General features: G+C 73.5%; 58 protein-coding genes (2 of these 58 cut by a window edge). 23 read left to right on the top strand and 35 right to left on the bottom strand.

What is annotated here, in order from left to right:
• Window positions 1–608: the 5' portion of an oxaloacetate decarboxylase gene (locus CCO04_RS12175; protein WP_215814414.1), read on the bottom strand. The gene continues 220 nt to the left of window position 1, outside the view; the window shows 608 of its 828 coding nt (coding positions 1–608); its start codon is at window positions 606–608; its stop codon lies beyond the left edge, outside the window.
• 454 nt (window positions 609–1,062) lie between these two features.
• On the opposite strand from CCO04_RS12175, the gene CCO04_RS12170 reads away from it, so the two are divergent.
• On the top strand, window positions 1,063–2,340 hold the full coding sequence (locus CCO04_RS12170; RefSeq protein WP_215814413.1) for a hypothetical protein: 1,278 nt from the start codon (window positions 1,063–1,065) through the stop codon (window positions 2,338–2,340).
• A gap of 27 nt (window positions 2,341–2,367) precedes the next feature.
• Here CCO04_RS12170 and CCO04_RS12165 read toward each other — a convergent pair whose 3' ends face one another.
• A complete protein-coding gene (locus CCO04_RS12165; protein WP_215814412.1) occupies window positions 2,368–2,865 on the bottom strand; it encodes a YbjN domain-containing protein in 498 nt (165 codons plus the stop codon).
• The gene (gene mshA / locus CCO04_RS12160; RefSeq protein WP_252373152.1) at window positions 2,862–4,115 is read right to left on the bottom strand and encodes a D-inositol-3-phosphate glycosyltransferase; all 1,254 of its coding nucleotides are present in this window, start codon (window positions 4,113–4,115) and stop codon (window positions 2,862–2,864) included. Before mshA ends, CCO04_RS12165 begins: the two co-directional genes overlap by 4 nt.
• Window positions 4,116–4,245: 130 nt before the next feature.
• On the opposite strand from mshA, the gene CCO04_RS12155 reads away from it, so the two are divergent.
• On the top strand, window positions 4,246–4,986 hold the full coding sequence (locus CCO04_RS12155; RefSeq protein WP_215814410.1) for an SDR family NAD(P)-dependent oxidoreductase: 741 nt from the start codon (window positions 4,246–4,248) through the stop codon (window positions 4,984–4,986).
• Between the two features lie 3 nt (window positions 4,987–4,989).
• Here CCO04_RS12155 and CCO04_RS12150 read toward each other — a convergent pair whose 3' ends face one another.
• Window positions 4,990–6,105 carry a nucleotidyltransferase family protein gene (locus tag CCO04_RS12150; protein WP_215814409.1) on the bottom strand — a complete coding sequence of 372 codons (1,116 nt, stop codon included), beginning with the start codon at window positions 6,103–6,105 and terminating at the stop codon, window positions 4,990–4,992.
• Window positions 6,106–6,368: 263 nt separating this feature from the next.
• On the opposite strand from CCO04_RS12150, the gene CCO04_RS28520 reads away from it, so the two are divergent.
• The 4 genes from CCO04_RS28520 to CCO04_RS12130 all read left to right on the top strand — a co-directional run bounded on the left by CCO04_RS28520 (window position 6,369) and on the right by CCO04_RS12130 (window position 9,314).
• On the top strand, window positions 6,369–6,809 hold the full coding sequence (locus tag CCO04_RS28520; protein WP_308281232.1) for a lasso peptide biosynthesis B2 protein: 441 nt from the start codon (window positions 6,369–6,371) through the stop codon (window positions 6,807–6,809).
• A gap of 12 nt (window positions 6,810–6,821) precedes the next feature.
• The gene (locus CCO04_RS12140) at window positions 6,822–7,769 is read left to right on the top strand and encodes a hypothetical protein (protein ID WP_215814408.1); all 948 of its coding nucleotides are present in this window, start codon (window positions 6,822–6,824) and stop codon (window positions 7,767–7,769) included.
• A complete protein-coding gene (locus CCO04_RS12135; protein ID WP_215814407.1) occupies window positions 7,747–8,031 on the top strand; it encodes a PqqD family protein in 285 nt (94 codons plus the stop codon). Before CCO04_RS12140 ends, CCO04_RS12135 begins: the two co-directional genes overlap by 23 nt.
• Window positions 8,032–8,144: 113 nt before the next feature.
• The gene (locus CCO04_RS12130) at window positions 8,145–9,314 is read left to right on the top strand and encodes a hypothetical protein (RefSeq protein WP_215814406.1); all 1,170 of its coding nucleotides are present in this window, start codon (window positions 8,145–8,147) and stop codon (window positions 9,312–9,314) included.
• A 64-nt stretch (window positions 9,315–9,378) separates the two neighbouring features.
• On the opposite strand, the gene CCO04_RS12125 is transcribed toward CCO04_RS12130, so the two are convergent.
• Window positions 9,379–10,068, bottom strand: coding sequence for an aspartate/glutamate racemase family protein (locus CCO04_RS12125; RefSeq protein WP_215814405.1), 690 nt, complete (start codon window positions 10,066–10,068; stop codon window positions 9,379–9,381).
• A 66-nt stretch (window positions 10,069–10,134) separates the two neighbouring features.
• On the opposite strand from CCO04_RS12125, the gene typA reads away from it, so the two are divergent.
• Window positions 10,135–12,039 (top strand): translational GTPase TypA, encoded by a 1,905-nt coding sequence (gene typA, locus CCO04_RS12120; RefSeq protein WP_215814404.1) that lies wholly within the window; start codon window positions 10,135–10,137, stop codon window positions 12,037–12,039.
• A 69-nt stretch (window positions 12,040–12,108) separates the two neighbouring features.
• Here the strand turns inward: typA and CCO04_RS12115 are convergent, their stop codons facing one another.
• Together CCO04_RS12115 and CCO04_RS12110 are read right to left on the bottom strand one after the other, a co-directional pair.
• Window positions 12,109–15,909 carry an HtaA domain-containing protein gene (locus CCO04_RS12115; protein ID WP_215814403.1) on the bottom strand — a complete coding sequence of 1,267 codons (3,801 nt, stop codon included), beginning with the start codon at window positions 15,907–15,909 and terminating at the stop codon, window positions 12,109–12,111.
• A 156-nt stretch (window positions 15,910–16,065) separates the two neighbouring features.
• Window positions 16,066–16,410, bottom strand: a complete 345-nt coding sequence (locus CCO04_RS12110; protein ID WP_257752313.1) for a DUF2200 domain-containing protein — start codon at window positions 16,408–16,410, stop codon at window positions 16,066–16,068.
• 58 nt (window positions 16,411–16,468) lie between these two features.
• Between CCO04_RS12110 and CCO04_RS12105 the strand changes: the two genes are divergently transcribed.
• Genes CCO04_RS12105 through CCO04_RS12095 form a run of 3 tightly spaced genes read left to right on the top strand, consistent with a single transcriptional unit; the run spans window position 16,469 to window position 20,540 of the window.
• On the top strand, window positions 16,469–18,049 hold the full coding sequence (locus tag CCO04_RS12105) for a fatty acyl-CoA synthetase (RefSeq protein ID WP_215814401.1): 1,581 nt from the start codon (window positions 16,469–16,471) through the stop codon (window positions 18,047–18,049).
• 60 nt (window positions 18,050–18,109) lie between these two features.
• The gene (locus tag CCO04_RS12100; protein ID WP_215814400.1) at window positions 18,110–19,516 is read left to right on the top strand and encodes an MFS transporter; all 1,407 of its coding nucleotides are present in this window, start codon (window positions 18,110–18,112) and stop codon (window positions 19,514–19,516) included.
• Window positions 19,517–19,523: 7 nt separating this feature from the next.
• Complete coding sequence (locus CCO04_RS12095; protein ID WP_215814399.1) at window positions 19,524–20,540, top strand: TIGR03617 family F420-dependent LLM class oxidoreductase; 1,017 nt, start codon at window positions 19,524–19,526, stop codon at window positions 20,538–20,540.
• 7 nt (window positions 20,541–20,547) lie between these two features.
• Here CCO04_RS12095 and CCO04_RS12090 read toward each other — a convergent pair whose 3' ends face one another.
• From CCO04_RS12090 to galE, 11 genes are all read right to left on the bottom strand, one after another.
• Window positions 20,548–21,318 carry an enoyl-CoA hydratase-related protein gene (locus CCO04_RS12090; RefSeq protein WP_215814398.1) on the bottom strand — a complete coding sequence of 257 codons (771 nt, stop codon included), beginning with the start codon at window positions 21,316–21,318 and terminating at the stop codon, window positions 20,548–20,550.
• A gap of 19 nt (window positions 21,319–21,337) precedes the next feature.
• On the bottom strand, window positions 21,338–21,886 hold the full coding sequence (locus tag CCO04_RS12085) for a hypothetical protein (protein WP_215814397.1): 549 nt from the start codon (window positions 21,884–21,886) through the stop codon (window positions 21,338–21,340).
• Window positions 21,887–21,958: 72 nt separating this feature from the next.
• Window positions 21,959–22,600, bottom strand: coding sequence for an anti-sigma factor (locus tag CCO04_RS12080; RefSeq protein ID WP_215814396.1), 642 nt, complete (start codon window positions 22,598–22,600; stop codon window positions 21,959–21,961).
• Window positions 22,597–23,106, bottom strand: a complete 510-nt coding sequence (locus tag CCO04_RS12075) for a sigma-70 family RNA polymerase sigma factor (protein WP_215814395.1) — start codon at window positions 23,104–23,106, stop codon at window positions 22,597–22,599. The genes CCO04_RS12080 and CCO04_RS12075 overlap by 4 nt, the downstream gene beginning before the upstream one ends.
• 57 nt (window positions 23,107–23,163) lie before the next feature.
• Window positions 23,164–23,577 carry a VanZ family protein gene (locus tag CCO04_RS12070; RefSeq protein ID WP_215814394.1) on the bottom strand — a complete coding sequence of 138 codons (414 nt, stop codon included), beginning with the start codon at window positions 23,575–23,577 and terminating at the stop codon, window positions 23,164–23,166.
• On the bottom strand, window positions 23,574–24,140 hold the full coding sequence (locus CCO04_RS12065; protein ID WP_215814393.1) for a rhomboid family intramembrane serine protease: 567 nt from the start codon (window positions 24,138–24,140) through the stop codon (window positions 23,574–23,576). Before CCO04_RS12065 ends, CCO04_RS12070 begins: the two co-directional genes overlap by 4 nt.
• A 17-nt stretch (window positions 24,141–24,157) precedes the next feature.
• Complete coding sequence (locus CCO04_RS12060) at window positions 24,158–24,634, bottom strand: hypothetical protein (RefSeq protein WP_308281187.1); 477 nt, start codon at window positions 24,632–24,634, stop codon at window positions 24,158–24,160.
• Window positions 24,631–25,488, bottom strand: coding sequence for a dihydropteroate synthase (gene folP, locus CCO04_RS12055; protein ID WP_215814392.1), 858 nt, complete (start codon window positions 25,486–25,488; stop codon window positions 24,631–24,633). The genes CCO04_RS12060 and folP overlap by 4 nt, the downstream gene beginning before the upstream one ends.
• Window positions 25,488–26,384: a glucosyl-3-phosphoglycerate synthase gene (locus CCO04_RS12050; RefSeq protein WP_215814391.1), complete on the bottom strand. Its 897-nt coding sequence runs from the start codon at window positions 26,382–26,384 to the stop codon at window positions 25,488–25,490. The genes folP and CCO04_RS12050 overlap by 1 nt, the downstream gene beginning before the upstream one ends.
• Window positions 26,385–26,669: 285 nt before the next feature.
• Window positions 26,670–27,509 (bottom strand): N-acetylmuramoyl-L-alanine amidase, encoded by an 840-nt coding sequence (locus CCO04_RS12045; protein WP_215814390.1) that lies wholly within the window; start codon window positions 27,507–27,509, stop codon window positions 26,670–26,672.
• Window positions 27,506–28,510 (bottom strand): UDP-glucose 4-epimerase GalE, encoded by a 1,005-nt coding sequence (gene galE, locus CCO04_RS12040; protein ID WP_215814389.1) that lies wholly within the window; start codon window positions 28,508–28,510, stop codon window positions 27,506–27,508. Before galE ends, CCO04_RS12045 begins: the two co-directional genes overlap by 4 nt.
• 157 nt (window positions 28,511–28,667) lie before the next feature.
• On the opposite strand from galE, the gene CCO04_RS12035 reads away from it, so the two are divergent.
• Together CCO04_RS12035 and manA are read left to right on the top strand one after the other, a co-directional pair.
• Entirely contained in the window at window positions 28,668–30,095 is a 1,428-nt protein-coding gene (locus CCO04_RS12035) for a sugar transferase (RefSeq protein WP_215814388.1), read from the top strand.
• Window positions 30,096–30,216: 121 nt separating this feature from the next.
• The gene (gene manA / locus CCO04_RS12030; protein WP_215814387.1) at window positions 30,217–31,395 is read left to right on the top strand and encodes a mannose-6-phosphate isomerase, class I; all 1,179 of its coding nucleotides are present in this window, start codon (window positions 30,217–30,219) and stop codon (window positions 31,393–31,395) included.
• Between the two features lie 16 nt (window positions 31,396–31,411).
• Here the strand turns inward: manA and CCO04_RS12025 are convergent, their stop codons facing one another.
• The 3 genes from CCO04_RS12025 to CCO04_RS12015 form a co-directional block, all read right to left on the bottom strand.
• Window positions 31,412–31,711: a DUF2516 family protein gene (locus tag CCO04_RS12025; RefSeq protein WP_215814386.1), complete on the bottom strand. Its 300-nt coding sequence runs from the start codon at window positions 31,709–31,711 to the stop codon at window positions 31,412–31,414.
• Between the two features lie 83 nt (window positions 31,712–31,794).
• A complete protein-coding gene (locus CCO04_RS12020; RefSeq protein WP_215814385.1) occupies window positions 31,795–32,430 on the bottom strand; it encodes a hypothetical protein in 636 nt (211 codons plus the stop codon).
• An 8-nt stretch (window positions 32,431–32,438) separates the two neighbouring features.
• Window positions 32,439–32,891, bottom strand: coding sequence for a helix-turn-helix domain-containing protein (locus CCO04_RS12015; protein ID WP_215814384.1), 453 nt, complete (start codon window positions 32,889–32,891; stop codon window positions 32,439–32,441).
• Between the two features lie 166 nt (window positions 32,892–33,057).
• Here CCO04_RS12015 and cysC point away from each other — a divergent pair, with 166 nt between their 5' ends.
• The 3 genes from cysC to CCO04_RS12000 all read left to right on the top strand — a co-directional run bounded on the left by cysC (window position 33,058) and on the right by CCO04_RS12000 (window position 36,157).
• Entirely contained in the window at window positions 33,058–34,917 is a 1,860-nt protein-coding gene (gene cysC / locus CCO04_RS12010) for an adenylyl-sulfate kinase (protein ID WP_308281186.1), read from the top strand.
• Entirely contained in the window at window positions 34,917–35,924 is a 1,008-nt protein-coding gene (locus CCO04_RS12005) for a sulfite exporter TauE/SafE family protein (protein ID WP_215814382.1), read from the top strand. The genes cysC and CCO04_RS12005 overlap by 1 nt, the downstream gene beginning before the upstream one ends.
• Before the next feature lie 89 nt (window positions 35,925–36,013).
• Window positions 36,014–36,157: a hypothetical protein gene (locus CCO04_RS12000; protein ID WP_215814381.1), complete on the top strand. Its 144-nt coding sequence runs from the start codon at window positions 36,014–36,016 to the stop codon at window positions 36,155–36,157.
• Here the strand turns inward: CCO04_RS12000 and CCO04_RS11995 are convergent.
• Window positions 36,142–37,308, bottom strand: coding sequence for a nucleotide sugar dehydrogenase (locus tag CCO04_RS11995; RefSeq protein WP_215814380.1), 1,167 nt, complete (start codon window positions 37,306–37,308; stop codon window positions 36,142–36,144). The two genes, CCO04_RS12000 and CCO04_RS11995, sit on opposite strands and share 16 nt — an antisense overlap.
• A gap of 45 nt (window positions 37,309–37,353) precedes the next feature.
• On the bottom strand, window positions 37,354–38,151 hold the full coding sequence (locus CCO04_RS11990) for a DUF4143 domain-containing protein (protein ID WP_215814379.1): 798 nt from the start codon (window positions 38,149–38,151) through the stop codon (window positions 37,354–37,356).
• Window positions 38,152–38,298: 147 nt separating this feature from the next.
• Here CCO04_RS11990 and cysD point away from each other — a divergent pair, with 147 nt between their 5' ends.
• Window positions 38,299–39,213 carry a sulfate adenylyltransferase subunit CysD gene (gene cysD, locus CCO04_RS11985; protein ID WP_215814378.1) on the top strand — a complete coding sequence of 305 codons (915 nt, stop codon included), beginning with the start codon at window positions 38,299–38,301 and terminating at the stop codon, window positions 39,211–39,213.
• Window positions 39,213–40,481, top strand: coding sequence for a sulfate adenylyltransferase subunit 1 (locus CCO04_RS11980; protein WP_252373151.1), 1,269 nt, complete (start codon window positions 39,213–39,215; stop codon window positions 40,479–40,481). Before cysD ends, CCO04_RS11980 begins: the two co-directional genes overlap by 1 nt.
• 34 nt (window positions 40,482–40,515) lie before the next feature.
• Here the strand turns inward: CCO04_RS11980 and CCO04_RS11975 are convergent, their stop codons facing one another.
• From CCO04_RS11975 to CCO04_RS11920, 12 genes are all read right to left on the bottom strand, one after another.
• Complete coding sequence (locus tag CCO04_RS11975; protein ID WP_215814377.1) at window positions 40,516–41,730, bottom strand: hypothetical protein; 1,215 nt, start codon at window positions 41,728–41,730, stop codon at window positions 40,516–40,518.
• The gene (locus CCO04_RS11970; RefSeq protein WP_215814376.1) at window positions 41,727–43,031 is read right to left on the bottom strand and encodes a CDP-glycerol glycerophosphotransferase family protein; all 1,305 of its coding nucleotides are present in this window, start codon (window positions 43,029–43,031) and stop codon (window positions 41,727–41,729) included. Before CCO04_RS11970 ends, CCO04_RS11975 begins: the two co-directional genes overlap by 4 nt.
• Window positions 43,019–44,302, bottom strand: a complete 1,284-nt coding sequence (locus CCO04_RS11965; protein WP_215814375.1) for a hypothetical protein — start codon at window positions 44,300–44,302, stop codon at window positions 43,019–43,021. The genes CCO04_RS11970 and CCO04_RS11965 overlap by 13 nt, the downstream gene beginning before the upstream one ends.
• Window positions 44,299–45,120, bottom strand: coding sequence for a glycosyltransferase family 2 protein (locus CCO04_RS11960; protein WP_215814374.1), 822 nt, complete (start codon window positions 45,118–45,120; stop codon window positions 44,299–44,301). Before CCO04_RS11960 ends, CCO04_RS11965 begins: the two co-directional genes overlap by 4 nt.
• Window positions 45,117–46,187 (bottom strand): glycosyltransferase, encoded by a 1,071-nt coding sequence (locus tag CCO04_RS11955; protein WP_215814373.1) that lies wholly within the window; start codon window positions 46,185–46,187, stop codon window positions 45,117–45,119. The genes CCO04_RS11960 and CCO04_RS11955 overlap by 4 nt, the downstream gene beginning before the upstream one ends.
• Before the next feature lie 2 nt (window positions 46,188–46,189).
• Complete coding sequence (locus tag CCO04_RS11950; RefSeq protein WP_215814372.1) at window positions 46,190–47,584, bottom strand: polysaccharide biosynthesis tyrosine autokinase; 1,395 nt, start codon at window positions 47,582–47,584, stop codon at window positions 46,190–46,192.
• Complete coding sequence (locus CCO04_RS29770) at window positions 47,581–49,359, bottom strand: DUF4012 domain-containing protein (protein WP_215814371.1); 1,779 nt, start codon at window positions 49,357–49,359, stop codon at window positions 47,581–47,583. Before CCO04_RS29770 ends, CCO04_RS11950 begins: the two co-directional genes overlap by 4 nt.
• An 82-nt stretch (window positions 49,360–49,441) precedes the next feature.
• Entirely contained in the window at window positions 49,442–49,831 is a 390-nt protein-coding gene (locus CCO04_RS11940) for a hypothetical protein (protein WP_215814370.1), read from the bottom strand.
• A gap of 152 nt (window positions 49,832–49,983) precedes the next feature.
• The gene (locus CCO04_RS11935) at window positions 49,984–50,958 is read right to left on the bottom strand and encodes a folate-binding protein YgfZ (RefSeq protein WP_215814369.1); all 975 of its coding nucleotides are present in this window, start codon (window positions 50,956–50,958) and stop codon (window positions 49,984–49,986) included.
• Window positions 50,955–51,422 (bottom strand): adenylyltransferase/cytidyltransferase family protein, encoded by a 468-nt coding sequence (locus tag CCO04_RS11930; protein WP_215814368.1) that lies wholly within the window; start codon window positions 51,420–51,422, stop codon window positions 50,955–50,957. The genes CCO04_RS11935 and CCO04_RS11930 overlap by 4 nt, the downstream gene beginning before the upstream one ends.
• Window positions 51,419–51,844, bottom strand: coding sequence for a Fur family transcriptional regulator (locus CCO04_RS11925; protein ID WP_215814367.1), 426 nt, complete (start codon window positions 51,842–51,844; stop codon window positions 51,419–51,421). The genes CCO04_RS11930 and CCO04_RS11925 overlap by 4 nt, the downstream gene beginning before the upstream one ends.
• Window positions 51,837–52,331, bottom strand: a complete 495-nt coding sequence (locus CCO04_RS11920) for an FABP family protein (RefSeq protein WP_215814366.1) — start codon at window positions 52,329–52,331, stop codon at window positions 51,837–51,839. Before CCO04_RS11920 ends, CCO04_RS11925 begins: the two co-directional genes overlap by 8 nt.
• 25 nt (window positions 52,332–52,356) lie before the next feature.
• On the opposite strand from CCO04_RS11920, the gene CCO04_RS11915 reads away from it, so the two are divergent.
• The 6 genes from CCO04_RS11915 to CCO04_RS11890 form a co-directional block, all read left to right on the top strand.
• Entirely contained in the window at window positions 52,357–52,719 is a 363-nt protein-coding gene (locus tag CCO04_RS11915; protein ID WP_215814365.1) for a DsrE family protein, read from the top strand.
• The gene (locus tag CCO04_RS11910; RefSeq protein WP_215814364.1) at window positions 52,719–53,288 is read left to right on the top strand and encodes a suppressor of fused domain protein; all 570 of its coding nucleotides are present in this window, start codon (window positions 52,719–52,721) and stop codon (window positions 53,286–53,288) included. Before CCO04_RS11915 ends, CCO04_RS11910 begins: the two co-directional genes overlap by 1 nt.
• A gap of 16 nt (window positions 53,289–53,304) precedes the next feature.
• Complete coding sequence (locus tag CCO04_RS11905; RefSeq protein WP_215814363.1) at window positions 53,305–54,171, top strand: SGNH/GDSL hydrolase family protein; 867 nt, start codon at window positions 53,305–53,307, stop codon at window positions 54,169–54,171.
• Window positions 54,171–54,599 carry a D-aminoacyl-tRNA deacylase gene (gene dtd / locus CCO04_RS11900; RefSeq protein WP_215814362.1) on the top strand — a complete coding sequence of 143 codons (429 nt, stop codon included), beginning with the start codon at window positions 54,171–54,173 and terminating at the stop codon, window positions 54,597–54,599. The genes CCO04_RS11905 and dtd overlap by 1 nt, the downstream gene beginning before the upstream one ends.
• A 65-nt stretch (window positions 54,600–54,664) precedes the next feature.
• On the top strand, window positions 54,665–54,949 hold the full coding sequence (locus CCO04_RS11895) for an AbrB/MazE/SpoVT family DNA-binding domain-containing protein (protein WP_215814361.1): 285 nt from the start codon (window positions 54,665–54,667) through the stop codon (window positions 54,947–54,949).
• A protein-coding gene (locus CCO04_RS11890) for a PIN domain-containing protein (protein ID WP_215814360.1) crosses the window boundary here: on the top strand, window positions 54,946–55,294 show its 5' portion. 47 nt of this gene lie beyond the right edge of the window; 349 of the gene's 396 nt are visible here — the first part of the coding sequence; it begins with the start codon at window positions 54,946–54,948; its stop codon lies beyond the right edge, outside the window. The genes CCO04_RS11895 and CCO04_RS11890 overlap by 4 nt, the downstream gene beginning before the upstream one ends.

The following is a 55,294-nucleotide window of genomic DNA, read 5'->3' as shown; positions in this document are numbered from 1 at the left end:
AGGTTGACGGGCCGCGGGGCGACGGCCGCGACGACCGCGGCGACCTGGTCGGGCGCGGTGATCCCCGGGGCGTAGAGGCAGTCGGCACCGGCCCGGCTGAAGGCGCGGAGCCGGGTCAGGATGTCGTCGAGGTCGGGACGGCCGTTGAAGAACCCGTCGGCCCGCCCGACCAGCAGCACGTCGTGCCCGCTGGCGTCGATCGCCTCCCGCGCGGCGCTCAACCGCTCCACCGCCACCCCCAGCTCGTACGACGTCCCGCCGGCGCCGTCCTCGATCGAGAGCCCCGCGACCCCGGTCGTGACCGCCAGCGCGACGCTCGCAGCGACCTCGTCGGCCGTGGCGCCGTACCCGTCCTCGAAGTCGGCGTTGACCGGCAGGTCGGTCGCACCCACGATGTCGGCGAGGTGGTCGAGCGCCTCGTCCCGCGTCGCCGATCCGTCGGGACGCCCGCGGCTCCAGGCGGCGCCCGAGCTCGTCGTCGCTAGGGCGGCGAACCCGCGGTGCTCCAGGTAGCGGGCGGTGCCGCGGTCCCAGGGGTTGGGCAGCACGAAGCAGCCCTGCTCGTGCAGGGCCCGGAAGGCGGCGCGCTTCTCGGCGGTGGTCGTCATGGCCGCGACCCTAGGCCTCGGCACCGACGGTGGGCGGGCCGCGGCGGCCGGCCCCGCATCGCACTGGCCGACGCCGGCGGGGAGCTCGTCGCGACGGCACGGTCAGGCCGCCCCAGGAGCCCGACGCCGCTGAGACATACCTGCAGGCCGAGCTGGAGCGAGCCCACCGGCTCGGCGCCCGCCGGATCGAGACCGTCGTGCTCGCCGCCAACGCGGACGGACTCGCCTTCGCCCGAGGCCCACGCCTTCGGCCACCTGCACCTGCCGCAGCAGGCCTGACGGCGCCGGGAGCTCCCCTCCCCACCCGGGTAAAGAAATCGGCATTCCCGCGGCGACGCCCCCGGCACAGGTCTACACACGGAAGTGACCCTTCCCGCGACAGCCGGACGCGTGGCTCCCTCGGCTGGCCGGGCTCTCACTCCCGGAAGGAGCAGCCATGCGTCGTCTCGCACTGATGACAGCAGGCCTTCTCGCGGCCGGCGGCCTCGCCGTCGGCCTCAGCACCGCAGGTCCCGCGCAGGCCGCCAGCGGTACGTTCACCAACTCCGCACCGATCGCGGTCGTCGACAACGGCTCGACGACCTCGAGCATCCAGGTCTCGGGCATCGGCGGCCGGATCACCGATGTCGACGTCGTCCTCAACGGCCTCGGCCACGCTCACCCGTCCGACCTCGACATCTGGCTCCGCGGGCCGGGCAGCAACCCCATCGCCGTACCGCTGATGTCGGACGCCTGCGGCACGACCAACGTCGGCGGGCGCACCCTCACCTTCGACGACGCCGCCGCGGGCCCGGTGCCCACCGGCTGCGCGACGGGCTCCTACCGGCCGACCAACATCGGCGGCGGCGACACGACGCCGTCGGGGGCGACGACGCTGAGCAGCACCCTGGCCGGCTTCAACGGCACCAACCCGGTCGGCACCTGGCAGCTCGTCGTGTTCGACGACACCCTCAACGACGGCGGCTCGATCACGGGCGGCTTCACGCTCAAGATCACCACCGGGCCCGCGGCGATCTCGATCCCCACGACGGGGCTCGCCACGCCGTACCCCTTCCAGCGGACGGTGAGCGACCAGCCGGGCCGGATCACCGACGTCGACGTCGTGCTCAACGGGGTCTTCCACACCTATCCCGACGACCTCGACCTGCTGCTGGTCAGCCCGGCGGGCGCCTCGACGCTCCTGATGTCCGACGTCTGCGGTGGCACCGACCTCGTCAATGCGAACCTCCGGTTCGACGACAGCGCGGCGGCCGCGATGACCGACGGCGGGCCATGCACCTCCGGGACCTTCAAACCGTCGAACGACGACAACACCGACGTCTTCAACGCACCCGCTCCCCCCGGGCCGTACGGCGACGAGCTCTCCGACCTCGCGGGCGGGGTCGCCAACGGCACCTGGCGCCTGTACGTCGTGGACGACGACACCAGCGACGGTGGGTTCATCACCGGCGTCCAGCTGGTCATCAAGACCGACGCCGTGCCCAACACCGTGATCACCAAGAAGCCCAAGCGCTCGACCAAGGCGCGCAAGGCGACGATCGCGTTCAAGTCCACCAAGGGCGACTCGACGTTCCAGTGCAAGGTCGACAAGAAGGGCTGGAAGAGCTGCGCGTCGCCGCTGCGGCTCAAGAAGCTCAAGCCCGGCAAGCACACCGTTCTGGTCCGTGCGATCGACAACTCGGGCCGCCGGGACGCGTCCCCGGCCAAGGTCACCTGGAAGATCCGCCGCTGAGCGCGCAGCGCTGAGCCTGGGGGCGGATCAGTCCTGCTGGTCCGCCTCCAGCCAGCCGCGGAACGCCTCGAGGTTGGCCGTCGACTCGCCGCGCTCGATGCGCCACGCCCACTCCTTGCGGATGGACGACTCGAAGCCGAGCTCGAGGATGGTGTTGAACGCCTCGTCGGCATAGGTGAGCACCGAGCCGAGGAGCCGGTCGAGGTCGTCGGTCGTGACCGACGACAGCGGCAGGCGGGCGTCGAGGTAGATGTCGCCGTGGTGGTCGATGCCGAACGCGACGGCGTACATCTTCATGTTGCGCTCGAGGAGCCAACGGTAGACGCGCTCGAACTCCTCGTCGGGCCGGCGGCACACGAAGGCGTGGACGCCGAGGGCGTGCGGGCCGAGGTCGAGGCGGACTGGGGTCTGGAGCTTCTTCTCGCCCGGCAGCGCGAAGCTGAAGACGCTGCCCTCGTCGGTCTCGTCGAACTCGATCTCGTTGTCGCGCAACCAGGCGCGGACGACGGCGGCGGGCTCGCTCATCGCACCGCACCCGCCTCGTGGCGCAGCAGCGCGTGCGCGCGCTCGTAGACGGCGAGGGTCTGGGCGGCGGTGGCCTCCCAGGAGAACTCCCGGGCCTGGACGAGCGCGCCGGCCGCGAGCCGGTCGCGCAGGTCGGCGTCGCCGAGCACGCGCTCGAGCGCGACGGCCCAGTCGTGCGGCTCGTGGGTGTCGACGAGGAGGCCGCTGCGGCCGTCGCGGACGACGGTGGTCAGGCCGCCGACGGCAGCGGCGACGACCGGGGCGCCGGAGGCCTGGGCCTCGGCGGCGACCAGGCCGAACGACTCGTTGTAGGAGGGGACGGCGACGGCGCTCGCGGCGGCGTACCAGCCGGCCAGCTCGTGCTGGGGCACCGGCGGGACGAAGCGGACGACGTCGTCGATGCGCAGCTCGGCGGCGAGGTTGGCGAGCGCGGCCGGGCGCTCCAGGCCGCTGCCGGACGGCCCCCCGACCACGGGTACGACGAGCCGCGCGCGCAGGTCCGGCCGGCGCACGAGCAGCTCGGCCACCGCGCGGAGCAGGACGTCGGGCGCCTTGAGCGGCTGGATCCGGCCGGCGAACAGCAGCACGAGCGCGTCGGCGGGCAGGTCCCGCTCGCGGCGGGCCCGGGCCCGCTGGGCGGGCGTCAGCGGCCGGAAGACGTCGGTGTCGACGCCGGGGTGGACCACCTCGACCCGGCCCGGGTCGGCGTCGTAGAGGTTGATGAGCTGCTTGGCCTCGAGGTCGGTGTTGGCGATGAGCACGTCGGCGGCCTCGACCACCTGCTCCTCGCCGATCACGCGGGCCTCGGGCTCGGGGGCGTCGCCCGCGGCGAGCGCCTCGTTCTTGACCTTGGCCATCGTGTGCATCGAGTGCACCAGCGGCACGCCCCAGCGGTCGCGCGCGAGCGCGCCGACCTGGCCGGAGAGCCAGTAGTGGGAGTGGACGACGTCGAAGTGGCCCGGCGGGTGCTCCGCCTCGGCGCGCAGGACGTCGCGCGCGAAGACGCACAGCTGACCGGGCAGCTGCTCCTTGGCGAGCCCCTCGAAGGGGCCCGCGTGGACGTTGTGCACGGTCACGCCGTCGCGCACGCCGACGACGGGGTCGAGCTGGGAGCTGGTGGCCCGGGTGAAGATGTCGACGGCGATGCCGCAGTCGGCGAGCCGGCGGGCGACCTCGAGGACGTAGACGTTCATCCCGCCCGCGTCCCCCGTGCCGGGCTGGTCGAGCGGCGAGGTGTGCAGGCTGATCATGGCGACACGCTTGATCGCGGCCTCTGCCATGCCACCTCCCGCAGTCGTCTGCGCTCTGCTCGCCCAATCCCGGTCGATCGGTCAACCCTCCCAGTGTGCCTGGCATTCCCGTTCGTCCAAGATGGGGTCCATGAGCACCCGCACCGCCGTCGTGACCGGAGCCTCCAGCGGGATCGGGGCGGCCACCGCGCGCCGTCTCGCGCAGGAGGGGTTCACGGTCGTCTGCGCCGCCCGCCGTACCGACCGCATCGAGGCGCTCGCCGCCGAGATCGGCGGCCGGGCCGTCGTCTGCGACGTCACCTCCGTGGACTCCGTGGCCGCGCTCGCCGCGGCGGTCGGCCCACGGCTCGACGTCCTGGTCAACAACGCGGGCGGCGCGATCGGCCTGGCTCCGGTGGCCGACGCCGATCCCGAACAGTGGCGCCGGATGTACGACGTCAACGTGCTCGGCCTGATGCAGGTCACCCAGGCGCTCCTGCCCGCCCTCGTGGCGAGCGGCGCGGGCACCATCGTCAACATCGGCTCGACCGCGGGGCGCACGGCGTACGAGGGCGGGGCGGGCTACACCGCCGCCAAGCACGGCACCAAGGTGGTCACCGAGACGCTGCGGCTCGAGCTGTTCGACCAGCCGGTCCGGGTCTGCGAGGTGGCGCCCGGGATGGTGCGCACCGACGAGTTCTCGCTGGTCCGCTTCGGCGGCGACCAGGAGCGCGCCGACGCGGTCTACGCCGGGGTCGCCGAGCCGCTGGTCGCCGAGGACGTCGCCGACGCGATCGCCTGGGTGGCCACCCGCCCGGCGCACGTCAACATCGACGAGCTCGTCATCAAGCCGCGCGCGCAGGCCGCGGCGCACAAGGTGCACCGGGTCTGACCCTCAGCGGCCCACCAGCCGCCGGATCCGCCGGACCCGCAGCGCGACCGCCCGCGGCACCCCGCCCCAGGCGGTCGCCGAGCGGACCGGCAGCGCCGCGTGCGCCGGCAGCACGAGCGTCATCGCGAGCTGCTGGACGTCCCGGGCGCCGCGGACCGTGGCCAGCCCGTTGCGCACCTCGCGCCCGGCCCGGGCGCCGCCGAAGATCGCGACCGGGTGCTCGTGGGCGGCGCGGGCCCGGGCCAGGGCCGCGTCGGGGACCCGGTCCAGCGCGGCCAGCACCGCCGCCGGCACCGTCGCCGGCAGCCCGACCGTCGCGCGGGCCGCGGCCAGCGAGGTGAGCGCCGGGGACGAGAGCGGCTCGGCGAGGACGGCGGGGTCGCGAGCCAGCCGGCGCAGGTCGACCAGGGTGCGCAGCCAGGTCCAGCCCTCGCGGTGGCCCGCGAGGTGGCGGAAGGCGTCGGCCGGCGCGAGCGTGGGCAGCCGGACCCCGCCGACCGCGACCGTCGTACGGCGGGCGAGGAGGTCCGCGGTGGCCGGCTGGGCCCCGGGCATGGCGTCGAGGCGCCAGTGCAGGTCGACGTCGGCCCCGGCGCCCAGGTAGGTCAGCGTGTGGCCCCACCGCTGCACGTGCCGCCAGGCCCACATGTCCGGCTCGACCCGGCCCTGCTCGTGCAGCGCCCACCCGGCCCCGGTGAGCAGGCGGTGCGCCGCGGCGGCCGCCTCCGGGCGGACCAGCAGGTCGACGTCGCCCGCGCCGCGCGCGGCCGGGTCGCCGGTCGTCAGCACGGCGAGCGCGACCCCCTTGAACACCAGCGGGTCGAGCCCCGCCGCGTCGAGCAGCCGCCAGGCCCGGACCGTCTCGAGCACGTGCACCTGGCGCTGCCCGCGCGCACCCTCGACCATCGCGCCGAGGACCCGGACCACCTCGGCGGGCAGGCCCAGCACGTCCGCCCGGGCCAGCAGCAGCTCGGGCACCCGGTGCCGTCGTACGGCGTCGAGGAGGTCGCGCACCGGCACCTCCCCGAGGGGCACGGTACCGCCGGTCGCCCGGCCCTCCTCGGCGTCGAGCGCGCTGCGCACCAGGCGGCAGAGCAGGTCGAGCGCGGCACCGGTCACCGCGCGAGCGTGGCACGCGGTGACGGCCCGGCTCAGCCGAACCCGGAGTCGGCAAAGGTTAAAAATGGGGTGAACCGGCGATCAGGACGTGTCCTGGGGACCGCCCGCCGCGTTGCAGTGGTGACGGAGCACTCCCTCCCTCCGTCCAGCACCCAAGGAGCTCCTATGAAGCTGAGCTACGTTGCACCCACGCTCGAGTCCCTGAGCCTCACGGCGACGCAGGACATCGACATCGACATCGACATCACCCTCGGGCTCGGCAGCTGACCTTCAGGTTCCGCCTGGCTGCGGCCGTCGCGTGGTGCCTGCTCGGCCTCACGCGGCTGCTGACGGTGGTCCTGCCGTTCGGTGCGGTACGTCGCCTCCTCGGCGAGCCGGCCGCACCGGACGCAGCCGCGCCCTCGGTCACCCCGGCCTGCCCGGACGCCACCGCGCGCGACCTCGGTCGTGCCCGGTCGGTGGCCCGGGTGGTCCGGTACGCCGCGACGCGGACCCCGTGGACGTCCGACTGCTACCCGCAGGCGCTCACCGCGCGCCTGCTGCTGCGGGCTGCCCGGGTCCCGCACACGGTCGTCTTCGGGCTGCGCCGCGGCACCGCCGGTGACCTGCGGGCGCACGCCTGGGTCACCGTCGGCGACGCGACCGTCACCGGCGGCTCGACCCGGGAGTGGACGCCCGTCGGCCGCTTCAGCTGGCATCCCTGAACCGCTCACGTCATGTACTCCGGCTACGGACTGCGCATCGACAGCGAGCTCCCGCTGCCCGACCTGGCACCGGAGCCCGCGGGACCGTCGCGCCCGCGCCCCGATGTCGTCGTACGGCTGGGGGCGGTGGCGCCCCCGTCGTCATCGGCGACCCTGCTCCCACGCGGGCTGTGGGTCGACGGCGCGCGGGTCGGGATCGACGTCCCGGACGTCGGTCGCTACGCGTGCGAGGGCGGCGCACGCATCACGATCCAGGCCGCGCCGGGCGTCTCCCCCGATCGCCTGCGGCTGTTCCTGCTCGGCTCGGCGCTCGGTGCGCTGCTCGCCCAGCGCGGCCTGCTCGTCCTGCACGGCAACGCCTTCGTCGTCGACGGCGCCGCCGCGATCGTCCTCGGCCACTCCGGCGCCGGGAAGTCCACCCTGGCCGCCGAGATGCACCGGCGCGGGCACCTCGTGCTCAGCGACGACGTGGTGCCCGTCGATGCCGCCGGCCGGGCCCTGGCCGGCTGGCCGCGGATCAAGCTGTGGCAGGACGCGCTCGACCGGATCGGCGTACCGACGGCGGGGCTGGCGCGGGTCGACGCCGCCTTCGCGAAGTTCCACGTGCCCCTCGACCGCGCCCCCGGCGTCCTCGCGCCGGTGCCGGTCCGGTGGCTGTACGTCCTCGACCGGCACGACGGGCCGCTGCGCGTCGTACCTGTGGCGGGGGCGGCGGCGTTCGCCTGCCTGCACGAGCACGGCTATCGCAACGAGATCCTTGTGGGCGACCTCCGTCGTACGCACTTGGCGCGCAGCGCCGCCCTGGTCGGCACCGCCCGGATCGCCCGCGTCGAGCGCCCCCACGGGATCGACTCGGTCGCGGCCTCGGCCGACGCGATCCTCACCGACATCCGCAGTGACATCCGCACCGACGTCTCGGGCCGAGAGGAGCACCAGCATGCGCCGAGCCGACCAGCCTGAACGATGGGTGCGGGACCCGGACCTCCACGCCGTCGAGATGGGCGAGGAGTTCGTGATGATGGGCCTCGCCCAGGGCGAGTACTACTCCGTCAAGGGCGTCGCCGCGACCCTCTGGCGCCACCTCGCCGAGCCCCGCGACCTGGCCGAGCTGTGCGCGCTGGTCGCCGCGGAGTACGACGTCACGGCTGAGCGCTGCCGCGCCGACGTCCAGGCGTTCCTGGACCAGCTGCGGGGCAAGCGGATGGTGCTCGCGGCGCCCTGAGACCTGCGGGACCGGACGCCCGTACGCCATATCGTCGCCGCGCCCCTGCGCGCCTTGACAGGTACGGACAACTCGCCGGACGGTCGCTCCAGACCCACCCCGAGGAGCGCGCCATGAAGATCCCCCGCCGTATCGGAACCCTGCTGGCCGGCACGGTCGCCGCGCTCACCGCGACGCTGTCGCTGACCGCTCCGGCGGCGCACGCCACCGGGTACACGCCGACCGGTGGGCCGGGGATCAACCTCGTCGGTACCGGGATCACCTTCACCGACATCGAAGCCGCCCAGACGATCAGCTGCCCGACGAACAACCTCAGCGGCACCGTCATCAACCCGGGCGTCACGCGCACCTACGGCAGCCCGGCTGCATCACTGACGACGATGACCTCCAGCGGCTGCATGAGTGGCATGGGCCCGGGCACCCTGACCCAGGTCGGCACGTGGAACCTGGCCTTCACGGGTGCGCCCACGGGGGCGGTCTGGCCCGCCCGCATCTCGAACGTCACGATCAACTTCACCTCGGGCTGCAGCTTCCCGATGGGCGGATACATCGACGGAACCTTCAACCAGTCCACACAGCGGTTCACACCCGCCGCTGGTGCCTCCGGCCTGACCATCACGGGCACCCCGATCAGCAACCTCGGGGTCCCGAACGGAGGTTTGTGCGCCACGTTCGACTTCCAGCTGGGCGACACCATCGGCGTCGGCGGCTACTGGACCAACACCCCGCCGGCGGGCAGCACCCCGCTCACCGCGACCGCCGGCTTCGGCGCCACCGGTACGACGGTCGCCTTCGTCGGCACCAACGTCAGCCTCCACGACATCCCGGCCAACCAGCTGATCACCACCTGCCCGACCTTCACCATGAGCGGCTCGGTGGTGAACCCGGGCACGCCTCGTGCCTACGGATCGCCAGCGGTGTCGCTCCCGACGAACGCGACGAGCGGGTGCTCCGGTCCGGCCACCCTCACGCCGTCGGGCTCCTGGAACCTGGTGGTCACCGCGGCACCGGATGCGACCGGCCTGGTCTGGCCGACCCGGCTCACCAACGTGACCCTGGCCTACGCCCGGACGGGCTGGTGCTCGTTCACGATCACCGGGTCGGTCAACGGCAGCTTCAACGAGACGACCCAGCGGTTCACGCCGGGGTCGGGGGCCTCCGGCCTGACCATCTCCAGTACGCCGACGGGCGCGATGTGCGCCTCGCTGGGGTTCAGCAGCGGGCAGACGATCTCCGTCGGCGGCTACTGGACCAACACCGGCCCGGCGCTCGGCCTGGCCTGACACCCAACGCCCGGCCGCCCGGCCTCCCTGGCGGGGCAGGGCGGGGCGGGCAGGGCGGCGCCGGTCAGGCCAGCGCGCGGTCGAGCGCGGTGGCCACGTGCAGCGACGTGCACGGGAACACCGGGATCTCGGAGTCGGCCTGGCGCACGAGCAGCTCGAGCTCGGAGCAGCCGAGGATGACGCCGCCGGCGCCGGCGTCCCACAGCTCGCTGATCATGCCGACGACGGCGCGGCGGGAGTCGTCGAGGACCTTCCCGTGCACGAGCTCGTCGTAGATGATCCGGTTGAGCTCGTCGTGGCGGGCCTCGTCGGGGACGAGGACGCCGAGGCCGTGGCTGGCGATGCGGTCGGTGAAGAAGGTGCGCGACATCGCGAACTGGGTGCCCAGGAGGGCGACCGTCTCGACGCCCTCGGCCTTGCAGGCCTCGGCGACGACGTCGCCGAGGTGGAGCAGGGGGATGCCGACGGCGTCCTGGACCTGCTCGGCGACGCGGTGGAAGGTGGTGGTGCAGAGCATCAGGAAGTCGGCGCCGGCCCGCTCGACCGAGACGGCCGCGTCGCTCAGGATCGCCGCGACGCCGTCCCAGTCCTCCGCTTCCTGGAGGGCGGTGACCTCGGCGAAGTCGACGGACGTCATCGCCGTCTTGGCGGAGCGGAAGCCACCCAGCCGCTGCTCGACTCCGCGGTTGAGCGCCTCGTAGTACAGAGCGCTGCTCTCCCAGGACATACCGCCGATGAGGCCGATCGTCTGCATGGGCTGAGTCTAGGGTCACGTCGGCGATGCGCGGAGGAAGGTCCCGCGCCAGTAGGCTGGTCGTTCGTGTCCCAGACTCGTCGTACCGATCTCCGCAACGTCGCCATCGTCGCCCACGTCGACCACGGCAAGACCACCCTCGTCGACGCCATGCTGCACCAGGCCGGTGCCTTCAGCGCGCACCAGGCCGAGGGTGTCGCCGAGCGCGTGATGGACTCCGGTGACCTGGAGCGCGAGAAGGGCATCACGATCCTCGCGAAGAACACCGCGGTCCACTACCGCGGGCCGTCCGCGCAGGAGATGGCCGACGGCGACATGGTCATCAACATCATCGACACCCCCGGTCACGCCGACTTCGGTGGCGAGGTCGAGCGCGGTCTGTCGATGGTCGACGGCATCGTGCTGCTGGTCGACGCCTCCGAGGGTCCGCTCCCCCAGACCCGGTTCGTGCTGCGCAAGGCGCTCAACGCCGACATGCCGGTGATCCTCGTGGTCAACAAGACCGACCGCGGCGACGCCCGGATCGACGAGGTCGTCGACGAGACGTACGAGCTGTTCATGGACCTGCTCGACGACTCGCACTCGCAGGACGCGCTCGACTTCCCGGTCGTCTTCGCCTCCGGCAAGGCCGGCATCGCCTCGCTGACCAAGCCCGAGAACGGCACGCTGCCCGAGGGCACCGACCTCGAGCCGCTGTTCCGGACGATCCTCGAGACCATCCCCGCCCCCGAGTACGACGCCGACGCCCCCCTGCAGGCGCACGTCACCAACCTCGATGCCTCCCCCTTCCTCGGCCGCCTCGCGCTGCTCCGGATCAAGCACGGCACGCTCAAGAAGGGCCAGCAGGTCGCGTGGATGCGCCGCGACGGCGAGGTCAAGAACGTCAAGATCACCGAGCTCCTCGTCACCGAGGGCCTCGAGCGCAAGCCCGGCGAGTCCGCGGGCCCCGGTGACATCGTCGCCGTCGCCGGCATCCCCGAGATCACCATCGGCGAGACGCTCGCCGACCCGGAGAACCCGGTCGCGCTGCCGCTCATCCACGTCGACGAGCCGGCCATCTCGATGACCATCGGCACCAACACCTCGCCGCTCGTCGGCAAGGGCGGCAAGGGCCACAAGGTCACCGCCCGCCTGGTCAAGGACCGCCTCGACTCCGAGCTCATCGGCAACGTCTCGCTCCGCGTGCTCCCGACCGAGCGCCCCGACGCCTGGGAGGTGCAGGGCCGCGGTGAGTTGGCGCTGGCCATCCTGGTCGAGCAGATGCGCCGCGAGGGCTACGAGCTCACCGTCGGCAAGCCGCAGGTGGTCACCCGCGAGATCGACGGCAAGGTGCACGAGCCGTTCGAGCGGCTCACCATCGACGCGCCCGAGGAGTTCCTCGGCACCATCACCGAGCTCCTCGCCAACCGCAAGGGCCGCATGGAGGGCATGACCAACCACGGCACCGGCTGGGTGCGCATGGAGTTCGTCGTCCCGGCCCGCGGCCTGATCGGCTTCCGGACCGACTTCCTCACCGAGACCCGCGGTACCGGTATCGCGCACTCGATCTCCGAGGGCTACTTCCCGTGGGCCGGCGAGATCCGCTCGCGTCAGTCGGGCTCGCTCGTCGCCGACCGCTCGGGTGCCGCGACGGCGTACGCCATGACGTCGCTGCAGGAGCGCGGCACGATGTTCGTCGACCCCGCGACCGAGGTCTACGAGGGCATGATCGTCGGCGAGAACTCCCGCGCCGACGACATGGACGTCAACATCACCAAGGAGAAGCAGCAGACCAACATCCGGTCCGCCACCTCCGACAACTTCGAGAAGCTCATCCCGCCGCGCAAGCTCTCGCTCGAGCAGTGCCTGGAGTTCTGCCGCGAGGACGAGTGCGTCGAGATCACGCCCGAGACGGTGCGGATCCGCAAGGTCATCCTCGACCAGAACGAGCGGGCCAAGATCGCGAGCCGCGCCCGCAAGGCCAACAAGTAGCACCCGCGCTCCAGCGCAACACGAGGCCCCCGCCCCGGACCACGGTCCGGGGCGGGGGCCTCGTGCGTTTCAGCGGGTGACGCGGACCGTACGGGTCGCGGTGACCGCGGCGTGCGTGGCCGTGCGGGGCACGGTCACGGTGATCCGCCAGCGGCCGGCACCCAGGCGGGGTACGGCGACGCTCGCCCGGCCGTCGACCACGCGGGCGGTGACCCGGCGGGTCACGCCGCCCTTCTTCAGGGTCAGCCGGACCGTGCCGTCGACCCGGGCGCCGGTGGCCGAGCCCAGCACCACGCGGACCCGCTTGCCGGCACCGGTGACGGCGACGCGGGTCAGCGTGACCGCGGCCCGGGTGACCCGCAGGGTCGCCGTGGCGGAGGCGGCGGCCTGGCTCCCGTCGCCGGCGTACGACGCGCGCAGGGCGTGCGTCCCGACCGCGAGCCGGGCCGGCAGGGTGAACCGGGCGACGCCGGCCACGAGCGCGGCCCTCCGGTCCCGGCCGGCCCCGGTCAGCCGGACCTCGCCGGTGCGACCGGGCGCCCGGACGACGACCACGGCGGCCTTGCCGTAGGCGCTCGGCCCGGCGACCGACAGCGTCAGGTCCGTCGTGCGCGGCGTCACTGACAACACCGCGGCCTCGGAGACCACCGCACCGGCGCGGTTGGCGACCTTGACCCGGAAGCGAGCCCCGTGGTCGCCGGCCTCGACCGCGTCGAGGGTCAGCTGCGCGGACGTCTCGCCCTCGGCGGCGACCCACGACGAGCCGACCCGGCGCTGCCACTGGTAGGTCAGGTCGGGACCGGTGGCGCTCACCTGCAGGGTCACCGGGTCGCCCGCGGTCGCGGTGACCGAGGCCGGCTGCGCGGTGATCTGCGGGACGACGGCGCCGGTGTCGACCGGCCGGGCGCCAGTGAGGTCGACGACGAACGGGTACGGCGGCTTCTTGGCGTCCGCGGCCCCACCCGACGAGTACCAGTACGACGACAGCCCGGTCTTGAACTGGAAGTCGACGAAGCCCTGGGGCCACGAGCCCCAGCCCGCGCCGGTCCGGTCCTGCGCGGCCTGGCCGGCCGGTACGCCGAGCTCGACGCCGGCGTAGTCGGGCGCGACCGAGATCCGCCCGGCCGGGTCGATCTCCACGTCGTGGAAGGTCGCCACGGTCACGTCCGCCACCGGGTCGAGCGGGGTGCGGTCGTTCGGGTCGGCCATCGTCGCGGCGTACCCGGACAGGTCGGCGGTCAGCGTGCCGGTGCCGTCGGCGGCGACGCTCAGCTCGGGGTCGGTGAGCGTGAACGGCACCAGGCCGCCGTAGAAGTTGACGCTGAACGCGCCGTCCCACGCGATGCTCGCCGAGCCGTCGGCAGCCAGCTCGGCGCGGCCCTCGGAGAGCCGGACGAGCTGGGTGACCGTGCCGCTCGCAGGCGCCGCCCGGGTGCCGTACGTCGCCGCGGTCTCGGTCCCGGAGTGCGCCCGGTGCACGACGGCGACGTCGCCGTCGGTCGCGCGGTAGGTGGCCTCGTCGCCGTCGGAGACGCCGGCGGAGAGGTAGTTCGACCCGCCGAACGGCGGCACCGCCTGGATCTCCTTGTTGCCGGACCACTCCATGCTGACGCCGTCGAGCGTGAGGCCGTCCTCGGGGATGGTGACCGCGGGCTGCACGGTCAGGGTGACCGCCGCCGAGCGGACGCTCCCGACCCGGTTGGTCGCCTTGGCCCGGAACCGGGTACCGCTCTGGGCGACGTCGGTGTCGGGGATCATCAGCGAGCCCTCGGCCATGACGAAGTTCTCGTCCTCGGCGTCGATCGGCTGCCAGAAGCCACCGACCCGGCGCTCCCAGGTCAGCCGCGGCGCGGGCAGTCCGGCAGTGCCGGCGGTGAGGACGGCCGGGCTGCCGGCGCTGACCGTGACCGAGCGCGGGGGCGTCACGATCGTGGGCGCGGAGTCGACCGTGAGGGTGGCGACCTCCGAGACCACCGTGCCGATGGGGTTGGTCGCGACGACGCGCACCTCGGTGCCGTTGTCGGCGGTGCCGGCGTCGAGCCGCAGCGTGGTGCCGGTCGCGCCGTCGACGTCGGCGAAGCGACGTGCCCCCGGCGCCTTGGTCTGCCACTGCAGGTCGCCGGTCGAGCCGGCCGCGAGCGCGACGGTGAGCTCGGCGGTCCGCGTCGACTCGCCGGCGGCGAGGGTGACGGTCGTGTCGGCCGGGTCGGTGCCGATCTCGGGGGTGCGGCCGGCCAGCTCTAGGCGGTGCACCATGCGGTTGTTCGAGAGGACGTAGACCGCGTCGCCGTGCACGAGGGTCGCGGCGATCGTCGTACCGAAGCCGCGGACCTTGCTGATCCGTCCGTCCAGGAGCATCCGCAGCTCGCGGGCGTTGATGCTCGCCAGCGCCATCAGGTCGCCGTCGCCGCTGAGGCTCGACACCGCGCCGCCCACGTCGGGGCTGGTCGCGAACGGCACCAGCGGGTCGGCGGCGACATAGCCCTCGGGCGTGCGGTTCCAGCGCAGCACGCCGGTGCGGATCGTCGGGTAGTCGTCGTAGTCGCCGGCGGCGCGCACGAGCGTGCCGTCGTCGAGCATGCCGTAACCGGTCGTCGCGTCGATGCCGGTCGTCGCCTCCAGCGACTCGGAGCCGGTCTCGCCGACGATCCGGTAGGCGCCGATCGGCTGCCACTGGAACGTCGAGCCGATCACGATGCCCTGGCCGTCGGCGGCGAAGAGCACGGTGCCGGGCTTGCCGCCGTCCGGGTACGGGAGGTCGCGGTGGGTGTGGCTGCCGTCGGGCTGGAGCGTGTAGACGCGCAGCGACGGCGTACCGACCTGCCAGGAGGCCCAGACCTCGCCGGTGACCGGGTTGACCGCGATGTCGTTGCTCGCGCCGGAGTCCGGGACGGGCAGGGTGTCGAGCACCTTCCACTCGCCCTCGGCGTCCTGGCCGATGACGGTGACGGCGGTGTCGATGACGTACGCGCGGTCGTTCTGCGGCGAGTAGACCACGTGGCGCGGGTTCTGGCCCGCGACGGTCACCGCGACCTTGCGCTCCAGGGTCCGGGCGTCGAGGGCGACGACCTGGCCGGTGTTGTAGTTGCGGGTCCACAGCCAGTCGTGGTCGGTGTCGTAGCTCATGCTCTGGCCCTGGAAGGTGTCGAGCGAGACGCTGGTGTTGGCGTAGAACGGCTGACCCTGCGGGTCCCACGACTCGGTGGTGACGACCGGAGAACCGCCCGGGCCGGCATAGCTCAGCGCCACCGGGTCGAGCTCGGCGCCGGCGGCGTAGAAGCCGCTGAACGCCGGGGCGCCCGCCGCGGTGAGCCGGGCCGGGATGCCGGTCCAGGTCGACGTACCGGCGTCGGCGGCGTAGGTGCCGGCCTCGGTGTCGAGCACCGCCAGGACGACGTCCGGGTAGGCGGTGACCTCGCCGGAGGTCATGTCCTTGCTGGTGAGGTCGGCGCGCAGCACGCTCTGGTCGCCGTTGAGGTCGACCCGCACGTCGGTGACGTCGAGGTCGAGCTGGCCGTCGTGGCCGTCGAAGCCGACCGCCCCGGCGAACGCGATCCGGGTCAGGTTGCCCTCGTCGTCGAAGATGCCGGTGCCCCCGGTGAACCGGAAGGTGCCGTCGGCGTTGCGGCTCGCCCCGCCGGACGTGGTGATCGAGCCGTGCGCGATGGCGCCCTCGACATAGCTGCGGAACGACGCCTTGATCCCCCAGTCGAGCACCGCGCCGCCGACCTGCGTGGTCGCGGCCCGGGCGGGCGCCGCCGTCCCGGTGACCAGCAGGCCCAGCAGCACGCCGAGCACGGTGGCGAGAGCGAGCGAGCGGGCGCGCCGGCCGGGCGGCGCGATCGATTCTCGGGGTCGGGGTGCTGCCATGAGCGCGAAGCCTCCTGCGGTCGGACCGGCGGCGCGCGCCGGCACGGGATGGGGGTGGCCGAGAGAGGTCACCGAAAATTAGGTGAGCCTTACCTAAGACTCCCACATCGAGGCGCGTTTGTTGACAAGGCGTCCAAAAAGCGGCGGGGGGGCCGGTCAGGAGCCGCGCAGCACCTTGTCCATCGCCTTGCCCTTGGCCAGCTCGTCGACGAGCTTGTCGAGGTAGCGGATCTTCTGCATGAGCGGGTCCTCGACGTCCTCGACCCGGATGCCGCACACCGAGCCGGTGATCAGCGCGGCGTTCGGGTGGAGGTGCGCGGCGGCGAAGAAGTCCGCGAAGGTCGTCTCGTCCGCGAGGTGGCGGCGCAGCGCGGCCTCGTCGAAGCCGGTCAGCCAGGTGATCACCTCGTCGAGCTCGGCCTGCGTGCGGCCCTTGCGCTCGACCTTGGTCACGTAGTGGGGGTAGACCGACGCGACGCTCGTGGTGAAGATCCGGTGCACCCGAACGAGGGTAGTCGCCGTCCGCCCGGCCGACCTCCGCTCGACTAGCCTCCGAACCATGCCCGACCTCGACGTCTCCTCGGCCCGTCAGCACACCCTCGGCGACCTCCCCCGGCGCACCGCGCAGCGGGTCCCGGACAAGCTCGCGATCATCGACCGCGGGACCCGGCTGACGTTCGCCGAGCTCGACGGGTACGTCGAGCGCACGGCCGCCGCGATCACCGCCGCCGGCCTGGCCAAGGGCGACCGGCTGGCCCTGCTGAGCCACAACTGCTGGGAGTTCGTGGTGCTCGACTTCGCCGCGGCCCGGGCGGGCGTGGTGCTGGTGCCGATCAACTTCATGCTCGGCGCCGACGAGATCGCGTTCATCCTCGACCACAGCGGGGCGGCGGGCTTCGTCGCCGAGGACGCGCTGGTACCGGTGGCCGACGCGGCGATCGCGGCGGCGGCCGACCCGCAGGTGCGCACGCGACAGGTCATCCGGCTGGGCGACGCGGCCGTGCCGGACGGGTGGAGCGACCTGGGCGGCTGGCTGGAGCACGAGGGGCCGGCGGTCGTCGTACCGATGGCGGACGACGACCCGGTCCGGATGATGTTCACCTCGGGCACCGAGTCGCGCCCCAAGGGCGCGCTGCTGAGCAGCCGCTCGCTGATGTGGCAGTACGTCTCGTGCGCGCTCGACGGCTCGATGAGCGCCGATGACATCGAGCTGCACACGCTTCCGCTCTACCACTGCGCCCAGCTCGACTGCTTCCTCGGCACCGACGTCTACCTCGGCGCGACCAGCGTGATCCTGCCCGGCCCCGACCCGGCCACGGTGCTGCGGACGATCGCCGAGCACCGGGTCACGAAGTTCTTCGCGCCGCCGACGGTCTGGATCGGGCTGCTGCGTCACCCCGACTTCGACACGACCGACCTGTCGAGCCTGCGCAAGGGCTACTACGGCGCCTCCCCCATGCCCGTCGAGGTGCTGCGCGAGCTGAGCGAGCGGCTGCACGGCGTGGCCCTGTGGAACTTCTACGGCCAGACCGAGATGGCCCCGCTCGCGACGATCCTCGGCCCCGACGAGCAGCTCCCCTACGCGGGCTCGGCCGGGCGTCCCTCGCTCAACGTCGAGACCCGGATCGTCGACGACAACGACGAGCCGGTCCCGGCCGGCACCGTCGGCGAGATCGTGCACCGCAGCCCCCACGCGACGCTGGGCTACTACCGCGACGAGGCCAAGACCGCGGAGGCGTTCCGCGGCGGGTGGTTCCACTCCGGTGACCTCGGCTACCTCGACGACACCGGCCACCTCTACGTCGTGGACCGCAAGAAGGACATGATCAAGACCGGCGGCGAGAACGTCGCCAGCCGCGAGGTCGAGGAGGCGATCTACACCCACCCCGACGTCGCCGAGGTCGCGGTGTTCGGCGTCAGCCACCCGCGCTGGGTCGAGGCGGTGGCCGCGGTCGTCGTCCCCCGTGCCGGGGCCGCCCTGAGCGCGGACGACGTCCTGGCGCACGCGCGCTCGGTGCTCGCGGGCTACAAGGCGCCCAAGTACGTCGTCCTGGCCGAGGCACTGCCCAAGAACCCCAGCGGCAAGATCCTCAAGCGTCAGCTCCGCGACGCCCACGCCGACCTCGCGGCGGGCGACTGACGGACCGCCCAGCGGAACGCGCGGCCCGGGGCGGCGTACGGGCGCGGGAGACTGGGCGCCGTGACGAGACCGGCGAGCAGCGAGGACCGCTGGCTGTTCGCCACCCTCGCGGCGATCACCACGGTCACCGCGGTCGTCAGCAGCCTGGGCGCGCCGCTGGTGCCCAGCATCGCCGCCCGGTACGACGTCCCGCTGAGCACCGCCCAGTGGGTGCTCACGTCCACCCTGGTCACCGCGGCCGCCACCACCCCGGCGCTGGGGCGCTGGGGCAGCGGTCGGCTGCGGCGGCCGGTGCTGCTGGCCGGCCTGGCCGTCGTCCTGGTCGGCGTAGTGCTGGCGGCGCTGCCGATCACCATCGGGACGCTCATCGCCGGGCGCACGCTCCAGGGCGTCGGCCTCGCCCTGACCCCGCTCACGCTGGCCGTGGCGCGCGACGTGTGGACCGGTCCCCGGCTGGCCTCGCGGCTCTCGCTGCTGTCGATCGCGACGGTCGCGGGCGCGGGCCTGGGCTATCCCGTCACCGGCGTGATCGCGGAGCACTGGGGCATCAGCGGCGCCTACTGGTTCGGCACGGCGCTCGTCACCCTCACCCTGCTGCTGGCGGTCCGCTTCCTGCCCCGGGAGGCACAGGGAGCGCCGCAGCGCGTCGACGTCCCCAGCGTCGCGCTCGTCGGCGTCGGGATGGTCGCCACCCTGCTCGCGGTCAGCCAGGGCGAGCGGTGGGGCTGGACCGCGCCCGGCGTGCTCGGCCCCGCGGCGGGCGGCGTGCTGCTCCTGACCGGCTGGGTGCTGCGCACCCGCCGGCTCACCGCCCGCGGCGAGCAGCCGCTCGTCGACCTGCGCCTGGCCACCCGGCCCGGGGTGCTCGGCCCCAACGGTGTCGCGTTCGCGCTGGCGGTCGCCATGTACGGCCTGCTCACGCTGGTCGTGCTGCTCGTCCGCGACGACGGCAGCGCGGGCTGGGGGCTCGGGCTCGGCCCCGCGGAGGCCGGCGCGGTGCTGCTGCCCTACTCCTTCATGAGCGTGGCCGGCAGCCGCGTCGCGCTGCGTCTGGCCCGGCGCCACGGCCCGCACCTGCTGCTGCCGCTCGGCTCGACGGTCTTCGCCTCGGCGATGGTGCTGCTGACGCTGTGGCACGACACCTACCCGCAGGCGCTGCTGGCGATGGCCGTGGGCGGGCTGGGCAGCGGGTTCACGTTCTCGTCGCTGCCGACGCTGATCGTGCCCCACGTGCCGCGCGCCGAGACCGGCAGCGCGCTCGCGTTCAACCAGCTGCTGCGCTACCTGGGCTTCTCGGTGGGCTCGGCGGTCACCGTCGCCCTCCTCGAGATGTACGGCGGCCACGTCGCCGCCTTCCGGGCGACGGCCCTGACCATGGCCGGCCTGTGCCTGGTCGCGACGGTCGCGGTGGTCGTCGTACCGTGGCTGCGGCGAACGGCCCCCGCCGCGCAGCCCGAGGCGCTTTGATGGAGCCATGCTCCTCGACCTCCAGCTCGGCGGCCGCCCCGACCAGGCGCGCGAGCGCGCCCGGGAGCTGACCGCGGCCGGTGCCGCGGGGCTGTTCACCTTCGAGGGCCCGCACCACGTCTTCCTGCCGCTGGCCGCGGTCGCCGGCGAGGTCGACGCCGACCTGATGACCAACGTCGCGATCGCGATGCCGCGCTCGCCCATGCACCTCGCCCACACCGCGTGGGACCTCCAGCTGATGTCGGGCGGCCGGTTCCGGCTCGGCCTGGGCTCGCAGATCCGCCCCCACATCGAGAAGAGGTACGGCGCCCGCTGGTCCCCGCCCGCCGCCCGGATGCGCGAGATCGTCGCCGCGGTGCGCACGATCCTGCACTCCTGGCAGGAGGGCACCCGACTCGACTTCCGCGGCGAGCACACCACCCACACGCTGATGCCGCCCACCTTCGTGCCCGGACCCAACCCCCACGGCCCGCCGCCGGTGCTGCTCGGCGCGCTGGGCCCGCTGATGACCCGGACCGCCGCCGAGGTCGCCGACGGCCTGCTGGTGATGCCCTTCCACAGCCGGCGCCACTTCCAGGAGCGCACGCTGCCCGCCATCGCCGAGGGGCTCGCCGCGGCCGGGCGCTCCCCCGGCGACCTCGCGGTGCACCCGCAGGCGATCGTCGCGATGGGCCGGACCGAGGACGAGCTCGCCGCCGCCCGGGCGGGCGTGCGGGGGCTGCTGGCGTTCTACGGGTCCACGCCGGCGTACCGGCCGGTGCTCGACGTCGAGGGCTGGAGCGACCTCCAGCCCGAGCTCAACCGGCTCTCCAAGACCGGCGAGGTCGCGGCGATGACCGCGCTCGTCGACGACCGGATGCTCGCCACGCTCGCGGTGACCGGCACACCCGAGGAGTGCGCGGCCGAGATCGGCCGGCGCTTCGCCGGGGTGGCCGGGGTGAACCGGGTGTGCTGCTACTTCCCCGGCTACGAACCGCCGCTCGACCAGGTCGCCGCGCTGGCGGCGGCGCTGCGCCCGCTCTGAGCCGGGCTCAGCGCCCGAAGGCCGGCTTCTCCTTGGCCAGGAACGCCCGCACACCCTCGGCGAAGTCCGGCCCGCCGTAGACCTCGCGCAGCAGCGGCTCCTCGTCGGCCGGCGCGGTCTCGGTGATCGCGGCCCGGCGGCGCAGCTGCTGCTTGGTGACGCTGAGGGTGACCGGCGAGGCCTGGAGGATCCCGTCGACCAAGGCGTCGACCTCGGCGTCCAGCGCAGCGCGGTCGGGGACCTCCGCGGAGATCGCGCCGGCGGCGTACGCGCGGTCGGCGGTGACCAGGCGCGAGGCGAGCAGCATCTCGCGGGTGAGCGACTCGCCGAACACCGCAGCGCAGCGGTAGAGCACCGGCGAGGACAGCGCATTGCCGAGGGTCCGCGCGATCGGGTAGCCGAAGCGCGAGCCGGACGTCGCCACCCGCAGGTCCGCGTTGGTCGCCACCGCGAGGCCGCCCCCGACGCACACCCCGTCGATCGCCGCGATGGTGACCTGGGGCAGCGCGAACAGGCCGTCGAGCATCTCCCGGATCCAGGTCTCGTACTCGACGGCGTCGGCCTCGAGGAAGTCGGAGATCTCGTTGCCGGCCGCGAACGCCTTGCCGCCCTCGCCGCGCAGCACCACCACCCGGACCGAGCGGTCCTCGGCCAGCTCGAGCCACAGGGCCCGCATCCGGCCGTACATCTCCTTGGTGAAGGCGTTGCGGCGCTCGGGACGGTTGAAGGTCACCGCGACGACGCCGGGGCGCTCGCGGTCGATGATCAGGTCGCTCACGCCCGGGATTCTCCCAGGCTCAGTAGCCGTACCCGCCGCCCCCGCCAGATGACGGATCCGAGGGGCTCGACGGGCTCGACGGGCTCGACGGCGCGGCGGGCGTGGTCACCTTGGCGCCGTCGGCCCCGACCACCCACCAGATCCCGCCGTACCCCTGGCCGTAGGCGTCACCGGCCTCGCCGTCCGAGGCGTAGGTGTAGAGCGGGTGGCCCTCCAGCGTGAGCTGGTCCTTGCCGTCGGCCCCGGTGACCGTGCCGAGCGTGCCCTGGACGCCGGGGCCGAGGCTCGGCTTCGCCGGCGCCGGTACGGCGGGCCAGAGCCCCACGCACGGCCCGGTGCAGGCGCTGGCGGTCGCGCCGGGCTGGTCCTTGTCGTAGAAGTAGACGGTCCGGCCCGCCGCGTCCACCAGGACCTTGCCGACCTCGGTGTCGGCCAGCCGCAGGGTCAGGTTCGAGGCGGTCGGCGTCGTGTCGCCGCCGCTGCCGCCGCCCCCGTCGGACCCGCAGCCGCCCAGCGCGAGGACGGTCGCGGTCAGCAGGGAGGTGGCCAGGGCGGCGGGCTTGTTCATCGGGACTCCTCGGGTCGGGCGGGCGGGTAGGGCATCCGTGACACGACGCCGGAGCCACCGAGGTTCACCCGGTCAGGGCGCGCCCGCGAGCAGGACCGTGCCGTCGGCCGCCTCCAGCTCGACCCGCTGGATCGCCCCGGGCGCGAGATCGGTCGAGCCGGTCGTCCGCGCGGTGTCCCCCGGTCCGGCCTGCCAGCGGGACACGAGCTGGCGCTCGCCGGCGCCGTCCACGACGTACAGCGCGTAGCGGTGCCGGTCGCCGTAGTCCCCCGCATAGGTGCAGGTCATCGCGATCTCGGTCCCCCACGAGGTCGGCGTCAGCCGGACCGTGGCCCGCAGCGGGCTCGGCGCCACCCCGGCGAGGGTCACCGCGACGCTGCCGGGCGGCTCCTCCGCCCGGTTCCCGAGGACGACGCCGCCGATGCCGACCGCCCCGACCAGCAGCACCGCGAGGACGGCGGCGCTCACCCGGCTCCGCCGGCGCCGCGCTGGCGCGGCCGGCGCCGGCACGACCTCCGGTCCGGCGAGGAGCGCCGCACCGTCCTCGTCCGGGACGAGCCGGAGCAGCCCGGGCAGCATCCCCAGCTCGGCCACCGCCGTCGCGCAGCGGGCGCAGTCGTCGACGTGGTCCTCGTAGGCGCGGCGCTCCGCGCTCGACAGCGCGCCGAGCACGTAGGCGGCGTCCCAGTCGGCGTACGGGTCGGGGCCGGTCACCGGGTCACCCCCCGCTCCTGGAGGGCGAGCCGGAGCGCGCGCAGGCCGTAGTGCAGCCGGGACTTCACCGTGCCCGGCGGGATGTCGAGCGCGGCCGCGATCTCGGCCACGCTGAGCCGCAGGTAGTACGCCCGGACGACGACCGCGCGGTGCTCCGGGCTCAGCGTGGCGAGCGCGTCGCCCACCAGCAGGGCGTCGAAGAGCGCGTCCACCTGGTCGGGCTCGATGGTCGCGGGGGTCTGCGGCGGCTCGGCCGCGCTCGTCTCGTGCCGGGCCCGCGACGAGCGGGCCTCGTCGACGACCAGGTGCCGGGCGACGGTGTAGAGCCAGGCCCGGACCGAGCCGCGCTCGTCGTCGCGCACGTCGTGGAGCCAGGCGCGCAGCAACGTCTCCTGGACGACGTCCGCCGCGCGCTGCGGGTCACCGACCAGCCGCAGGACGTAGCGCTCCAGCGCCGCGGCGTGCGCGCGGTGCAGCTCCTGGATCAGGTCGGGATCGCCCGGCATCGTCCACCTCCGTGGAGGACACGACGACGGGAGCCGTTCGGTTCACCGTCCCCTCCATCATGCGCCGCGCGTCGGAGCCGGAGCCGGCGCCGACGCCGGTGCCGGTGCCGCCCGGAGCAGGACGTCGCGCGCCACGGTCCGCCGGGTGAGCAAGCCCAGCCCGACCCCGGCGGTGTTGGCGACAGCGTCGCGCCAGTCCATCACCCGGTCGCTGGTGAGCGTGCCCTGGGCGATCTCCAGGCCGATGCCGAGCAGGACCAGTCCGACCGCCGCGACCAGCACCGGCCGCCCGCCCCGGAAGACCTGGACCGCACCCGCCGCGAGCACGCCGTAGGTCACCAGGTGCTGCCACTTGTCGCTCGCCGGCACGTCCGGGCCCGGCGGCGCGGACCCGAGCGACAGCACGATCACCGCCCCGACGAGCAGCGCCCACAGCCCCAGCCACAGCCAGGGCCAGCGCAGCGGCTTCACGCCGGCCGCTCCCGCACGGCGAAGGCAGCGCCCACGCCGGCCAGCGCGCCGAAGAGGTGCCCCTGCCACGAGACGCCCGGCGTACCGGGCAGCACGCCCCACAGGACGCTGCCGTAGACGACGAGCACCCCGAGGCCGATCACGATCTCCCACGGCTTGCGGTCCACGAAGCCCTGGACGGCGAGGTAGGCGATCCAGCCGAAGATCAGCCCCGACGCCCCGAGGTGCACCGAGCTGCCGCCCGCCACCAGCCACACCGCGAACCCACCGGCCAGCCAGATGATCGCGGTCGCGACGAGACCCCGGGTCACGCCCGTGGCGAGCGTCAGGAAGCCCAGCACCAACGCCGGCACGGTGTTGGCGCTCAGGTGGCCCCAGCCGCCGTGGAGCAGCGGCGCGGCGAGGATCCCGAGCAGGCCCTCGCCGTCACGGGGGCGGATGCCCCATCCGTCGAGGCGGTGCGAGGCGGCGACGTCGACGGCCTCGATCACCCAGAGCAGGGCGACGAACACGCCGGCGGCGAGCGCCGCGACCTGCCAGGCGGGGCGAGTCTGCAGGGGCATGGGGACAGTGTGGCGGGTCAGGCCCAGACTGCGACCCAGTACTGGACGCCGAACGGCGCGTCGTCGTACCGGACGTCGGCCGCGGCCAGCGGCGGCAGGTCGCCCAGGCAGGCGGCGTCGGCCCACAGCTCGCCGGCGAGCACCGGGTCGATGCCGGCGAACGACGTCCGCAGCGCGGCGTCGAAGCCGGCCGCCCGCTCGTCGAGGTGCCCGGGCGCCTTCTCGGTGCGCTTGGCCGAGCCGTTGCCGACGACCAGGACGCCGGTCTCGCCGGCATCGACCACGCTCGCCCCCGCGTCCGCGACCAGGGCGGCCCCGACCCGCAGGCCCGACGGCCCGGACGCGACGACGCGCACCCGTGGGCCGAGCTCGCCGACCGCGGACCGGCAGGCGGCGCGCAGGTCGGCGACCGGGTCCTCCAGCGACGCGTACGACGGCAGCAGGGCCGGCACGCCCGGCACCAGGGCCGTCACGGCCGCGGCCGGGGCGCTCACTGGATCCCCCGGATCGCGCGCAGCGGCGCGCGCCGCCCCGCGATGGACCAGACCATGTCGACCGTCTGCCGGGTCTCGACGACCTGGTGCACGCGGTAGATCCGGGCGCCGGCGAGCGCGCAGACCGAGGTGGCGGCCAGCGTCCCGAGCAGCCGCTCCCCCACGTCGAGGCCGAGCGTCTCGCCGACGAAGTCCTTGTTGGACAACGACACGAGCACCGGCCAGCCGGTGGCGACCATCTCGCCGAGGCGCCGGGTCACCTCGAGCGAGTGGAAGGTGTTCTTGCCGAAGTCGTGGGCCGGGTCGATGACGATCGACTCGCGCGCGACGCCTGCGGCCAGGGCGCGCTCGGCGTAGGCGACGGTGTCGGCGATCGCGGCGGCGACCACGTCGTCGTACTCGATGCGGTAGGGGCGGGTCCGGGGCGTGACCCCGCCGGTGTGGGTGCAGATGAGGGCGGCGCCGTACTCGGCGGCCGCGTCGACCAGCTCGGGGTCCGCCCCGCCCCAGGCGTCGTTGAGCACGTCGGCGCCGACGGCGCAGACGGCGGCGCCCACCTCGGCGCGCCAGGTGTCGACCGAGATCACCAGGTCGGGGTAGGTCTCGCGGACCCGGGCCACGAAGTCGACCACCCGGGCCTTCTCCTCGGCGACCGAGATCTCGACGCCGGGCGCGGCCTTGATGCCGCCGATGTCGACGATCTCGGCGCCCTGCGCGACCACCTCGGCGACGCGGGCGAAGGCGGCGTCCTCGGCCCAGGTCGCGCCCTTGTCGAAGAACGAGTCGGGCGTGCGGTTGACGATCGCCATCATCAGCGCCTCGTCCTCGCCGAACGCGTGCCGTCCGAGCTTCATCACAGGTAGGCCTCCGCCGCCGGTCGCTCCACCGTGGGTACGACGTGCTCGACCGGCTCGAGCCCGCGCAGGTACTGGCGCAGCACGGCCTCGTCGCCCCCGGCGACCGGCGTGACGCCGGACCGGGCGAGGGCCGCCGCGATGATCTGGGTCGCCATGCCGCCGAGGTCGCGCAGCGCCTGGTGCCGGTGGGCGCGCACGCCGAGGTCGACCTGGGCGATCGCCTCGGGGCCGCCCGCGCGGACGGTGTCGACGAGGGCGGCGAGCTCGACGGCGTACCCGGTAGGGACGGGGAGCCCGGCGAACCACGCCCGGCGCACGGCCCACTCGCCGGCGAGGGGCTGGACGAGCGCGCCCAGCTCGGGAAAGAGCAGCGCGATCAGGGGCCGCGCGACGAGCTCGGTGACCCGGCCGCCCTCGAGCGGACCGTCGGCGCCGGGCCGGTCGTAGAAGCCCTTGACCAGCTGCACCTGCGGGTCGGCCAGCAGCGGGCCGAGCAGGCCGGGCACGAAATGGGTGTCCCAGTCGTGCAGGTCGGCGTCCATGAAGACGACGAGGTCGCCGGAGGTCACGAAGAGCGACTTCCACATCGCCTCGCCCTTGCCCGGGTGGGTGCCGAGGTCGGGGCGGATCTCGGCGGCGCGGTGCACCCGCGCCCCGGCCGACTCCGCCACGGCGTAGGTGTCGTCGACGGAGTCGCTGTCGATGACGACGATCTCGTCGACCAGCGCGACGGTGTCCATGAGCGCCTCACGCACCCGGGCGACGACCGCGCCGACGGTCGCGGCCTCGTTGCGGGCCGGGACGACGAGGCTGACCCGGTGCCCCAGGGCCACCTTGCGGCCCAGGAGTCCCTCGAGGCTCCAGTCGTCCCAGTGGGCGGCGCGGATCCCCATAGCGGCCAACCTACCGGCCGGACGGGGGCGGTCCGGATTCACCCGGCAGACTCGCCCCGAACTGCCAGAACCGGTGCTACGGTCGAAGTCATCTCGGGACGTTGGGTGCTCCCTCCCCCCTGGAGATCGACATGGGTTTCCGCCGATTCCGCCGCAAGGTGCGCTGCCTGCTGAGGTACGGACCCCACCGGTGCCCGCACATCGAACGCCACTCGCGCCGCCCCAAACGGCCGCGCCGGGTGGCCGCGCAGCCACCACCGCTCGGCCGGCACGCCCGGACCTGAGTCAGCCGCGGAGGTAGGCCCGGACCGCGGCCGCGATCGCCCGCGCGTAGCGGAGCCGGCCGGCCGCGCTCTCCATCACCGCGGCGTCCCCGGCGTCGCGCATGTTCCCGAGCTCGGCCATGACCGCGGGCACGTCGGAGAGGTTGAGCGTGCCGAGGTCGGTACGGACGTCGATCCCGTCGGCACCGCGGTAGGTCGACGGGGTGAACCCGGCGCGGACCAGTGCGTCGCGCAGGGCCACGGCGAGGCGGCGGGAGGGCCGCTCGATGTCGTCGGTCCAGCCGGCCCGGTCACCGGGCCGGATCACGTGGAAGCCGTGCGCGGTCGACGACCGCACGCCGTCGCCGTGGATGCTCACCCGGACGTCGGCGTCCGGCCCCGGCCTGCCGGGATTGCCGATCCGGCCGCGCTCGTCGACGCACGGGCCCCAGGCGTCGGCCGCGTCGTCGGGCCGGGTGAGCACGACCTGCGCGCCCATCCGGCGCAGCAGCCGCCGGGCCTCGACCGCGACCTGCCAGGTGAAGGTCGCCTCGGGGTAGCCGTCGTCGGTCGCCGTCCCGGTGGTGTTGCACTCCTTGGTCAGCCCGCCGGCATCGACCGGCCGGTTGATCTCGTCGGGGAACCGGGCGTTGCCCAGCCGGTGGCCGGGGTCGAGCACGACGACCTTGCCGGCCAGCAGGCGGCGCTTCGGCGGGCGCTCCGGCAGGTCGACCGAGGTGGGTGCCGCGGAGGGCGGGGCGGCGCTCGTCGTCCCGGCGCCGGGCCCGGGGGTCTCCGGGTCGGAGCACCCCGCGGCCAGGACGGCGACCGCGAGCAGGACGGCGGCGGCGCGCCTGGTCACGCGTACCCCAGCACGTCCTTCCGCTTCTCTCCCCAGGCGAGCGCCGAGGCGATGGCCTCGTCGAGGCTCAGCTCGGTCCGCCAGCCGAGGAGCTCGGCGGCCTTGTCGGCGTTGGCGAAGGCGCCTGCGGCGTCACCGGGGCGCGGCGGCGCCTCGACGACCGGGACCGGCTTGCCGACCACGCGCTCGACCGCGGCGAGCAGCTCGCGCACGGTGACGCCATCGCCGGCACCGAGGTTGATGTAGGTGTAGGGCGCGTCGACCTTGGCCAGCACGGCGTCGAACTCCTCGACCGCCCGCACGTGGGCCCGGGCCAGGTCCCAGACGTGGATGTAGTCGCGGATGCCCGTGCCGTCGCGGGTCGGGTGGTCGGTACCGGTCAGCGTGAAGGACTCGCGGAAGCCGAGCGCCGTCTGCGCCATGAGCGGGACGACGTGCGTCGCGTCGCGCAGGTGGTAGCCGGTCTCGAGGTCCGGGTCGGCGCCGATCGGGTTGAAGTAGCGCAAGATGATCGCGCGCAGGTCGCTCGCCTTGGCGAGGTCCTCGAGCACCATCTCCATCATCCGCTTGGTGCGGGCGTAGGGGGACGTCGGGTCCACGGCGTCGTCCTCGGTGACCGAGAACTGCGGGGTCAGCGCGTAGAGCGAGGCGGTCGAGGAGAACAGGATCCGGCCCTTGCCGAGCGCGGTCAGCTCGTCGAACATCTCCAGCGACTTCGCCACGTTGTCGCGGTAGTACTCGTAGGGCTTCTCCACCGACTCCGGTACGACGATCCGGGCCGCCATGTGGATCGTCGCGTCGAGGTCGGGGTGCTCGGCGACCACGCGCCGCAACAGCGCGCGGTCGGCGATGTCGCCCTCGTAGAAGATCCGGTCGCCGACGTAGGCCCGGGGTCCGCTGAGCAGCGAGTCGAGGACGACCGGGGTGTGCCCGGCCTGCTCGAGCGCCTTCGCCGTGATCGAACCGAGGTAGCCGGCGCCGCCGGTGACGAGAACCTTCATGGGCCCGAGGGTACTGAGCGACCCCTGCTCCCCCGTAAACCGTCGTTTTGCGAACAGCCGCCCCGATCGCCGCGACAGCCGCCCCGCGTCCTCCCTACGGTCACGTCCGCGCACAGCGGTCCGGCGAGGGGGCTGCACGAGGACAACCGGGGGTCCGATGACGGTCGTCGACCGCGCACCGCGCCACCTGCGCGTGGTCCGGCCGCGTCCGCTCCCCCTGGTCCCCGTCGCCGTGCTCGTCGTCGACGCCCTGCTCCTCGGCCTCACCCTCGCGCTCGCGGTCCTCGGCCGCGAGACGCTGACCGTCTTCGCGCCGCCGTCCGGGGTCCGTACCCACCTCGACGTGGCCGCGCCGCTGATCCTGCTCGGCTGGCTGCTCTGCACCGGCTTCCTCGGCGGCTACCGCCGCGAGGTCCTGGGCGCGGGCACCGAGGAGTTCAAGCGGGTCTTCCAGGCCAGCGTGCTCACCGCGGGCCTGGTCGGGATCGGCTGCTACCTCGCGAAGTTCGCGCTGCCGCGCGGCTTCTTCGTGCTGGCCTTCGTGATCGGGCCGGCGCTGCTGCTCGTGGGCCGCTGGGTCGTGCGCCAGGTGCTCCACGTGCTGCGCCGCCGCGGCCGGCTCACCACGCGGGTGCTCGTGGCCGGCTCGCTCGCGGGCAGCGAAGCGATGACCCGGATCCTGCGCCGCGAGAGCTGGCTGGGCTACGCGGTGGTCGGCGCCGTCGTTCCGGCGGAGGCAGGGGCCGGGATCGACCTGACCGAGCTGACCGCCGTGGTCGATGAGCACGCCGCCGACGTGGTCCTCTTCGCGCCGGGCGCGATCGCCGACGCCGCGCAGATGAAGCAGGCGATCTGGGCGCTGGAGCGGCACCGGGTCCACGTCGTGCTGACGCCCCAGCTCGACAACATCTCCCACGAGCGGATCGCGGTGCGCCCGGTCGGCGGGGTCCCGCTCATCCACGTCGAGTCACCCACGTGGACCGACGCCGGCGCGGTCGGCAAGCGGCTCTTCGACGTCCTCGGCGCCTCCGTGCTGCTGCTCGCGCTGAGCCCGCTGCTGGTGATCGCCGCGGCCTCCGTGTGGGTCCACGACCGCGGCCCGGTCCTCTTCGCCCAGCCGCGGGTGGGCCGCAGCGGCCGTCCCTTCCGCTGCCTCAAGCTGCGCACGATGCGGGTCGGCGCCGAGGCCCAGGTCGCGGACCTGATGGCCGCGACCGACCAGGACGCCCTGCTGTTCAAGGTCAAGGACGACCCCCGGATCACCCGCCCCGGGCGCTGGCTGCGCCGCTACTCGGTCGACGAGCTGCCCCAGCTGCTCAACGTGCTGCGCGGCGACATGAGCCTGATCGGCCCGCGCCCCCAGGTCGCCCGCGAGGTCGCCCTGTACGACGGCGCGATGACCCGCCGCCTGCTCGTCCGCCCCGGCATGACCGGGCTGTGGCAGGTCTCGGGCCGCAACGACCTGCGCCCCGACGAGGCGATGCGGCTCGACCTCTACTACGTCGACAACTGGTCGATGCTCCAGGACCTGGCGATCCTGGCCCGGACGGCGCGCGCCGTCGTCGGCGCCCGCGGCGCCTACTGAGCGCCTCGCCCGCGCCGCGCGACACGGCGACGGCGGCCAGGCGAACCTTCGGCGAAAGCACGGCGCGGACGCGACCGGTCAGTAGAGTCTCACCGACCGTTCCCGCCAGGAGGTTCTCCCCTTGCTCCCCCTCGAGTGCCCCACCCAGGCTTACGACTGGGGCTCGACCCACGCGATCCCCGGCTTCCAGCGCCGCCGTCCCGACGGTGGACCGGTCGCCGAGGTGTGGCTGGGGACCCATCCGCTCGGTACGGCCCGGATCGTCGACGACAGCGGCGATCAGCGCCCGCTCAGCGAGGTGGCCGGACAGCTCGACTTCATGCTCAAGGTGCTCGCCGCCGAGCGCCCGCTCTCGATCCAGGTCCACCCGAACTCCGCCCGCGCCCAGGCCGGGTACGCCGCCGAGGAGGCCCGCGGCGTCCCGCTCGCCGCGCCCGAGCGGGTCTTCAAGGACCCCCGGCCCAAGCCGGAGATGGTCGTCGCGCTGTCGACCTTCGACACCCTGGTCGGCTTCCGCCCGACTGCCGAGATCCTGCGCGTGCTCATGCCGCTGCCGCACCCCGTGGTCCGCACGCTGACCAAGAAGCTGCGCGAGAACCCCGGCTTCGCCGGCATCGTCCGCCTGGTCGAGGGCCTGCTCCTCGAGCCGCCCGGCGCCGACGACGTCGCCGCGATCGTCGAGCAGTGCCGCGCGGCGCTCGACGACGGCATCGACATCAAGCGGGCCTACGCGACCGCCGTCGAGATCGAGAAGTTCTACCCCGGCGACGTGGGCGTGCTCGTCTCGCTGCTCCTCAACCGGCTCACCCTGCAGCCCGGCGAGGCGGCGTACCTCGACACGGGGATCATCCACGCCCACCTCAGCGGCATGTGCCTGGAGGTGATGGTCTCCTCCGACAACGTCCTGCGCGCCGGGCTCACCACCAAGCACGTCGACCCGGCCGGGCTCGTGCTCTGCCTCGAGGAGGGCATGTCCCGGGTCGCCCGGGTCTCGCCCCAGCTGTTCGGGACCTCGACCGACATCTTCAGCCCCAACCGCGAGTTCGCGCTCTCGCTGACCCAGAGCTCCCAGGCCGACCCGGCCGGCGTGATCCTGCCCTCCACCGGACCGCGCCTGCTCGTGTGCACCGGCGGCGAGGTCGCGCTGCTCAACGAGCGCGACGAGATGCTCCACCTGCGCCGGGGCGATGCGGCGTACGCCGACGACGGCGACGGCGAGCTGCGCATCGTCGGCACCGGCGAGGTCGCCCAGGCCTACGCGCCCGACGGCGCGGCCGGCCGCCTCGACGACCTGATCTAGCCGCCCCGGCGCGGGCTCAGCGGCGCCGCAGCCCCGCGAGGGCCGGCCGGACGTCGGCGAGGTAGACGCACGCCGCGACGAGCATGGCCAGGTTGACGATCGAGAGCGGGATCGGGACCACCTGGAGGATCACGCCGATGCCGAGGATCAGGGTCCACGTCGTCTTGTTGAGCTTGTCCGCGGCGTCGTAGGAGTCGGCCGAGTAGAGCAGCGCGCTGACGAAGGCGAAGATCTTGACCACGAGCAGCACGAAGGCGATGCCGACGTTGATCCACATCTCCAGGTCACTGGCTGCGCCGACGAATCCCCCGTACATAGTGGGTCGATCCTAGGGCAGCACCCGAAAAAGCAGCGACCCCGAGGCCGGGGCCTCGGGGTCGCGGTGCGGAGCGGGTCGGCTCAGGCGGAGGGAGCCGGGGTCGCCTTCTTGGCGGCGGGCGCCTTCTTGGCGGCCGGAGCCTTCTTGGCCGGGGCCTTCTTGGCGGGCGCCTTCTTGGCGGCCGGAGCGGCCTTCTTGGCGGCCGGGGCCTTCTTCGCGGGGGCGGCGGGGGCGGTCGCGACCGGGGCGGCCGGGACCTCACCGGTGCGGAGCTTGACGACGACGCCCTCGCCGCGCTTGGCGAGGTCGGCGTAGAGCGCGGTCGCGGTGGCGACGTTGTCGTCGTACGCACCCTTGACGCTGCTCTGGACCTTGGCCGGGAGCGCCTTGGCGTCGGCCTGGAGGTCGGCGAGGGTGCTGACGGCCTTGCCCTGGAGCGACTTGGGCTCGGGGAGCTCGAAGCCCTTGACGCTGCTCTGGACGCCGGCGACGCGGGTCTGGACACCGGCCACGCGGGCGGTGACGTCCTTCTGGACGTCGGCGACGCGGGCGGTCACCTTGGCCTGCACGTCGGCGACGTAGGTGCGGACCTTCTCGACGGCGAGGTCGGTCGCGCCGACGCCGGCGTAGAGCGGCTTGGCGGCGGCCGGGGGGAGGTCGACCTTGGCGAGGTCGAGGGTCGGGATCTCGATCTTGGGGAGCTCGATCTTCGGCATTGCTGGTTTCACCCTTCGTTGGCGACGGCGTCGGTGTCCGTCTCGGTAGTGGTCGGCGCGTCTTCCGGCGCCTCGTCCGCGGCCTCGGCGGAGCCTTCCGACTCGGCCGCGTTGAGCGCGAGGAACGATGCGTAGACATCGAGGAGCGACTGCTTCTGCCGCTCGGTGAGACCGGTGTCGCTCACGATCGCGAGCTCCACCGATCCCCCCACGCCGTCATCAGGGCTGAGGATCCCGGCCCTGATGTAGAGCTGCTCCGCAGAGATCCGCAGGGCCTTGGCGATCTGTTGGAGCACCTCGGCCGACGGCTTGCGAAGCCCTCGCTCGATCTGGCTCAGGTACGGGTTCGAGACCCCCGCCTGGTCGGCCAGCTGCCGCAGGGAGAGACGGGCCGAGGTCCGCTGCTCCTTGAGGTAGTCGCCGAGTGACCCGACGGTCTTCACGACCTTTCCCTTCGCCATGCGCCCATCGTGCTAGCAATAGTTAGCAAGTTGCAAGCAGGCAGCACGTGAAGTCGTTCACATGAGCACGAGCGCCGCGGACCGCCCCACGCCCCGCCCGGGTGATCGTGTCCGCCTTCCACTGTTCAAATCGGATCAACTCACTCGACTCTGTACGATCTCCCCTGTGCCAGCGCCGCCAGTCCCCCAGCACTGCCCCACGCCGCGGGAGCTCGACGACCTCGAGCTGCTGACCTCCGGGGCCGCGGCACCGATCCGCGGGTTCAACGAGCCGGGCAGCCCGATCACGCTCTCGCTCCCCCAGGAGCTGCGCACCCACCTCGACGAGGGCAACGCGGTCGAGCTCGTCGACCCCGAGGGCCTGCCCCTCGCCCGGGTCGCCAGCGCGCTGCGCGGCCTGACGGTCACCTCGCTGACCCACGCGCAGTACGGCCCCTTCCGCCGGCTCTACCTGGCCCCCGACGCCGTCCGCGAGCGCTACGCCGGACGTACCTTCGTCCCGGTCACCGACCTGGTCACCGACGTCCAGCTCGAGCAGCTGCGCGGCCTCGGCCCGGTCGTCCTGGTCGCCCTCGTCGGCGCCGGGACCCCCGCGGTCAGCCCGGTCGGGCTGCTGCGCGCCACGCTCCGGGTCGCCGCCCTGATCGACGCCGACGTGGTCGCCTGCCCGCTGGCCGACCACGCCTCGCTCGCCGACCCGGCGCTGCGCATCTCCGTGCTCACCTCGTACGCCGAGACCGACCCCGTCGTCGAGCTCGGGTACGGCGGCCACCTGCTCCCCGAGCTCGCCGACGTCGCGCGCGAGGAGCGCCCGCGTCCCGACGAGCAGGGCCTGGTGCTGTTCTTCACCGGACTCTCCGGCAGCGGCAAGTCCACCCTGGCACGCGCGCTCATGGACCGGCTGCTGGAGCAGGGCGGGCGCAGCGTGACGAGCCTCGACGGCGACGTCGTGCGCCGCAACCTGTCTGCCGGACTCACCTTCTCCAAGGAGGACCGCGAGACCAACATCCGCCGGATCGGCTGGGTGGCCGCCGAGATCTCCCGCCACGGCGGGGTCGCGGTGTGCAGCCCGATCGCGCCCTTCGACCACACCCGCCAGCAGGTCCGGGCGATGGTCGACGAGGCCGGCGGCGCGTTCTTCCTGGTCCACGTCGCCACCCCGCTCGAGGAGTGCGAGCGACGCGACCGCAAGGGTCTCTACGCCAAGGCCCGCCGCGGCGAGATCCCCGAGTTCACCGGCATCTCCTCGCCCTACGAGGAGCCGCTCGACGCCAACGTGCGCGTCGACACCACCGGCCGGACGATCGACGAGGCGCTCGACGACGTCATCGCGGCACTGCGCGCGACGGGCTACCTCGACCTGGGCACGCCGGCCGAGGACCTCGCGGCGGAGGCCGTGCCCGAGCCGGCCGCGCCGCTCGTGGTCACCGAGCCCGACCCGGAGCCCGTGCCCGACGCGCGCGGGCGGGTCGAGGCGACCCCGCTGCGCGTGCTCTTCGTCTGCACCGCCAACATCTGCCGCTCGCCGTACATGGAGCTGCGCTCGCGCGCCCTGACCGGCGCCGAGTCCGGCATCGAGTTCGCCAGCGCCGGCACCCACGGCTTCAACGCCCACCCGGTCGACCGGACGATGGGCGCCGTCCTCGCCGAGCGCGGGGTGAGCACCGACCTGATCAACGGCTTCGCCAGCCGCCCGCTGACCGACGACCTGATCGAGGTCGCCGACCTCGTCCTGACCGCCGAGGCCGCACACCGCGCGTTCGTGCTCGAGGAGGTGCCGGGCGCCTTCCGCAAGGCGTTCACGCTCGGCCAGTTCGCCGAGTCGATCGACCGCGTCGACCCGGCCCTCCACGGCGCCGACCTGGTCACCGCCGTGGGTCACCGCCGTGCGGGGGCCACCGAGCACCACGACATCCGTGACCCGTACCGCCGGGGCAAGGCGGCCGCCGACGTCTCGGCGGACCAGATCGATGCCCTCCTCCAGGCGGTGCTCCCCCGCCTGGCCCTGCCCCAGACAGGTGACTGATGGACGACCTGCTCACCCTCACCGCACTCTCGATCGCGGCGGCCGGCTTCTTCGTCGGCATCGTCGTCGGCCTCACCGGCATGGGCGGTGGCGCCCTGATGACGCCCGCCCTGATCTTCCTCGGGGTCGGCCACACCTCCGCGATCGTCACCGCGGACCTCACCGCGGCGGCGGTCTACAAGACCGGTGGCGCGATCACCCATGCGCGGGAGGGCTCGCCCAACCTCAAGCTGGCCGGCTGGCTGATCCTCGGCTCCGTACCGATGGCCTTCGTCGGGCCGTGGCTGGTCAAGGCGCTCACCGACGACCCGACCGAGCTCGAGAAGACGCTCAAGCTCTGCATCGGCATCGCCCTGCTCTTCGCCGCCTCCACCTACGCGCTGCGGCTCTACATCAACCTCAAGCGGGTACGCCGCGGCGGCGCACTGCCCGACGACAACCCCCGCATCCGGCCGCTGCCGACCCTGCTGGTCGGCATGCTCGGCGGCCTCCTCGTCGGCGTGACCAGCGTCGGCTCGGGCTCGGTCATCATGATCGCGCTCCTCATGCTCTACCCCGGCCTGTCCGCGGTCCGCCTGGTCGGCACCGACCTGGTCCAGGCCGTGCCGCTGGTGCTCAGCGCCGCGCTGGCCAATATCGCCATCCACGGCCTGGAGTGGAGCCTGGTCATCCCGCTCGTCATCGGCTCCGTGCCCGGCACCCTGATCGGCGCCCGCCTGGCCCCGCGCGTCCCCCAGTCCTACATCCGCCGCGGCATCGTCATCGTGCTGACCATGTCCGGCGTCGCCCTGCTCTTCAAGGCCGGCCTGCACCCGTTCGGCGAGGGCCACGAGACCGCCGAGGCCCTCGTGGTCGCCGGGATCGGCGTGGCCATGCTCGTCCTTGTGCCGCTCGTGTGGGGCCTGATCCGGCGCCGGCACGACCTGCCGATGTTCGGCGCGCCGACCGTCGCCGAGATCGAGTCGTTCGGCTCGCCGGAGCAGACCACCGTCCGGAACGAGGCCTAGTCCCTTCGGGCCATCGCCACGCCCGACGATCAGAGGATCCCCCCGTGCCCACCCGCGGACTACCGTGGGAGCAGGCAAGGGAGGCCGTCATGGACCTGATGTTGAGCATCGGAGCGATCTGGGTGGGCGCTGCGGCGCTGTTCACCTTCGGCGTGAGCCGCGCGCACGCGCTCGAGACCCCGTTCCAGGTGGAGCGGGTGCGGCCGGTCGTCCGGCCTCAGTCGCGCCCGTAGACGTCGCGGGTATAGACCTTCTCGGCCACGTCGTCGAGGACGTCGGTCCGCCGGTTGGCGATGATCACGTCCGCCTTGCGCTTGAACTCGTCGAGGTCGCGCACGACCTTCGAGTTGAAGAACCTCTTCTGGTCCAGCTCGGGCTCGAAGACGATCACCTTCACGCCGCGCGCCTTGATCCGCTTCATCACGCCCTGCACCGCCGACTCGCGGAAGTTGTCCGAGCCGGCCTTCATCGTCAGCCGGTAGATCCCGACCACCTTCGGGTCGCGGCGCAGCACGTCCTCGGCGATGAACTCCTTGCGCGTGGTGTTGGCCTCCACGATCGCGCTGATGAGGTTCTGCGGCACCTGGCGGTAGTTGGCCTGGAGCTGCTTGGTGTCCTTGGGCAGGCAGTAGCCGCCGTACCCGAACGACGGGTTGTTGTAGTGCGAGCCGATCCGCGGGTCGAGGCCGACCCCCTCGATCACCTGGCGGGTGTCGAGGTGGTGCAGCGCGGCATAGGTGTCGAGCTCGTTGAAGTACGCCACCCGCAGCGCGAGGTAGGTGTTGGCGAACAGCTTGATCGCCTCGGCCTCCGTCGAGCCGGTGAACAGCACCGGGACGTCGTCGGCGAGCGCCGCCTGGACGAGCAGCTTGGCGAAGAGCCGGCCCGGCTCGGTGTCGGAGCCGACGACGATCCGCGAGGGGTGGAGGTTGTCGTGCAGCGCCCGGCCCTCGCGCAGGAACTCGGGGCTGAACAGGATGGCCGCGCCGGGGTGCCGCTCGCGCAGCGTGTTGGTGTAGCCGACCGGGACCGTCGACTTCACCACGACCGTCGCGGCCGGGTTGGCAGCGAGCGCCTCGGCGGTGACCCGCTCGACGGTGGAGGTGTCGAAGCGGTTGGTCTCGGGGTCGTAGTTGGTGGGCGTGGCGACGATGACGAAGGTCGCGTCGGCGTACGCCTCGCGGCGGCTGCGGGTCGCGCGGAGCGAGAGCTCACCCGACCCGAGGTACTCCTCGAGCTCGGCGTCCACCACGGGTGAGCGGCCCTCGTTGACCGCGGTGACCCGCTCGGTGCTCACGTCGAGCACGGTCACGTCGTTGTTGCGGGCGAGCAGCACGGCGTTGGAGAGGCCGACGTAGCCGGCTCCGACCACGGTGATCTTCATGCTTCGAGGACAACCGCCGCGATCGAACGGGGCGCCACGTCCGCGTTAACGGCGGACGCCGGGTTGCTGCCAATCCCACACCGACGAGATCGGCAGCCCCCACAGCCGGGGCCCGAACTGGTGGCCGACCGGGGCGGTGTTGAGCACGACGCCGCCGCGGAAGCGCTGGCCCGCACGGCGGGCCAGCGACTCCAGCGCGACGAACTGGTGGGGGCGCAGGCTCGCCGCCGTGCGCACCTCCAGCCCGTAGAGGCTGTCGTCGGGCAGCTCGATCACCAGGTCGACGGCCAGGCCGTTGCGCTCGCGCAGGTACGACACCCGGTGCTCGACCGCGCTCGTCTCGCGCTGGCGCAGCAGCTCGGCGGCCACGATCCCGCGCAGCAGCGGCGCCAGGGCCCGGCGGCCGGCGAACTCGCCGAGCTCGGCGGCGGAGCGTCCGGTCAGGTGCCGGGCCAGCGCCGGGTCGGCCAGCACCGCCTGCGGGCGCCCGATGGCGCGCTTGGCCGCGGCGGCACGGCTGCCCGGCAGCAGGAGGAGGACGCCGAGCTCGACCAGCACGTCGACGTACGGCGAGACGGTGGTGGGCGGGATGCCGGCCGCGGCCCCGAGCCGGGCCTTGTTGAGCTCACCGGCCGGCGGGTCGGCCAGTGCGCCGAGGATCGCGCGGAGCCGCTCGGGGTCCATCCGGCGCCGGGCCCGGGCCCGGCGCTCGATCGCGGCCACCTCGTCGTCGAGGCCGGGGCGCTCCGTCGCCGCGACGTACGACGGCACGTCCCACGCGCTGCGCACCTCCCCAGGCACCGAGCCGCGCGAGCCCAGCCGGGCGACGAAGTCGGCGACCACGGGGGTGATCCTAGGCGCCCGGCGCCGCGAAACTCGTCGATTTGTCTAGCGAGCCGTCGAGAATGTCTCGGTGCAAGGTGCCGCATGGCACGATGGGCGAGCCCGGAGTTTGAGTAGAACGTGTTCTAGAAGGGATGGGCCGTCCGCGTGACAGTGACGCACAGCGACTACCGCCTCAGCCAGCTGGACCAGCTGGAGGCAGAGTCGATCCACATCTTCCGCGAGGTCGCGGCCGAGTTCGAGAAGCCCGTGCTGATGTTCTCGGGCGGCAAGGACTCGATCGTCATGATGCGCCTCGCCGAGAAGGCCTTCTACCCGGCGAAGATCCCGTTCCCGGTGCTGCAGGTCGACACCGGCTACGACTTCCCCGAGGTGCTCGCCACCCGGGACAACTGGGTCAACCGCCTGGGCGTCAAGCTGATCGTGGCCGGCGTCGAGCAGGCCATCGCCGACGGCATCGTCGTCGACGACGGCAAGACCTCGCGCAACCGCCTCCAGATCGGCACCCTGCTCAACGCCATCGAGGAGAACGGCTTCACCGCCGCCTTCGGTGGCGGCCGCCGCGACGAGGAGAAGGCCCGCGCCAAGGAGCGCGTCTACTCCCACCGCGACGAGTTCGGCCAGTGGGACCCGAAGAACCAGCGCCCCGAGCTCTGGAGCCTCTACAACGGCCGCCTGCACGAGGGCGAGCACATGCGGATCTTCCCGATCTCCAACTGGACCGAGCTGGACATCTGGGACTACATCGGCCGCGAGGGCATCGAGATCCCCAGCATCTACTTCTCCCACCAGCGCCGGGTCTTCGAGCGCGACGGGATGCTCCTGTCCGAGAGCGAGCACAACCCGCTGCGCGACGGCGAGGTCGCCGAGGAGCGCACCGTCCGGTTCCGCACCGTCGGCGACCTGACGCTCACCGGCTGCGTGGAGTCCACGGCGAGCACCATCGCCGAGGTCATCGACGAGGTCGCGATCGCCCGGGTCACCGAGCGCGGCGCCACCCGTGGCGACGACCGGTTCTCCGAGGCCGCCATGGAAGACCGCAAGAAGGAGGGCTACTTCTGATGAGCACCGACGAGAAGCGCCCCATGGACCTGCTGCGGTTCGCCACCGCCGGCTCGGTCGACGACGGCAAGTCCACCCTCATCGGGCGGCTGCTGCTCGACTCCAAGTCGATCTTCGAGGACCAGCTCGAGGCGGTCGAGGCCACCAGCGAGGCCAAGGGCTACGACTACACCGACCTCGCGCTGCTCACCGACGGCCTGCGCTCCGAGCGCGAGCAGGGCATCACCATCGACGTGGCCTACCGCTACTTCGCGACGCCCAGCCGCAAGTTCATCATCGCCGACACCCCCGGCCACGTGCAGTACACGCGCAACATGGTCACCGGCGCCTCGACCGCCGACCTCGGCCTGGTGCTCGTCGACGCCCGCCAGGGCCTCACCGAGCAGTCGCGCCGGCACGCGGTGATCCTCTCGCTGCTCCGCGTCCCGCACCTGGTGCTCGCGGTCAACAAGATGGACCTCGTCGACTTCGACCAGTCGATCTACGAGAACATCTACCGCGAGTTCACCCAGTTCGCGACCAAGCTCAACGTGCCCGACCTCGAGGTCATCCCGATCTCGGCGCTCCAGGGCGACAACGTGGTGACCCGCTCCGAGAACATGCCGTGGTACTCCGGTCCCACGCTCATGCACCACCTCGAGCACGTCCACGTCGCCTCCGACCGCGACCTGATCGACGCGCGGTTCCCGGTGCAGTACGTCATCCGGCCCAAGTCCGACGAGTTCCACGACTACCGCGGCTACGCCGGCCAGGTGGCCGGTGGCGTGCTCAAGCCGGGCGACGAGGTCGTCGTCCTGCCCTCGGGTATGACGTCGAAGATCTCCAAGATCGACCTGTTCGACAAGGAGGTCACCGAGGCCTTCCCCCCGATGAGCGTGACGGTCCACCTCGAGGACGACGTCGACGTCTCGCGCGGCGACATGATCGCCCGGGTCAAGAACGCGCCGACGCCGAGCCAGGACATCGACGCGATGATCTGCTGGATGACCACCGCTCCCCTCCAGGCGCGGCAGAAGCTGGCGATCAAGCACACGACCCGCACCGGCCGGGCCCTGGTCAAGGACATCCAGTACCGCCTGGACGTCAACACGCTGCACCGCGACCAGGAGACCAAGGAGCTCGGCGTCAACGAGATCGGCCGGGTCACCCTGCGTACCACGGTGCCGCTGCTGTGCGACCCGTACTCCAAGAACCGCACCACCGGTTCGTTCGTGCTGATCGACGAGGCGACCGGCGTGACCGTCGGCGCCGGCATGATCAACGGCTGATCCACCCGCACCACCGTTCCGTGGCCGTCCGCTCTCAGCGGGCGGCCACGGTCGTCTCCGGACGTCCCCGCAGGCCGGCGAGGTAGGCGACCAGCGCCGCCGCCTGCCCGGCGACGATGCCCACCTGGGCGCCCAGCGCGCCCAGCTCGGCCCCGAGCAGCGCGACCGCGGGCATCCCGACCAGGACGCCGGTCGCCGCCGCCAGGACCGCCCGGCGCTCGCGGCCCAGCGGGGCGTGCACCATCGTCGGCATCAGCAGCGTCGCGACCGCGCCGGCCACGACCACCCCCATGAGCAGCGCGACCGGTACCGGCACCCGGACCGCACCGGCCCCCAGGTAGGCCAGTAGCGGCACCGCCAGCGCCCCCGCGGCGAGGCCGCAGCCCGCCGCGACCAGGGCGACGTCGAGCAGCCGGCGCCTGACCCGGACCTGGGGTGGCCCGGCGGTACGGCGCTCATGGGCCATCCGGCGGGCGAGCACCACGTTGCCGAGCGGGATCGACGCGGTCACGAGCTGGCGCTGGACCCGGTCGACCAGGCCGAACACGGCGAGCGCGGCCGGGTGGACCGGCGCCAGCACCAGCAGCGGCCCGAACAGGAACGCCGACCCGAGCACCTGGGTGGCCAGGGCGAATCGCTGGCCGAGCACGACCGCCGCGCACGCGCGCAGGCTCGTCGTACGCCGGGCGGGGCGGGTGATCCGGGCCCAGCAGAGCGCGAAGCCCACCAGCGCCGCCGCGGTCTGGGTCGCGAGCCCGACCCGGACGTCCGCTCCCCCGGCGACCGCGGCCCAGCCGGCCAGACCCAGCACGAGGCGGGGCAGGGTGTCGAGGAGCAGGAGGCGGCGTACGTCATCGGCGGCGACGAAGTACCAGGTCTGGGCCAGGCCCAGCACCGCGGTCGAGGTGACGCCGAGCGCGACCGGGCCGCCCGGGCCGCCCGGGTGGAGCAGGAGGGCCACGCCCACCCCCACCAGGACGACGGGCCCCGCGACGAGCGCCTTGGACCAGGACGCCTCGCTCAGCACGGTCGCCGGCGCGACGGCCCGCCCCACCCGGGCCGGGCCGCTCACCCCCCAGCCGAGCGCGATCACCGTGCCGCACAGGCCACCGACGGTCTGGGCCACGGCGACCGACGACCATCCGGCCGGGCCGAGCGCACCGAGCATCACCGGCAGCGAGACGAGCACGACGAGCGCCTGGGCGGCCGGCGGCAGCAGGAAGCCGAGCCGGCGCAGCCGCCCGCTCACCGCGGCCGCAGCAGCGGGTCGGGCGCGCGGTCGAGGGCGTGGCGGACGACCTCGTCGAGTGCCCCGGCCGCGGCCTGCGCGCTCGCGGTGGAGCCGACCACCTGGGTGAACCGGCCGGCCGCGACCGGCCGGAACCGCTGCCCGCCCGCCACCGCGCGGAAGAAGGCGTCGAGCGCGGCCGCGTCGTCGAGCAGCAACCGCCCGACGAGCGCGCGGTAGTCCGGCGGGCACAGCCCGCGCACGCCGTGCTCGAACTCGTCGAGGTCCGGGCAGTAGAACGCCAGCGAGCGCTGGAGCGGCAGCACCTCGACGGCCACGCTCGAGTAGTCGGTCAGCAGCCCGTCGGCCAGCCCGATCAGCCGGTAGGGACTGATCCCGGCGGCCCAGATCGCGGGGTTGGTCAGGGTGCGGTCGGCGAGTCCGGTCAGGGCGTCGTGCTCGACCGGGTGCGGCTTCACCACGAGCTGGACGCCGTGGTGCCGGGCCGCCGGGCGCAGCGCCGTCGGCGCGGGCGCGGGCACGGGCCCGGGTGCCGGCGCGGCCCGCGCGGAGCCGGCGAGCTCGGTCGTGAGGTCGGTGAGGGCGCGGCCCTCGGCCCAGACCGAGCCGCCGATGCGGGTCCGGCGGAAGGTCGGCATCCAGAGCACGAACGGCCGGTCCGGGTCGATGCCCAGCCAGCGCAGGGCGTGGTCGTCGGCGGGCGTGCGCGGCGGGTACAGCACCTGGTCGCGCGGGAACCCGGAGAAGCGGGCGGCGGCGGGGTCGAGGCGCATCGCCCGGCGGTGAGCCGGGTCCCACACCCGGGCGGCCGAGAGGAAGCCGGACTCGCTGGAGCGCACGTTGCGGTAGGTCTTGGGCCCGAGGCCGTGGCCGAGGTGGACGTGGGTGCGCGGCGCCCGGGCCCGCGGCGCGGCCAGCACGACGTGGGAGGTGAGCACGTAGCGGCTCCGGCCGTGCAGGCGCACCAGCGTCCGCCGGGTCCGCGGGCGCACCTCGACCCGGTCGGCGAGGCCGGGGGTGCCGAGCAGCGCGGCCTCGACCGCCAGCAGCGCGCGGACCCGGGGAGGGTCCGCGGCGAGGAGGATCGTGCTCCCGCCGTAGCGGTCGGCCCAGCCGAGCGCGGCGCAGAGCAGGTTCTCCTCGTCGTCGTTGAGGCCGTAGAGGACGGCCTGGTCGAGCGGCGTCCGCTGCCGGATCCGCATCACGACGACCAGGCGGAGGTGGTCGGCGACCCGTCGCGCCCGGCGTACGACGCGCCCCGCGAGGTCGCCCGGGGCCAGCACCCGGCTCAGGCGGTGCACCGGGCCTCCTCGCGATCGGCTCGCGGCCGGCCGATGATCCACAGCCCGGCGATGAGCTGGAGGACCCCGATGTAGCCGATCGTCATGAACTCGACGAGCACCCCCGCGAGGGCCGCGTGGGCCACGAACAGCCAGGTCCGGGCGACCAGGTCGGTGGCGCTGTCGAGGGCGCGGCGCAGCTGGGCGGTGAGCGATCCGGCGACGATCCCGCTGAGCAGCGGCACGAGCACCACGCCCACCGGGCCGAGGCTGACCAGGCCCCACACCGGCGAGGCGAGCCGCAGGCCGCCGGTGTTGAGCTGCTGGAGCCGGACCGCGTCGTCGCCGAGCGCCACGGTCCACACACCCGGGTTCCAGCGGAAGTTGCCGGGCACCAGCCCGCCGAGGAAGGTCCGGCCGGCGGTCAGGGGCTCACCGTGCTGGTGCCAGCGCTGGAGGAAGCCCAGGCCGTCACTGACGTCGGGCGTCGACGCCGCGATCGACGCCTCCAGGCCGGGGCCGGAGGCGACCGGGCTCTCGACCAGGCCGAGCCACCCCAGCGCGACGTAGAAGAGCGCGCCGCCGACGTACACGGCGACGGCGGTGGTGACCAGGGTCAGCGGCCGGCGTCGTCCGGCGAGCAGCACGCCCACGAGCAGCAGCAGACCGGTGGCCGCCGGGCCGCGCTGGAGGGTCAGCAGCATCAGCAGCAGGGCGACGCCGAGGAGGAACCACCAGCGCACCCGCGCCCGCGCCTCGGCGCGCAGCGCGAAGGCGGCGAGGATCGGCAGCAGCAGCGGCAGGATCCCGGTCCCGACCCGGTACGGGATCGCGACCGGGCGGTAGGCCTCGCCGTAGGCACCGCGGAAGAACTTCGCCGCGAGTGGGTCGTCGGCGAACATCGGGACGAAGCCCATCCGCAGCATCGCGAAGAGCAGCACCGCGATCGCCGCGACCGTGACCACGGCGGTCCGGGTGACCGCCTCGTCGCCGGGCGCGAACCTCGTCCGGGCGATGCGGCCGAACAGGTGGGTGCTGCGCGGCGCCACCCCCGTGCCGAGGACGACGCCCACGGTGAAGGCGATCGCGCCGCCGAGCAGGACGTCGGCGTACTCGTCGGTGAGGCCGGGGGCGAACGTCCGGTGCGTGCCGACGACACCGATGGGCACCAGGTAGGCCACCACCCAGAAGCCGAGCGCGACGTGCGCGGGGATGTTCCAGCGGCTGGGCCACACCAGGTAGGTCGCGCACGAGAGCAGGAAGTAGGCGACCAGCAGCTGGAGCTCGATCACGCGGGCGTCCTCGCCGAGGTGACCACGTCGTGGCGCCCACCGCGGGAGCGTGGGCCCGGGAGCGCCGGGTGGCCCAGGAGGCGCCAGTAGCGGCGGTAGAAGCGCAGCGCCGAGCGCAGCTCGATGCGCCACACCCGCCACGACCGGGTACGACGCGTGGCCCGGGCCCACGCGTGCGTCCAGCGCACCCCGCCGTCGAGCAGCACCGGGTGCCCGGCCCGCCGCGCGCGCAGGCACAGGTCGGAGTCCTCGTAGTAGACGAAGAAGCCCGCGTCCCACCCGCCGATCTCGTCGAAGACGCTGCGGGGCACGGCGACCGCGGCGCCGATGACCCACGGCACGTCCTTGACCTCGTGCGGGGCCGCGGTGACCTCGTAGTGAGCCCGGCTGGCGGCGGAACCGGCGAAGTGGAGCACCTTGCGGTAGAGATAGGGCGCGCGGCGGCCGTTCTCCTGGGGGCTCCCGTCGAGGTTGAGCAGCTGGGGTGCGGTGAGCGCGCGCCGGTCGAGCGCGAGCGCGGCGAGCCGGTCGATGCCCTCCTGGGTGACGGTGACGTCGGGGTTGGCGAAGACCAGGCAGTCGGCGCCGGCCGCGGCCGCCGCGGCGGCGCCGGCATTGTTGGCGGCCGAGAAGCCGACGTTGTCCGGGAGCCGCACCACGTGTGCCCCGAGCTCCTCGGCGAGCTCGGCCGAGCCGTCGGTGGAGGCGTTGTCGACCACGATCCACGCGGCGTCGAGCGCGGCGGCCCCGCGCCAGTGCCGGTCGAGGTCGGCGCGGCTGTGGAAGGTCACGGTGACCACCGCGACGCGCGGGCTCATCCGAGGCCGCCGATCGCCCGGGCCACCCAGGACCGCCAGGTCCAGGCACCGAAGGCGCGGGCCGCGCTCTCCCACGCGGCGACCGGACGGCGGCGGGCCTCGTCGACCGCGGCGGCGACGGCGGCGTCGTCGTCCCCCTGGGCGACGACGGCATGGCCGCGCGCGGTCTCGGCCAGGACCGGCAGGTCGCTGACCACCGTGGGCCGGGCCAGGCGCAGCGCCTCGGCCACGGGAAGTCCGTAGCCCTCGTAGGTGGAGAGCATGCAGAAGACGTCGCAGGCGAGGTAGGCCGCGACCACCTCCGCATCGCCGGGCGTCTCGAGCCGGGTGACCCGGTCCGCGACGCCCAACCGGTCGGCGGTCGCGGCCCAGTGGGCCTGCCACGAGTCCGGCGTACCGATCACCGTGAGCCGGTGGTCGGGACGCTCGTGCAGGAGCCGCAGCAGCCGGTCCACGCCCTTGTTGCGGGCGTGGCCGAAGGTGAGCAGGCGGACCGTGCGGTCGGCACGGTCGCGGGCGGGAGTCACCGGGGCCGGGACGGCGACGTGGTCGACCGGCAGCGGCAGCACCAGCGTCTTGGCCGCGGCCGCGGGCCGGAAGGCCGCCACCTCGGCCGCCGTGGCGCGGCTGTTGACCACGATCCGGTCGGCGCGGCGCAGCGTCCAGTGGTGCAGGAGGACGCGGTAGAGCCGCTGCCCGCGGCCGATCCCGTGGATCTCGGGACGCCGGAAGTTGAGGTCGTGGACGACGACCACGTGGGCGCGCGAGCGGGTCAGGAACCGCAGCGCGGGAGCCGCGTCGACCCGTACGTCGAAGCGCGGCGCACGACGTGCCGCCCACGCATCGCCGAGGAACGAGCCCACCCGGCTCGACCGCTGGGTGCTGGCGATCTCGATGCCCTCGATGCCCTCGGTCCCGGCGCGCCTCTCGCGTGCACCGCCGCCCTGCGCGCGCGGCGCGTTGGCCACGACCACCGGGCCGTAGGCGCGCAGCTCGGCGCACAGCGCGTCGTGCACCCGCACGATGCCGCCGTGGTGGGCCCCGAAACCGTTGACGAGCGAGCGCATGCCTAGGCCTCGTCCGTCCCGGCGACGACCGGGGCGCCGGTCGCGGTGACCGGGGCGTAGCCGTACCCGTAGCCGTAGGACCTGCCCTTGACCGGCACCCTGTTGAGCACCAGCCCGGTCAGGTGGGCGTCGACCTGCTTGAGCCGCTCGATCGAGAGCCGTACCTGGTCGCGGGTCACCCGGCCGTGGCTGAGGACGACGAGCGCCCCGTCGGCCTTGGCCGCCAGCAGGGCCGCGTCGGTGACCGGCAGCAGTGGCGGGGCGTCGATGATGACGATCTCGTGATCGGCGCGCACCCCGGCGAGGAAGTCCTCCATCGCGTGGGACTGGAGCAGCTCGGCCGGGTTGGGCGGCACCGGGCCGGACGCGACGAACCGCAGGCCCGACTCGACGTGGGTCTGGGTGGCGTCGGCGGTGGAGAGCCGGCCGATCAGGATGTCGGTCAGGCCGACGGCGCCGTCGAGCCCGAGCCGCTCGGCCGCGGTCGGGCGGCGCAGGTCACCGCCGACCAGGAGGGTGCGGGTACCGCCCTGGGCCAGACTGATCGCGAGGTTGGTCGCGGTCGAGGTCTTGCCCTCCTCGGGCACGGCCGAGGTCACCACGAAGACCTTGTGCCGGTTGTCGACGTCGACGAACTGGAGGTTGGTGCGCAGCACCCGGAACGACTCCGCGCGCGGGGCGTGCGAGGCGATCTGGGTGAGCAGGGGGGTCTTGGCGGTCGTCGGGTCGGCGACGATCGTGCCGAGCGTCGGGGCGTCGGTCAGCGCGGCGACGTCGTCGAGCGACTTGACCCGGGTGTCGAGCACCTCGCGCAGGACCGCGGCGCCGAAGCCGAGGAGCAGGCCTGCGGCCAGACCCAGCGCCAGGTTGCGCCGAGGCCGGGGCGCGACCGGGTCGGCGGAGTAGGACGCCGCGTCGACGATGGTGGCCTTGATCGGCGCCTCGTCCTGGCCGCCGGGCGTCTCGAGCTCGCGGACCAGGTCGGTGAGCTGCTCGGCGTAGGACTGCGCGATGGCCTGGGCCCGGTGCGGGTCGCCGTCGGTCACGGTGAGGTCGAGGTTGACCGTGTCGAGGACCGCCTCGGCGGAGACCTTCTCGGCCAGCTGGTCGGGCTCGAGGTCGCTGCCGGTCTCGGCGATGACCCGCCGGGCCAGCTCGCGGCTGGTGATCAGGTCGGCATAGGACTTCACCCGCTGCGCCGAGAACTGCCCGCCCTGGAGCAGCTGGCTGTCGTCGGTCTGGGAGGTCGAGACGAACAGCCGCGCCGTCGAGGCGTACTGGGGCGCCTGCACCGCCGTCAGCACACCCGCGGCCGCGGTCGCCGCGGCACCCAGCAGGACGATCATCAGCCAGCGCCGGCGCAGCACCCGCACGTAGTCACGCAGTTCCATGGTCATCGGGAGCACGCGCTCGCGAGCGTCTCCGCACCGTCCTTCCTCTCGATCGTCGGCGTCACCGCGAGGGCGGTGGCGCCGACCTGTCCGGGGCCCGAGCGCATCGTCCAGGCGAGGTCGGCCACCTGGCCGGGGTCGAGCTGGACGTAGGTCATGGCGACCGGGCGGCCGTCCTGCTCGACGCTCTCGACGTCGAGGGGCGCGCCGTTCCAGCTGAGGGCGCCGATCGTGCCGCCGACCGGACCGAAGATCCGCAGGGTCACCAGCTGGCTGCCCGCGGGGACGCCGTAGCGCCCACCCCCCGTGACGTACGACGGCAGCCGGGCCGCGTCGGCCGGCGCGGTCGAGCGCAGCCGGGCCTTGGCGGCGTAGGCCTGCACGCCGGCCACGCACGAGGTCGCGGCGACGTCGACGTCGTAGCGCAGGAAGTAGGACATCTTGGCGCCCGTGGTGTCGTTGAGGGTCACCACGACCTCGGGCCGGGGGTCGTCCGGGTCGGTGCCGAGCTCGCCGGCGAGCGCCGTCCCGGCGAGTGCGTCGCGCTCGGTCGCGCCGAACGCGTGCACGAACACCCGGCGCTCGTCGACCGCACGGCTCAGGGCCGCCAGGAGCGCGCGCGGGTGCCCGCGGCCGGCGCTGACCTGGTCGAGCGTGGCAGCGGCGACGCGGGCGAAGAAGGCGTCCTGGCGCGCGGGCTCGGGCAGACGCAGGTAGACCCGGTGGAGCAGCTCGTCGATGACGTTCTCGCCGCTGAGCCGGACCCCGCCGATGCTCACCGGACCGGTCGCGTCGAGCAGGTAGCCGATCGCCACGGCGTCGACGAGCACCACGCCGTCGACCGGGCGGTCCGGGAAGCGCTGGGCCCAGCGAGCGCGCAGCAGGTCGGCGGCGCGGGGGACGTCGGGGGTCATGGTGGCGTCGAGGAAGTAGGTCCCCAGCACCTCGCCGTAGAGCGCCCGCTCGGGCGCGCTCAGCGGCAGCACCGGGGCCGGGGCCTGACCGAACGAGGCGCCGGTGACGTGCTCGCGGATGCGCAGCCGGCCCGCCCGCGCCTCGACGTACGACGCCGCGCCGGGCAGGCCGCCGGTGGCCCGGACCTCGGCGTTGTTCTGGAAGACCAGGAGGTAGTGCCGCGGTCCGTCCCCGCCGAGCATCGCGGGCAGCACCCGGGTCGCGACCTTGGCCGAGGCGAGCGTGCGCGCCCCCTGGCCGACCTGGTCGCGCAGGCTCGCGAAGCGCCGCTGCAGCGGCCCGGCGAAGCCGCTGTCGTCGACCGCCCCGAGCGTGCGGTCGGCCGCGGCGAAGGCCCGCTCGGCCTGGTCGACCGGGGCCACCAGGTCGCGGGCCACGGCCACGTCGACCGCGCCGTCGTGGGGCACCAGCTGCTCGAAGCGGCCCGCGGCGCGCACCAGCGGCTCGACGCCGTCGCGGGCGAGCCGGTCGAGGACGGCGCTGGTCACCGCGACCCCGTCGGCGTCGTCGCCGACGAGCGGCAGGTGGGTGAGCAGGCGCCAGGTGGACCCGGAGGTCCGCTCGGCCGCGGCGGACGCCGCGGTCCGCAGACCGTCGAGCTCGGCGCGCAGCGCCGGGTCGTCCGGATCGCCGGCATCGGCGCGGTCCTGGACCAGGCGCCGGACGGCCTCGGCGTGACCGGCCGCGGCGTCCAGGTCGCGCTGGACCTGCCACGCCTGCCAGGCCACCCACAGCCCGGCGCCGAGCAGCACCGCCGCGAGGCTGGCGCCGATCAGTCGTCCACGACGACGGAGCACAGGGATCACCGCTCTCACGGGGGAGGATCAGGGCAGGCAGGAGCAGGGGTCCCGCGGCGAGCGCCACGGGACCCCGGTGTTCAGCGCGCGGTCAGCGGCGCACGCGGACCTGCTTGACGACCTTGCTGTTCTTGTAGACGCCGGTGCCCTTGAACTTCACGACGCAACGCCACCCACCACGCTTGAGCGCGGCGCTCTTGACCTTGATCGGCGCACCCGCGTAGGACTTCGCGGCGCCGACGACCTTCTTGCGGCCCTTGGTGCAGGTCACCTGGACCTTGCCGGTGGGCTTGGCCGCCCCGGCCTTGACCGTGACCGCGAAGGTCGCCCGCCGGCCCTTGCCGACCTTGGCCACCTTGGCCTTGGTCTTGGTGACGACCGTCCCCGGGTAGGGGTCGGCGTGGGCGGCGGTGCTCTCGACCCCGACCAGACCGAAGGTCAGCAGGGCGGTGGCCAGCATCCCGAGAACCAGCTTCTTCATCAGATTCGTCCCTCTCGACGCGAAGATCATTCGAGCCACGGGACAGACCTGGCCCGGGCCGGATCACCTTGGCACGACGAGACACGGGCGCGGCCGGATCGGCCGCGCCCGTGCGCAAAACGACGATTTGGCGCCCGCGGAGCGGGCCCGGCTCAGCGCTGGGGCCGGAAGTGCAGGCCGATCTCGGGGTCGACCAGGACCTCCTGGGCGGCCGGCAGCCCGTCGACGACGAGCGGCGCCGCGACGTCGGTGTTGCGCTTGAGCAGCGCGAGCGCGATCGGGCCGAGCTCGTGGTGCCGGGCCGAGGAGCCGACCACGCCGACCGCGCGGCCGCCGCCCTCGGGCAGCACCTCGGCGCCGCGGGCGGGCAGCCGGTTCTCGGAGCCGTCGAGGTGGAGCAGGGTGAGCCGGCGCGGCGGGCGGCCGAGGTTGTGCACCCGGGCGACCGTCTCCTGGCCGCGGTAGCAGCCCTTGTCGAGGTGGACCGCGGCCCACGGCTGCTCGCCCTGGAGCCAGCCCAGCTCGTTGGGGATCGACCGCTCGTCGGTGTCGAAGCCCAGGCGCGGCTCGCCGCGGGCGATCCGCAGCGCCTCGTAGGCCCACAGCCCGGCCGCGGGCCCCGCCGCCTCGGCGTACGACGTCAGCTGCTCGCGCGGGACCAGGTCGTGCTTGCCGCCCTCGGCGCTCGGGCGCCAGGCGACCGCGAGGTCCGCGGTGACGTCGGCGACCTCGACGCGCAGCATGAAGCGCATCCGGTCGAGGAACGCGACCAGCGCCGCGGCCCGCCCCGGCTCGGTGTGGGCGGTGAACGCCTCGCCGTCGTCGATGCCGCTGAAGGCGTGCTCGACGCGACCGTTGGCGTCGAGCAGGAGCGCGGAGGTCCACCGGCCCGGCTCGAGGCGCTCCAGGTGCTGGGTGGTCATCGAGTGCAGCCAGCTCAGCCGGTCCGGGCCGCTGACCCGGATCACCTCGCGGTGGGAGAGGTCGACGAAGCCCTCACCGGCCGCGAGGGCGCGCTGCTCGCCGTACAGGCTGCCGTAGTGGGCGGCCACGCCGGCGTCGACCCCCTCGCCGGCGACGGCGCCCGGCAGGTCGAGGAGGGGGCTGGTGCGGAGGTCGGTGCTCATGTCAGGTCCCGGTAGTGCTCGAGGAGGCGGGTGAGGGTGCCGAGGGCTGCCTGCATCTCCTCGATGTGGGCGGGGTCGAGCGTGCGGAGCATCTCCTTGATCTCCGTGCTCGACACACCCGAGGTGCGCGGCAGGTACCTCACCTCGCAAACGTCGGCGAGGTCGTCGAACTTCCCGGTCCAGTCGTCGCCCATCACGAAGAGGTCGACGCCGTGCTCGACGATGTCGGCCCGCTTCTGGTCCCAGGAGCGCTCGGGCAGGACGAGGTCGACGCCCTTGATCGCGCCCACGATGGCGGCGCGGTCGTCGTAGGAGACGACGGACTTCTTGCCCTTGCCGGCGTTGAACTCGTCGGTCGAGACGCCCACGACGAGGCGGTCGCCCAGCGCGGCGAGGCGCTCGATGAGGCGCAGGTGGCCGATGTGGAACAGGTCGAACGTGCCGTAGGTCAAGACGGTCGTCACGGTGCTTCTCCTTCGCACTGGGCGCACCGGCCGAAGACGGTGAGGTGGCCGAGGTCGGGCGTGAACCCCTTGGTGCGCAGCACCGCGACGAACGGCTCGGCCTCGACCGCGTCGACCGAGATCACCTCGCGGCAGGTGCGGCAGACCAGGTGGAAGTGCTCGTGCCCCCGGGTCGAGTGGTACGTCGGCGCCCGGTCGGACAGGTGCGCGTGCCGGATCAGGCCGAGCTCCTCGAGCACCTCGAGCGTGCGGTAGACCGTCGAGGCGTTGACGGTGGACGCCGTGCGCTGCACGTGCGCGAGCACCTCGTCGGGGGTGGCGTGGCCCAGCGCGTCGACCGCCGCCAGGATCAGCTCGCGCTGGGGCGTGAGCCGGTAGCCCTTCTCGCGAAGAGCCGAGCGCCAGTCCTGCTCGTCAGGCACGCTTGAGCCTCGCCCACAGGTGCGGCTGGAGGGCCTGGCCCACGGCGGCCATGTCGAAGGCGTAGAGCAGGTCGCCCTCGACGTTGCCGTAGAGCCGCTTGCCGGCGGTGTACTCCTTGGCGGTCTCGGTCCGGGCCACGGCGTCGGTGGTCCACTCGAACTTGCCGTTGTCGGCCTCGCCGTGCCAGATCTCGGCGATGCCGGTGTTGTGGGTCAGCAGGATCTCGAACTTGCCGTCACCGACCCCGCGGATGAACCCGGTCTCGATCGCGGCGTCGCGGACCTTCTCGTTGTTCTCGTCCACGATCCAGGAGCGCGCCATGTAGTGGAAGAACGGCCGCCCGTCGTGGGTGAAGATCAGCTCCTGGCCGAACTGGAAGCTGTCGATCGTCGGGTAGTCGCCATGGCCGTTGCCCCGCCAGGTGCCGAGCATCCAGGCGATGGGTCCGCAGTCGGGGTGCAGGTTGTCGGGGAGTTCGAAGGCCACGACCGGTCATTCTAGGCTCTCGGGCATGGCACGCTCACTCCTCGTCAAGGTCACCTGCGGCGCCGACGCGCCGGAGCGCTGCAACCAGGGCTTCACGGTGGCCGGTGCGGCCGCCGTCTCCGGGGTCCCGGTCTCGCTCTGGCTCACCGGCGAGGCCTCCTGGCTGGCCGTCCCGGGGCGGGCCGCCGAGCTGCAGCTCGACCTCGCCACTCCCCTGCCCGACCTGCTCGACACCGTGCTCGCGGCCGGGCAGGTCACCGTGTGCTCCCAGTGCGCCGCGCGGCGCTCGCTGACCGAGGCGGACCTGCTTCCCGGCGTACGGATCGCGGGGGCGCCGGTGTTCGTCGAGGAGGCCCTCGGCGACGGCGTCCAGGCGCTGGTCTACTGATGGCGAGCCGGGTCGAGCGCTACCTCGCGCACCTGGAGCGGCTCAGCGGCGGCGCCGAGGCCGAGTACCTGCGCGTCGGCGCCCACGAGGGCGGGCCGGACCTGAGCGCGATCGTCTACCGCGACCAGCCCGAGCCGGGGCTGCTGACCGCGCTGACCTACGGCCTGTCGCTGGGCGAGCACGAGTCCTGGCGCCTCGGGCGTCCCGAGCTGTGCATCAGCGTCCGGTCCGAGGACGCCGCCTGGGGCCTGGCGATCGCGGACCTGGCGAGCCGGCTGGCCGGCGCCTGCCCCTTCCAGTACGGCGACACGATCGACCTCGGCGGACCGATCGTCGACGGCACGACGCTCTCGGCGTTCGTCGTGTTCGCGCCGTCGGTGCTCGAGCGCGAGGACTACCTCGACGTCCTCGGCGCGGGCGAGGGCGCGCCGCCCGAGCACGTGGTCAACATCGCCGGGATGTACCCCATCCACGAGAGCGAGCGGCAGTACATCCGCACCGAGGGGCTCGAGGCGTTCTGGAAGCAGTCCTGGGATCCGTACGACGTGCAGCGGGCGCCCGCCGTCTGATCCGTAGGCTGTGCCCGTGAAGCGCGTGCTCCCCCTGCTCCTGGTGCTCAGCCTCGTCGGCATCGGCCTGTCCGCCTGCCTCCTCACCGGCAAGAAGGAGGAGCACAAGCCCGGCGCGGCGTACGTCGCGCTCGGCGACTCCTACACGGCCGGCCCCTACATCGGGACGATGGACGGGCGCGACGGGTGCTTCCGCTCGCGCAACAACTACCCGCACCTGCTCGCCGAGGCGAAGGACCTCGAGCTGACCGACGTCAGCTGCTCGGCGGCCACGACCGACGCGACCGACGGCGAGCAGGTCACGCCCCAGAAGCGCCGGCTGGACCCCCAGCTCGACGCGATCGGCCCGACGACCCGGCTGGTCACGGTCGGCATCGGCGCCAACGACTTCAACCTGATCGGCCGGATCATCACGACGTGCGTCCAGATCGCGCGCACCTCGACCGAGCCCAGCCCCTGCACCACGCTCGACGCGGCGGCGGGCCCGCGGGGCATCGAGAGCCGGCTCAAGGACGTGCAGGCCAACGTGACCCGCGTGCTCCAGGACGTGCAGGCCAAGGCGCCGGACGCCCAGGTCGTCATGGTCGGCTACCCGCAGATCTTCCCCGCCACCACGACCGGCTGCGACGACCTGCCCCTCGCCGACGGCGACCTGCCCCTGGCCCGGCGGTTCAACGAGGGCCTCAACGCGGCCGTCGAGGCGGCGGCCAAGGCCGCCGGCGCCGAGTACCTCGACGTCTTCTCGGCCACCGACGGCCACGGCATCTGCAGCGACGACCCGTGGATCGCCGGCCAGACCGTGCGCGGCAAGGGCTTCGCCTACCACCCCTACGCCGAGGAGCAGGAGGCCGTGGCCCGGCTGCTGGAGAAGGTCGTCGACTGATGCGAGCGGTCCTCCAACGGGTCGCCTCGGCGTCCGTCGTGGTCGACGGCGCGGTGACGGGGGCGATCGACGTACCCGGGCTGCTCGTCTACCTCGGCGTGACCCACGACGACGGCCCGGCCGAGGTCGCCTGGATGGCGCGCAAGATCCGCGACCTGCGCATCCTGGACGACGAGCGCTCCGTCGGCGAGACCGGCGCCCCGGTCCTCGTCGTCTCCCAGTTCACCCTCTACGGCGACGCCCGCAAGGGCCGCCGCCCCACCTGGATCGCGGCGGCGCCGGGTCCCGTCAGCGAGCCGCTCTACGACGCCGTGTGCGCGGCCCTCGAGACCGCCGGCACGCACGTGGAGCGCGGGATCTTCGGTGCCGACATGAAGGTCGCCTCGGTCAACGACGGGCCGTTCACCGTGCTGCTGGAATCCCCTTGACGTCCCGCCGTCCTTACGCGACTCTCGAAGTAAGGAATCTCTCGGAGAAGTAAGGACCCGTCGCCATGACCACCGCCACGATGACCAGCAAGGGCCAGATCACCATCCCCAAGGACGTCCGCGACGACATGAACCTGGTCGCCGGCTCCAAGCTGATGTTCGTGCGCATCGCGCCCGGGCACTTCCGGATCGTCCCCCGCACCGGCAAGATCGAGGACCTCGCCGGCATCCTCTACCGGCCCGGCCAGCGGACGCTCACCATCGAGGAGATCAACGAGGGCATCGCCGAGGGCGGCGCCGCGAGCGGGATGCGCGGCATGCCCGGGTACGAGGACGAGGACGACGCGTGATCGGCCTCGACGCCAACGTCCTGCTCCGCTACTTCGTCCGCGACGACGAGGCCGCCTACCGCGCCGCGTCGGACCTCCTCGGCGACCTGACGACCGACAACCCGGGCTTCATCACCCAGGTCACCATGGCCGAGCTCTACTGGGTCCTCTCCCGCAGCTATCGCTTCGACCGGTCGAGCTGCCTGGCCGTCGTCCAGTCCCTGGTGCGCACCGAGTCCCTGGAGTTCGACGACGGCGAGGGCGTCGTCCGCGCGCTGCACCTGGCCGAGGCCGGGGCCGACTTCGCCGACGCCCTCATCCAGGGGACCATGGAGCAGTTCGGCGCCCACGAGACGGTCACCTTCG

Origin of the sequence: Pimelobacter sp. 30-1, from assembly GCF_018831735.1 — a bacterium.
In the GTDB taxonomy this organism is placed as follows: domain Bacteria; phylum Actinomycetota; class Actinomycetes; order Propionibacteriales; family Nocardioidaceae; genus Nocardioides.
Note: the sequence above shows the minus strand (reverse complement) of the source record. Positions and strands in the feature narration are given on the sequence as shown.

Coding starts and splice junctions, on each gene's coding strand:
- CCO04_RS12170 (WP_215814413.1), top strand. CDS start 1,063: ATGACAGCAGGCCTTCTCGCGGCCGGCGGCCTCGCCGTCGGCCTCAGC.
- CCO04_RS12165 (WP_215814412.1), bottom strand. CDS start 2,865: ATGAGCGAGCCCGCCGCCGTCGTCCGCGCCTGGTTGCGCGACAACGAG.
- mshA (WP_252373152.1), bottom strand. CDS start 4,115: ATGATCAGCCTGCACACCTCGCCGCTCGACCAGCCCGGCACGGGGGAC.
- CCO04_RS12155 (WP_215814410.1), top strand. CDS start 4,246: ATGAGCACCCGCACCGCCGTCGTGACCGGAGCCTCCAGCGGGATCGGG.
- CCO04_RS12140 (WP_215814408.1), top strand. CDS start 6,822: ATGTACTCCGGCTACGGACTGCGCATCGACAGCGAGCTCCCGCTGCCC.
- CCO04_RS12135 (WP_215814407.1), top strand. CDS start 7,747: ATGCGCCGAGCCGACCAGCCTGAACGATGGGTGCGGGACCCGGACCTC.
- CCO04_RS12130 (WP_215814406.1), top strand. CDS start 8,145: ATGAAGATCCCCCGCCGTATCGGAACCCTGCTGGCCGGCACGGTCGCC.
- CCO04_RS12125 (WP_215814405.1), bottom strand. CDS start 10,068: ATGCAGACGATCGGCCTCATCGGCGGTATGTCCTGGGAGAGCAGCGCT.
- CCO04_RS12115 (WP_215814403.1), bottom strand. CDS start 15,909: ATGGCAGCACCCCGACCCCGAGAATCGATCGCGCCGCCCGGCCGGCGC.
- CCO04_RS12105 (WP_215814401.1), top strand. CDS start 16,469: ATGCCCGACCTCGACGTCTCCTCGGCCCGTCAGCACACCCTCGGCGAC.
- CCO04_RS12095 (WP_215814399.1), top strand. CDS start 19,524: ATGCTCCTCGACCTCCAGCTCGGCGGCCGCCCCGACCAGGCGCGCGAG.
- CCO04_RS12085 (WP_215814397.1), bottom strand. CDS start 21,886: ATGAACAAGCCCGCCGCCCTGGCCACCTCCCTGCTGACCGCGACCGTC.
- CCO04_RS12075 (WP_215814395.1), bottom strand. CDS start 23,106: ATGCCGGGCGATCCCGACCTGATCCAGGAGCTGCACCGCGCGCACGCC.
- CCO04_RS12065 (WP_215814393.1), bottom strand. CDS start 24,140: ATGCCCCTGCAGACTCGCCCCGCCTGGCAGGTCGCGGCGCTCGCCGCC.
- folP (WP_215814392.1), bottom strand. CDS start 25,488: ATGAAGCTCGGACGGCACGCGTTCGGCGAGGACGAGGCGCTGATGATG.
- CCO04_RS12050 (WP_215814391.1), bottom strand. CDS start 26,384: ATGGGGATCCGCGCCGCCCACTGGGACGACTGGAGCCTCGAGGGACTC.
- galE (WP_215814389.1), bottom strand. CDS start 28,510: ATGAAGGTTCTCGTCACCGGCGGCGCCGGCTACCTCGGTTCGATCACG.
- CCO04_RS12035 (WP_215814388.1), top strand. CDS start 28,668: ATGACGGTCGTCGACCGCGCACCGCGCCACCTGCGCGTGGTCCGGCCG.
- CCO04_RS12025 (WP_215814386.1), bottom strand. CDS start 31,711: ATGTACGGGGGATTCGTCGGCGCAGCCAGTGACCTGGAGATGTGGATC.
- CCO04_RS12020 (WP_215814385.1), bottom strand. CDS start 32,430: ATGCCGAAGATCGAGCTCCCCAAGATCGAGATCCCGACCCTCGACCTC.
- CCO04_RS12015 (WP_215814384.1), bottom strand. CDS start 32,891: ATGGCGAAGGGAAAGGTCGTGAAGACCGTCGGGTCACTCGGCGACTAC.
- CCO04_RS12005 (WP_215814382.1), top strand. CDS start 34,917: ATGGACGACCTGCTCACCCTCACCGCACTCTCGATCGCGGCGGCCGGC.
- CCO04_RS12000 (WP_215814381.1), top strand. CDS start 36,014: ATGGACCTGATGTTGAGCATCGGAGCGATCTGGGTGGGCGCTGCGGCG.
- CCO04_RS11995 (WP_215814380.1), bottom strand. CDS start 37,308: ATGAAGATCACCGTGGTCGGAGCCGGCTACGTCGGCCTCTCCAACGCC.
- CCO04_RS11980 (WP_252373151.1), top strand. CDS start 39,213: ATGAGCACCGACGAGAAGCGCCCCATGGACCTGCTGCGGTTCGCCACC.
- CCO04_RS11960 (WP_215814374.1), bottom strand. CDS start 45,120: ATGAGCCCGCGCGTCGCGGTGGTCACCGTGACCTTCCACAGCCGCGCC.
- CCO04_RS11955 (WP_215814373.1), bottom strand. CDS start 46,187: ATGCGCTCGCTCGTCAACGGTTTCGGGGCCCACCACGGCGGCATCGTG.
- CCO04_RS11950 (WP_215814372.1), bottom strand. CDS start 47,584: ATGACCATGGAACTGCGTGACTACGTGCGGGTGCTGCGCCGGCGCTGG.
- CCO04_RS11940 (WP_215814370.1), bottom strand. CDS start 49,831: ATGAAGAAGCTGGTTCTCGGGATGCTGGCCACCGCCCTGCTGACCTTC.
- CCO04_RS11935 (WP_215814369.1), bottom strand. CDS start 50,958: ATGAGCACCGACCTCCGCACCAGCCCCCTCCTCGACCTGCCGGGCGCC.
- CCO04_RS11915 (WP_215814365.1), top strand. CDS start 52,357: ATGGCACGCTCACTCCTCGTCAAGGTCACCTGCGGCGCCGACGCGCCG.
- CCO04_RS11910 (WP_215814364.1), top strand. CDS start 52,719: ATGGCGAGCCGGGTCGAGCGCTACCTCGCGCACCTGGAGCGGCTCAGC.
- dtd (WP_215814362.1), top strand. CDS start 54,171: ATGCGAGCGGTCCTCCAACGGGTCGCCTCGGCGTCCGTCGTGGTCGAC.
- CCO04_RS11895 (WP_215814361.1), top strand. CDS start 54,665: ATGACCACCGCCACGATGACCAGCAAGGGCCAGATCACCATCCCCAAG.